The organism is Pseudomonas indica NBRC 103045, from assembly GCF_002091635.1.
GTDB lineage: Bacteria > Pseudomonadota > Gammaproteobacteria > Pseudomonadales > Pseudomonadaceae > Pseudomonas_M > Pseudomonas_M indica.
Map to the genome: position 1 here is coordinate 111,143 of NZ_BDAC01000014.1, position 55,083 is coordinate 166,225.

Here is a 55,083-nt window from a genome sequence, read left to right on the forward strand (position 1 = left end):
CGTGCCGCCGAAGAAGCAGCACGTCTGAAGGCCGAGGAAGAGGCCAAGCGCCAGGCTGAAGAAGAGGCTCGACGCCAGGCAGAGGCCCAGAAGGCCCGCGAAGAAGAAATCGCGAAGGCGCCGGTGAGTGCGGCGGTTGAAGCCGAGCCGGTTGCGCCGGTCGTTGCTCCGGCTCCGGTCGTCGAAGAGCGCAAGAAGGAAGAGCCGCGCCGTGTCGAAAAACCGGCTCGCAGCGACGAAGACGAGCGCCGCGACCGCAAGCATGCCCAGCATCGCCCGTCCCTCAAGGACAAGGCGCCGGCTCCGCGCGTGGCGCCGCGTAGCGCCGACGACGAATCCGAAGGCTTCGGCCGTCGTGGCGGTGGTCGCGGCAAGGCCAAGCTGAAGAAGCGTAACCAACATGGGTTCCAGAGCCCGACAGGACCCATCGTGCGCGAAGTTTCCATTGGCGAGACCATTACCGTTGCAGAGCTGGCTCAGCAGATGGCGGTGAAAGCGGCTGAAGTCATCAAGTTCATGTTCAAGATGGGTTCGCCGGTCACCATCAACCAGGTGCTCGACCGGGAAACTGCGCAACTGGTAGCTGAAGAGCTGGGCCACAAGGTCAAGCTGGTCAGCGACAACGCGCTCGAAGAGCAGTTGGCCGAATCGCTGAAGTTTGAGGGTGAAGCCCAGTCCCGCGCTCCGGTGGTGACTGTCATGGGTCACGTCGACCACGGCAAGACCTCGCTGCTCGACTATATCCGTCGTGCCAAGGTCGCCGCGGGCGAAGCGGGTGGTATCACCCAGCACATCGGTGCCTACCACGTGGAAACCGATCGCGGCATGATCACCTTCCTCGATACTCCCGGCCACGCGGCGTTCACCGCCATGCGTGCTCGCGGTGCGAAGGCGACCGACATCGTGATTCTGGTGGTGGCTGCCGACGACGGCGTGATGCCGCAGACCGAGGAAGCCGTTCAGCACGCCAAGGCGGCCGGTGTTCCGATCGTCGTGGCAGTGAACAAGATCGACAAGCCGGAAGCGGATCTGGACCGGATCAAGAACGATCTGGCCGCCCGTGACGTGATTCCGGAAGAGTGGGGCGGTGATACCCAGTTCGTGCCCGTTTCGGCCAAGGTCGGTACCGGTGTCGACGAGCTGCTCGAAGCCGTTCTGTTGCAGGCCGAGGTACTCGAACTGAAAGCCACTCCGACCGCTCCGGGTCGTGGTGTCGTGGTCGAATCCCGCCTGGACAAAGGCCGTGGCCCGGTGGCTACCTTGCTGGTTCAGGACGGTACCCTGCGTCAGGGCGATATGGTACTGGTCGGCGTCAACTACGGCCGTGTCCGCGCCATGCTCGACGAGAATGGCAAGCCGGTGAAGGAAGCCGGTCCGTCGATTCCGGTCGAGATTCTCGGTCTCGATGGCACTCCGGATGCCGGTGACGAAATGACCGTGGTCGCCGACGAGAAGAAGGCGCGCGAAGTGGCGTTGTTCCGTCAGGGGAAATTCCGCGAGGTCAAACTGGCTCGCCAGCATTCGGCGAAGCTGGAGAACATCTTCGAAACCATGGGCCAGGACGAGAAGAAGACTCTCAACATCGTTCTCAAGGCCGATGTGCGCGGTTCGCTGGAGGCGCTGCAAGGCGCCCTGTCCGACCTGGGCAACGACGAAGTTCAGGTGCGTGTGGTCGGCGGCGGTGTCGGTGGTATCACCGAGAGCGACGCCAACCTGGCGCTGGCCTCCAACGCGGTTCTGTTCGGCTTCAACGTGCGTGCCGATGCCGGTGCGCGCAAGATCGTCGAACAGGAAGGCCTGGATCTGCGCTACTACAACGTCATCTACGACATCATCGAAGACGTGAAGAAAGCGCTCTCCGGCATGCTCGGCAGCGACGTTCGCGAGAACATTCTCGGTATCGCAGAGGTTCGCGATGTGTTCCGCTCGCCGAAGTTCGGCGCCATTGCCGGCTGTATGGTGGTCGAGGGCATCGTTCACCGGAATCGTCCGATCCGCGTATTGCGCGACGACGTGGTGATCTTCGAGGGCGAACTGGAATCCCTGCGCCGCTTCAAGGACGACGTGTCCGAAGTGCGGGCCGGCATGGAGTGCGGTATCGGCGTGAAGAGCTACAACGACGTCAAGGTCGGCGACAAGATCGAAGTGTTCGAGAAGGTCCAGGTGGCGCGCAGCCTCTAACGGCGCACCAGCCACAGGCGGCAGGTCAGGCGGCGTGCAAGCGCATGTCCTGACCTGCCGTTCGCTTTTTGTGTTTCTGTGATCAGCCTGCGGTTCGATAGCCGCAGCCTGAAGCGAGTTTCGATATGGCAAAAGAATTCAGCCGTACCCAGCGCATCGGCGACCAGATGCAGCGCGAATTGGCGCTTCTGGTCCAGCGCGAAATCAAGGACCCACGTCTCGGCCTGGTGACCATCACCGCCGTGGACGTCAGTCGCGATTTGTCCCATGCCAAGGTGTTCATCACGGTGATGGGCAAGGACAGCCCTGAGCAGATCGCCCAGAACCTCGAGATTCTTAGCGAGGCCGCCGGCTTTCTGCGCATGCAGTTGGGCAAGGCCATGAAGGTGCGCAGCGTTCCGCAGCTGCACTTCCATTACGACGCCAGCATCCGTCGTGGTGCCGAGTTGTCGGCGTTGATCGAGCGGGCTGTCGCCGAAGACCGCAAGCATCAGGGTGGCGACGAGGAGTAAGGCGTGGCTCAGGTAAAACGTATTCGCCGCAACGTCAGCGGTATCCTGGTCCTGGACAAGCCGCGCGGCCTGACCTCTAACGCCGCGCTGCAAAAGGTGCGCTGGTTGTTGAACGCTGAGAAGGCCGGTCACACCGGCAGTCTCGATCCTTTGGCTACAGGGGTATTGCCGCTCTGCTTCGGCGAGGCGACCAAGTTTTCCCAGTACCTGCTGGATGCCGACAAGGGTTACGAAACCTTGATGCAGCTCGGCGTGATTACTTCCACTGGCGATGCGGAGGGCGAAGTGCTCGAGCGTCGCGAGGTGACCGTCGGTCGCCCCGAGCTGGAGGCGCTGCTGCCCCGATTCCGTGGTGAAATCAAGCAGATACCGCCGATGTACTCTGCCCTCAAGCGCGACGGTCAACCGCTCTACAAGTTGGCTCGTGCCGGCGAGGTAGTGGAGCGCGAGGCGCGTTCTGTTACTATTACGCGCTTGGAATTGCTGGCCTGTGAGAATTCGCAGGCGCGGTTGTCGGTGGCCTGCAGCAAGGGAACCTACATCCGCACACTGGTCGAAGACCTTGGCCAGTTGCTCGGTTGCGGTGCCCATGTCGCCGAGCTGCGACGCACCCAGGCCGGGCCTTTCGACTTGGCCCAGGCGGTAAGTCTGGAAGCGCTGGAACAGGCCCACGCCGAAGGCGGCGCCGAGGCGCTGGATCGTTTCCTCCTGCCGGAGGACAGCGGTCTGCAACATTGGCCGCTGCTGCAGCTTTCCGAGCACAGCGCCTATTACTGGCTGCACGGACAGCCGGTACGAGCCCCGGAAGCGCCGAAGTTCGGCATGGTACGGGTTCAGGATCACACAGGTCGCTTCATCGGTATCGGTGAAGTGAGCGATGACGGGCGTATCGCGCCGCGTCGACTGATTCGGTCGGAATGACCGGGACGGAGCGTCGATCGCCTTGGCATCGGCGCTTCGGTACGAGGGTGGCTGTCAACAGGCACGGTCATGCCTCTTTTTTAAACACGGGATTCGTCCCGGCCTGTTCACTCAAGGAGCCCCATCATGGCACTGAGCGTTGAAGAGAAAGCCCAGATCGTTAACGAGTACAAGCAAGCTGAAGGCGACACCGGTTCCCCGGAAGTGCAGGTTGCCCTGCTGACCGCCAATATCAACAAGCTGCAGGATCACTTCAAGGCCAACGGCAAGGACCACCATTCCCGCCGTGGTCTGATCCGCATGGTTAACCAGCGTCGCAAGCTGCTGGACTACCTGAAGGGTAAGGACACCACTCGTTACAGCGCCCTGATCGGTCGCCTGGGTCTGCGTCGCTAAGCGATGCTTGCTCGAAGCTGAATGCAAAGCTGGAAGCGGGATTAGTGCCCGCTTCCAGCTTTTGCTATCCGGCTCGTGCGTTTGGGCAGGCTGCGGGTCCGACTCCCGGGACTGTCCCCGAATTCGTGAAGAACAGATTTCCCCCAAAGGCAACAGAGAAGGAAAACACCGTGAACCCGGTAACCAAGAAATTCCAGTTCGGTCAGTCGACCGTCACCCTCGAGACGGGGCGCATTGCCCGTCAGGCCAGCGGCGCCGTACTGGTCACCATCGATGACGACATCACCGTGCTGGTGACCGTCGTGGCCGCCAAGGCCGCGGACCCGGGCAAGGGCTTCTTCCCGCTGTCCGTCCACTACCAGGAAAAAACCTACGCGGCCGGCAAGATTCCCGGCGGCTTCTTCAAGCGTGAAGGCCGTCCCTCCGAGAAGGAAACCCTCACTTCCCGCCTGATCGACCGTCCGATCCGCCCGCTTTTCCCGGAAGGCTTCATGAACGAAGTGCAGGTCATCTGCACCGTGGTTTCCACCAGCAAGAAGACCGATCCGGACATCGCTTCGATGATCGGTACCTCTGCGGCCCTGGCCATCTCCGGTATTCCGTTCAACGGCCCGGTCGGCGCTGCCCGCGTGGCCTTCCATGAAAGCACCGGCTACCTGCTGAACCCGACCTACGAGCAACTGAAGGCGTCCCGCCTGGACATGGTCGTGGCCGGTACCGAAGAAGCCGTGCTGATGGTCGAGTCCGAGGCTCAGGAGCTGACCGAAGACCAGATGCTCGGCGCCGTGCTGTTCGCCCACCAGGAATTCCAGGCCGTGATCCAGGCGGTCAAGGAATTCGCTGCCGAAGCCGGCAAGCCGGCCTGGGACTGGCAGCCGCCGGTGGAAAACACCGCGCTGCTCAATGCCATCCGTGCCGAGTTCGGCGAGGCCATTTCCGAAGCCTACACCATTACCCTGAAGCAGCAGCGTTACGGTCGTCTGGACGAGCTGCGCGAGCAGGTCATTGCCCGCTTTGCCGGCGAGGAAGAAGGTCAGCCGTCGGTCGGTGAGGTCAAGGAGGCTTTCGGCCTGCTGGAATACCGCACCGTTCGCGAAAACATCGTCAACGGCAAGCCGCGTATCGACGGTCGCGACAACCGTACCGTGCGTCCGCTGAAGATCGAAGTCGGCGTGCTGCCGAAGACCCATGGTTCGGCGCTGTTCACCCGCGGCGAAACCCAGGCCTTGGTTGTGGCTACCCTCGGCACCGCCCGTGACGCGCAACTGCTCGACACCCTGGAAGGCGAGCGCAAGGACGCCTTCATGCTGCACTACAACTTCCCGCCGTTCTCGGTGGGCGAGTGCGGTCGCATGGGCAGCGCCGGCCGTCGCGAGATCGGCCACGGCCGCCTGGCCCGTCGTGGCGTACAGGCCATGCTGCCGAAGGACGACGAATTCCCCTACACCATCCGCGTGGTATCGGAAATCACCGAGTCCAACGGTTCCAGCTCCATGGCTTCGGTCTGTGGCGCTTCCCTGGCCCTGATGGACGCCGGTGTGCCGATGAAAGCGCCGGTGGCCGGTATCGCCATGGGTCTGGTCAAGGAAGGCGACAAGTTTGCCGTACTGACCGACATCCTCGGCGATGAAGATCACTTGGGCGACATGGACTTCAAGGTGGCCGGTACCGCGAATGGCGTGACCGCGCTGCAGATGGACATCAAGATCCAGGGCATCACCGAAGAGATCATGGAAGTCGCCCTGGGCCAGGCCCTGGAAGCGCGCCTGAACATCCTCGGCCAGATGAACCAGGTCATTGGCCAGTCGCGCAGCGAGCTGTCGGCCAATGCACCGACCATGCTGGCGATGAAGATCGACCAGGACAAGATCCGCGACGTGATCGGCAAGGGCGGGGCAACCATTCGCGCCATCTGCGAAGAGACCAAGGCTTCGATCGACATCGAAGACGACGGTTCGATCAAGATCTTCGGCGAAACCAAGGAAGCGGCCGAAGCTGCAAAGCAGCGCGTGCTCAGCATCACTGCCGAAGCCGAGATCGGCAAGATCTACGTCGGCAAGGTCGAGCGCATCGTCGACTTCGGAGCCTTCGTCAACATCCTGCCCGGCAAGGACGGCCTGGTGCACATTTCGCAGATCAGCGATCAGCGCATCGACAAGGTCACCGACGTGCTGCAAGAAGGCCAGGAGGTCAAGGTCCTGGTACTGGATGTGGACAACCGCGGTCGCATCAAGCTGTCGATGAAGGACGTCGCAGCGGCTGAAGCATCGGGCGTCTAACGCGTCCGAGTTCACAGCGAAGAAAAGAGGGCCCTTGCAGGCCCTCTTTTTTTGCCTGGAGAATAGGCGGTCGCAGCTCTCGGAGCGTGCGGCGGTACGTCGGTCCCGGCCGGCCAGCTAGATTCAAGGCTTGAAAGGAAAAGCACCGGCCATGGAAAAGACCCACTGCCATTACCATTCGGCACAACCCGCGACTTGGCATTGCGTGCCTTGCCAGCGTCATTACGGCGACTGTTGCATCCCGCTGAACGAAGACGCGCCGGAAGAAACGCCGGCCTGTCCATTGTGCCGTGACCCGCTGAGCTTTCTCGGTGCGGCCAACACTGCCCAGCCGTTCTGGGAGCGTATCCCGAGTTTCTTTGCGTATGGCTGTCAGCCCAGCCCGCTGGCTTTCAGTGCGATCCTGGCCCTGGCAAGCCTGTTCATGCCGAGCATCATTCTGCTCTGGATCGCCTTGTTCAGTGTCGCGACCAAGTACTTCCACAGTGTGATCGAGGCCAGCAGCCAGGCGGAGAAGACCGCCCCGCACCTGCTGTCGGCGTTCACCGGCGAAGGCTTTTCATTATTCTTCAAGCAACTGGCAGTGTTCTTCATCGCCATGGCGGCGCTCTGGCTGGCCGCCGACTTCAACAGCGAAGCGCTGTTCTGGGTGGTGAACATCGGCATTCTGCTGGTCATGCCAGCCAGCATCATTCGTCTGGCGCTGGACAAGACGCTGAGCGCGGCCCTCAGCCCGGATGAGGTGGGGCAGGTGATCAAGGCCATGGGTTGGCGCTACCTCATTCTCTGCGCCTTCTTATTCATTCTCTGGCAATCGCCGACCTGGGTGACCTACATGCTCTCCCATGGCTTGCCCAAGGTTGTGCTGGTACCTGTCGCCGCCTTTCTGTTCGGTTATTTCGGCGTGGTGATGTGCGCGATGATGGGTTATGCGGTCTTCCAGTACCAGGGGCCGCTGGGTTACGTGATCGCGGATGAGGACGGACAGGCGGCCTTTCCGGCCCCGGAGTACCAGCGCCGCCGTGCCCTGGCCGAAGCCGAGATCAGGGTCAAGGAAGGGCAGAGTCCGCAGGCATTGGAAACCCTCGCCCAAGCCTTACAGCGGACCCCGGACGATCTCAAGTTGAACGAGCGCTACCACCAGTTGCTGTTCGGCCTCAATGCACGGGAGCGCTGTCTGCATCACTTGGCGCATTACCTGCCGCAGGCTGCACGGATGAGCCCGGCGCTGGCCGCAACCGCTTTGCTCAACGCGCGCCAGTTGAAGCCGGATTATCTGCCGGATGATGCGCTGGTCTGCGAGAAGGTGGCCGGCGCGCTTCTGGAGCGGCACAAGACGCGCGAAGGCCTGAGCCTGTTGCGCAACCTGCACCAGCGCTTCCCTGACTATCCGCACATTCCCAGGGCCTATCTCCTGGCTGCTCGTGGCTTTGCCGAAGGGCTCGGGCAAGTCGAGCCGGCGCAGAAGCTGCTCGCGTTCGTCCGCATGCGTTACCCGGACTCGCCGTTGGGAGCAGACATCGCCGCCCTGGAGGCGACTTTGTCGCGTCTAGCCGCCAAGGTGTGATCTCTGCATTTCTTGCAATTTGCACGTGTGCCAGGGACCCAACATGCAATCTGCATGGAATCACTTTCGCTTGTCTTGCGTAACTTATTGATTTTAATGGATTAAATTATAGCACATAGTTGGCATGTGCCTTGCGAAATACTCCTTGAGACTGCAGCGGAGGACGGCTGCAGATTCCCAAAAGAGAACAGGAGTAGATCGTTATGAAACAGCCTTTCAACAAATTGGCCTTCGCCACTGTTGCTGCTACTGCCCTGAGCCTGTCGCTGAGTCATGTCGCGTTTGCGCAGTCGGACGAATCGCCTCGCGCTCAGCCGGCCGTGTTGGCCGCCAACGAGACCATCGAAAAGGCCGAAGATGCGGTCTCCGATACCTGGATTACCAGCAAAGTGAAGTCTGCGTTCATCGCCGACAGCAGCTTGAGCGGTATGGATATCAAGGTTGAAACCAAGCAGGGCGTCGTTTCCCTGTCCGGCGTGGTCGGCAGCGATGCCGAGCGCGATCTGGCCATCGAGAAGGCCAAGAGCATCAAGGGCGTCGTCGATGTCGCCGCCGATGGCCTGAAGACCGCCGATTGACCGGAGTCCCGGCAGGGCCAACTGCCGCAGGACGAGGAGGAACCATGAACGCCGATGTCATTCAAGGCAAATGGAAACAATTGACGGGCCGCATCAAGGAGCGATGGGGCAATCTCACCGACGATGATCTGGATGTCGCTGAAGGACACAGCGATTATCTGGTCGGCAAACTGCAGGAACGCTACGGCTGGAGCAAGGAGCGCGCTCAGGACGAGTTGCGCGACTTCAGTAGCCGCCTGTAGGCGCTTTCCAGTAGGGCGGACCAGGTTGCGGTCGCTGTTTCATGGCCGGTGTCCTCAACCGGTCCGTTCTACGTCTTCCGATAGGAAAGCAGGCGAAGCCCCGGCCCCGCAGGTCGGGGCTTCGTCGTTCAACGGGCCAGATGCTGCTGGTAGAGGGTGATTTGGCGGGTCTGTTCGGCTTCGGGATAGACGCTTCGGAGAAACTGGCCCAGCTCGGCGATGCCGCGCAGGTCTTTGCGCTGGCCCAGCAGCTTGGCCAATTGCAGCGTCAGCAGTGGGAGCTGGCTCGGATGGCGGGAATGCTGGCACAGCCGGCGCCAGGCGGCGAGGGCACGGGGGCCATCGGCGCCCCGTAGCAATCCCTGAAGGAGATGAAGCTGCACGCCAGGATGTCGTAGCAGGCGCTGTTCCGGTACCTGGCTGTCGTCGCCCAGACGCTGCAACAAGGGAAGGCCAGTGCCGGGCGGCAAGGCGAAAACCTGCTTGAGTAGGGCGGTCATGAGGGCCGCGTCCTGCCGACTCTTGGCAACCGGATAGAGTCTCTCCAACAGCTCTTGCCGACCCGGATAGCGGCTCAGCAGATCGAGACCGCGAGAGGCGGCCTGCTCCAGAGCGAAACGGCCGATCGCCTGATCCAGTGCGGCGAGTTCCCGCTTGAAGGGCGCGTCGGGGTCTTCCTTGTGCAGATAGGCTTCGTCGACCTTCAGTCGGCCGACCAGACGCGGCAGCCAGATCGACAGGAAGCCAGCTCCCAGGCCGCCGAGGTGTGCGTAGTAGTTGACGTTGTCGTCGGCCAGCAGCAGGCCGTACAGCTCCTTGCCCATCCAGACCGGCAGAATCCACAGCGCCGGTGCGCGGAAGTAGCCGAACATCGGCCCGAGCCAGTAGAAGAAGTTGATCCGGCGCAGGCCATAGACGCCGAGGTACATGCCCATCAACCCGGAGATCGCCCCCGAGGCGCCGACTCCGGTGACCCACACCGGGTCCATGACCCACCAGAGCAGATGCGAGGCGACGCCGCTGAGCAGGTAAAGGCCGAGGTAGAGCCAGCGGCCCAGGGCGATTTCCAGGGCGAAACCAAAGATGAACAGGAAGATCATGTTACCCAGCAGGTGATCGAAGCTGCCGTGCAGGAACATGGCGCCGAACAAGCCCTGGACGCTGAACTTCGCCGGGATGAAGCCGAAGCGCATGCTGCTGACTTTGTCGCGTTCGGCTTCGACTTTCCGGCGTGCGGCCTGCCAGTCGGTATCGGCTTGGTAGGCCGGCTCGTGATGCAGGCGGTTTTCGAACTGCAGGTCACTGAGGATCAGGCCGGCGAGGTCACTCCGACGCATGGCGGCGAGGGCGCGCTGCTCGTCCGCTTCCAGTTTGCGACGGGAGCCGAAGTCGTCGAGAAAAAGGGTCCGCTCGCGATTGAGCAGACCAGCGTCGAGATACGCCTCGATGGCTGTTTCCCAGCGCTGCTCGTCACCGCCCTGGTAGCCGAAATAGATCAGCACGTTGAGCAGGATCAGCAGCAGGGTCATGACTGGCGGTTTCTTCCAGTCGAGCGGGTGTTCTGCGGGGAGGATGAGCACGGGACGTCCTTGTGCGGTCGATCAGTTGCCGCGCTTGCTGTCGATCTTCACCAGCCGGTTGGCCTCGAAGCGCAGGTAGTGGTACATGCCATTGCGCGGGCCATAGACCCATTCTTCGACCGGCACCTCCTGTCGGTAGCCGTAGTCGTCGAGTTTTTCGCGATAGCCGAGGAAGGCCGTACTGGCCGGTTCGCCGCATTTGCTACGGACTTCACTGGTGGTGTCGTCAAGGCTGATCAGGTTGCTATCGCAGCGCAGCGTGGAGGAGGCATGGGCGCTGCCTGCCAACAGGAGCAGGGCGAGAAGGCAAAAGCGGATGTTCACGAAAGCGTCCCTGGCGGTGCATGACGGGCGCCAGCCTACACCGGCGCCGTCGCACTGTCAGCGGCTGCGCCGGGTTTCGATGCGGATCAGGCGGTTTCCTTCGAAGGTCAGGATGTACAGCATGCCGTTGTTCGGGCCGTAGGCCCATTCTTCCATCTTGAACTCGCGGCGATCGTATTCGCCCAGCGTATAGCCGACCAGATCGCGATGCGCCGGCTCGCCGCACTTTTGCTGTACTTCGAAAGCCCGGTCGCCGAGGCTGACCAGTTTGCTGCCGCAGCGCATGGTCTCGGCTTGGGCGGGGGCGGCGACCAGCACCAGCAGGCAGAGGAAGAAAGCGCGTTGCATCATGTCATTCACTGTCCAGGTGTAGAGGGGTGGAAACCCGTCCGTCAGTTTCCGCTTCGCCGGTGCTCACGTCGAGCAGGTAGATGCGTTCGTCCTCCAGCCCACCCTGGTCCACCAGGTATTCCTTGATATGAGAGGCCCGGGCCTGAGCCAACTGCCGCAACAGCAACTGGCTCTGGCTCCAGGAGGCGAGGACGCCATCGCGCAACCGGCGCGCACGTTCTTCGCTGTCCAGCTCAGCCCATTCGGCTGGGGGCTGCTGTTTCAGGCGGGCACGGTAGATGCCCTCCAGCAACGGGCCCTTTTCATCTTCCGGAACGACCAACTGGTCGGCATCGGCGGGCACCTTGTCGCCGCGCCGCTGGAGAACTTTGTAATAGGTGCTGCGGTATTCCCGCTCCAGACGCTGTTCAGCCAGGTGTGGCCCATCGCTGGCTATAGCGCTCAAGCCTTCGACTTCCAGGCGCAACGCCGGCCGCTTTTTCAAGGCATCGGCCAAGGTGTCCAGCGTCTTGCGAGCTTCGTCGTCCAGTGCCGGGCTGCCGGCGGCGAAGCTGACCTGGCTGAGGTCTGCGTCGCTGCCGCCGACCAGCCCGGCGACGAACTTGAACGGTGCCTGGGCCGCTCGCAGCACCAGATTGCGCAGGGTCTGCCAGACGATCGGCATGACCCGGAACTGAGGATTGTTGAGGTCGCCCTTGACCGGCAGGGCAATATCGATCTTGCCTTCGGTGTCTTTCAGCAGCGCAACGGCGAGGCGCACCGGCAGGTCCACTGCGTCGGGGCTGTCGACCCGCTCACCGAGCTGCAGTTGCTCCAGCACCACGCGGTTTTCGGCGTTCAGTTGGCCTTTCTCGATGCGGTAATGCAGGTCCAGGTTGAGGCGGCCCTTGCGGATGCGGTAGCCGGCGAACTTGCCGGAATAGGGCGTCAAGGTAGTCAGTTCGACCCGCTTGAAGCTGGTCTGGATGTCCAGCTTCTCCAGCGGATCGAACGGCGTCAGGCTGCCCTGGATGCTCACCGGGGCGTAGCGATCCACCCGGCCCTTCACCTCGACCTTCGCGGGCAGCGACTGGCGGTTGTCGAGGGTGCCGATGCGGCCGTTGAGCTGCTGGATCGCCGTGGCAAAACTCGGGGTCAGGCTGAAGTCGGCGAAGTTGGCCGAACCGTCGGCAATGACGATCTCACCGATGCGAATGCCCAGGGGCTTTGCCGGCGATGGCTGAGTCGCCACCGCGTTCGCCGGGGCCGGGCTGTCCGGCTGCGGGATCAGCAGCTCCTTGACGTTAGTGCTGAGGTCTTCGTTGATGATGAAACGCGCATAGGGCTGGGCCAGGTCCACCTTGGCGATGGTGAGCTGGTCACCGTGGCGATAGTCCAGCCCTTCGAGGGACAGTTGGCGCCATTTGAGGAAGTCGCGTTCTTTCACCGTGTCCAGGGTGTGCAACTGGTGAACTTCGGCCCGTCCGGTGACGCTGAAGGCCAGCGGTTCGGTGCTTTTCAGGTCGACGTTCAGGTCGCTGCCGAGCAGGCCGCTGCGCAGTTCCAGGCGAACGAATGGTGCCAGGTAGGCCTGGGCGATACGCAGGTCGATATCACGGGTGGAAACCTTGAGCTGGGCGCTCACCGGGCTCAATCGGACGTTGCCTTCCGCCTGGAGCTGGCCCTGGCGACCGAGGCCGGTATCCAGCTTGAGGGCGAACGGCGATTGCCCGAGGCTATCGAAATCGCGCACATCGACGTTGAGCGGGCCGAGGTCGAGCGTGACCTCGTCCTTGGGCACCCGGTCGGCCAAATGAGCGCGGTAGTTGCGTAACTGGGCATCGCGCAGCAGCACCTGCCAGGGCTTGCCGGGTTCATTGGCTGGCGTGCCGTTGGCCTCGGCGGGAGCGGTCTTTCCGGGGCGGTCGGCAAACAGCTTCTGCCAGTCCAATTGTCCATCGGCTTCGCGGGCGGCCCAGGTTTCCAGGCCCTGGCTGCGGACCTGGCCGATCACCACCTGCTGCTTCGCCAGATCCACCGAGGTCTGGGCCACGTCCAGGCGCTCCAGGCGCAGCAGTGGACGGTCGTCCGCCGTCTTGATGGCGAAGGGGGCCAGGGCTAGCTGGAGGTTATCCAACCGCGCCTGGGTGGTTTTGGCGAGGTTCACCCGGTAGTCCGTGCTCAGGCTGAGCGTGCCCTTTTCCAGCGCAAGGGGAACGGCATCCTGCACGTAGGGCCAGAAACCCTTCATGTCGAGATCGGTCACCTTGAGCGCGCCGCTGGAGGCCAGCGGAACGAGGCTGATCTGACCCTTCCAGTCGATCCGCCCACCGCGCGGACCGGTAGCGACCAAGGTCATGTCGGCGTTGTCGTCGGGCAGCGTGCTGAGGTTATGCAGCTCGAAATCCAGCGAATCGTAGAGGAATTCGATGGGCTCGCTCGGGCGCAGGTCCTGGAAATGCAGGCGCCCGCGTGCCAGTTGGATGCGGCCGACCCGCAACGGGAAGGGTTCCGACGCCGGTTCTTCGGCCTTGGGTTCGGTGCCGGCGGGCAAGACGAACAGTTGCATCAGGTTCAGGCGGCCGTCCTTGGCGAACAGGACATCGGCGCTCAGGCTGTCCAGTTCGATGTCCGCCAGGTGCAGGGCGCCGCTCCAGAGGCTGTCTGCCTGCAAATTCAGGTACAGGCGCTGGAATGCCAGGGGTTCGCTGCCGGCTTCGCCGATGCGCAGGCCCCAGAGGGTCAACTCCAGGCTGAATGGATTGAACTCCAGACGCTCCAGCCGGCTGGGTACGCTGGCGTACTGGGCCAATTGCTGGTTGATCAGGTGCAGCGCCACCCCGGGCAGGATCAGAAAGCCGATCAGGCTGTACAGCAGGACGGCGATCACCAGTCCGCCGAGGGTGCGTTTCAATCCTTTGGTCATAAGCGACGTCAACCATCCGCCGAAAAAGTGCTTGGAGTATGGCACGGACGTCAGGTTCCTTTGTGTGACGACCTCCCTTTCGCGTCGCGCTCAGAAGCGCAGAACCAAGGTCTTCAAGGGCGGCTTGCCATCCTGCGAGGGGAAGTCGGCGGCGGGCGCCAGCACCTCCCATTCCCGGGCCGTGCGACCCTGCTTGGCGGCACAGCGCAGCACCTGGTCGCGCCACTCGGCCAGCGGGACTTTCGCCAGGTTGTTGCAGCAGACCAGCACACCGTCGTCGGCGGTCGCGAGCAGCGCCGGTTTCAGCAGGCTCTGGTAGTCGCGCAGCAGATCGACGGTGCCGAAGGCACTTTTCGCCCAGGCTGGCGGATCGAGGAAGACCAGATCGAAGCGACGCTCATCCAGATGCGGATAGCTGGGCAGGCGCTGGCCATGGCGGCGGGAAATCGGCAACCCGGCCAACTGGCGGATCGCCGGGAAGTAGTCGGACTGGATGAAGCGCATCGGCGCCAGGTCCGGGTTGAGCGCGGCATTTTCCCGGCCGACCGCCAGGTTGCCCTCGGCGAAGTCCAGGTTCCAGACCTCGCGCGCACCGCCTGCCGCGGCGCAGAGACCGACGCCGCAGGTATAGGCGAACAGGTTGAGCACCGAGCGGCCTGCGCTGTTCGCCTTGACCCAGCCGCGTGCGTTGCGCAGATCGAGGAAGAGCAGCGGGTCCTGTCCGGCGTGCCGCCCGCGCACCCGATAATTCAGGCCCCACTCATGGCCGACGAGGTCGTCCAGGGCCTCGGCGTCCGCTCGATGGCTGGTGGCGCTGCGGTCGATCCGTGAGTTGCCGCCGGAGCGGTCGTTGTAGACCAGCAACAGCTTGTCGCCGAGGAATTCAGCGACGATGGCCTCCAGTTCGGGCAGCCGGGCCTGATCGAGCGGTTGATGGAAACTCTGCACCAGCAACTGCGGGCCGTAGCGGTCGAGGGTGAGGCCGGGCTCGCCCTCCTGGCTGCCATGGAACAGGCGGTAGCAGTCGGTGCCCTGGGCGTGCAGATCGGTCAGCAGGTCGCGGCGGGCGGCGAGGGCGGCGCGAAGCGCCTGATTCAAGGAGGGCATGCGCTTCGCCTCGGAAAAAGGGGGCGTGCAGTCTAACAGGGGAACGGCGCCCGGTTCGGCACCTGCGCTCAGGGCAGTGGGGCGAAAGGCGAGCCGCCGTCGACGGTCTGCAGTTCGATCAGGTAGTTGCGGAAAATCTGGCCAAGCACCTGACTGGCGATATCCAGCTCGTTGCGGCGCATCTGCGCGGCTACCCGGTCGGCCACGTCCATGGCTTCATCGGAACCGTTCACCGCGGCCATCTTCAGCACGATGTACGCCTGCACATTGTTGGCCGGCACACCTTCGCCGCGGAAGAACATGTTGCCGAGACGCAACTGTGCGTCGGCGTGCCCCTTGAGCGAGGCCTGTTCGAACCAGTTCAGCGCCTGGTCGAGGTCCCGTGGTGTCTGCTTGCCTTCGTAGAAGAACAGGCCGAGTTCGTACTGCGCCTGGCTATCGCCGCTCCTGGCCAGGTCCTGGCAGGCGGCGAGGGCTTCCGGCAGGTCTTCGGGCAGCGTGTTCAGGGCGCAGCGACCACTTGCCGGGATCAGCAGGGAATTGCCGCCCGCCGATGCGAGCGGTGACAAAAGAAGCAACAGGCAGCCCAGTGTCAGGGTGCGGCCGGTGCGGTTCATGGGGATCGAAGCGCCTCAGGGTCAGGGCGGGCGATGGGCCCGGCCGGCGAAACGCGCCAGCCGTCACATTATGAAATAAGGCGATGCTTCCTTACAAAGCCTTTACCGGCCTTTTTGCCGCATCGGCACCGGGAAGCGACGACAGCAACCAAGCCAGCAGCGGATAGGCGACCGCAAGCAACAGGTGGAACAGGTCGACGCGGCGCAGCGGGCCGAGGACGCCCGACGTGCCGACCGCCAGCCCGGCCAGGAGGAACAGGCCGCTGACCAAGGCTCCGGCGAGCACGGGGGCACGGCGCGGCCACTGGATCGCGCCGGTATAGAGGATTAGCAGCAGGCTGGCCAGATTGAGCAGGAGACGATAGTCCTCCAGCAGATTCATTCGCCGCGCCAGCTCGAAGAACACACACAGGCCGAGAACCAGGCGACCCCAGGCCGGACGGCTCCACGCCCAGCCACGGCCGAGGCTCAGCGCGGCGGCCCCCAGCAGCGGCAGGCCGAGGAAGGCGCTGGCCTGGCTGAGCAGGACGTGCGCTTCGCGCCAGTCCGCAGTCAGCCCGTAACGGACCGCGCCGCTGAGAGCCGCCGCCGCGGGCAACAGAAGACCGAGCAGGGCACAGAACAGCGCCGGCTGGTCGGTCTCGGCGAAGCGCGAGCGGGCCTTGCGGAGCCAGACTACCGCGCCCAGGCAGGCCAGGGCGAGCAGGGCATCGGACAAGGCCGTGCTGTATTGCATGGGCATGCCGTCAGCGAATGGTGCTGGCCGGCGGTGCTTTCTTCAGTTCGGCGAAGGCACGTTCGGCGGCATCCAGGGTGATCTTCAACTCGGTATCGCCGTGGGCGATCGAGGTGAAGCCGGCTTCGAAGGCGCTTGGCGCCAGGTACACGCCGCCTTCCAGCATCAGATGGAAGAAACGCTTGAAGCGCTCCACGTCGCTGCCCATCACGTCGGCGAAGGTGATGATGTCGTCCGCGCCGCTGAAATACAGACCGAACATGCCGCCGGCCTGGGTGGTGACGAAGGGGATGCCGGCCGCATCGGCGCGGTCCTGCAGGCCCTGGAGCATGCGGCTGGTGTAGGCGGTCAGCTCGGCATGGAAGCCGGGACGGCTGATCAGGCGCAGGGTGGTCAGGCCGGCGGCCATGGCCAGCGGGTTGCCCGACAGCGTGCCGGCCTGGTAGACCGGGCCGAGGGGGGCGATGAACGACATGATCTCGCGCTTGCCGCCGAAGCAGCCCACTGGCATCCCGCCGCCGATGATCTTGCCGAAGGTACTGAGGTCCGGAGTGACGCCATAGTGGGCCTGGGCACCGCCGAGGGCGACGCGGAAGCCGGTCATCACTTCGTCGAAGATCAGCACCACGCCGTGCTGGTCGCACAGGCTGCGCAACCCTTCGAGGAAGCCGGCAGCCGGCGGGACGCAGTTCATGTTGCCCGCCACCGGCTCGACGATGATGCACGCGACTTCACCGCTGACCTTGGCCAGGGTCTCGGCGACCGCGTCGAGGTCGTTGAACGGCAGGGTCAGGGTGTGCTGGGCGAAGGCAGCCGGCACGCCAGGGGAGCTGGGTACGCCCAGGGTCAGGGCACCGGAGCCGGCCTTCACCAGCAGGCTGTCGGAGTGGCCGTGGTAACAGCCTTCGAACTTGATGATGCTGTCGCGGCCGGTATAGCCACGGGCCAGACGGATGGCACTCATGGTGGCTTCGGTGCCGGAGCTGACCATGCGCACCATTTCCATCGACGGCACCAGCGAGCAGACCAATTCGGCCATCTCGGTTTCCAGCGCGGTGGGGGCACCGTAGGACAGACCGTGCTCGAGCTGGCGGCGTACCGCGTCGAGCACCTCGGGATGGCTGTGGCCGAGGATCATCGGGCCCCAGGAACCGACGTAGTCGACGTAGCGCTTGTCATCCTCGTCGGTGACGTAGGCGCCGGCGGCATGCTTGAAGAACAGCGGTGTGCCGCCCACGCTCTTGAACGCGCGAACCGGCGAGTTGACGCCGCCGGGGATATGCTTCTGGGCATCGGCGAAAAGGGTTTCGGAACGGGACATGCGGGCCTCTCGAAAGAAGGGGTGGAGGCGCTGGCGCGGCTCCACCGTGGCAGGAATCAGGGGGTGGCGAAGAGTTCGCTGAAGGCGCGGGCGCGCTTGGCCACCTCGGCAGCGGAGGAGGCGGAGAACAGCGCGTGAATCACCGCGACCAGGCTGGCGCCGCGGGCGATCAGCTCGGGCGCGTTCTCCAGGGTCACGCCGCCGATGGCGACGATGGGCTGGCTGAAGCGTGCGTGGGCCTGCTCCAGCAGCTCGAGCGTCGCAGCCGGCGCCCCCGGCTTGGTGTTGGACTGGAAGAAGCGGCCGAAGGCAATGTAGCTGGCGCCTTCCCGGACCGCCTGTTCCGCCAGCTCCAGTTGCGCGTGGCAGGTGGCGCCGACGATCGCCTGGCGACCAAGCAATGCGCGGGCGGCGGACAGCGATCCGTCGGTCTGGCCGAGGTGCACGCCGACGCCGAGGCGGGCCGCCAGTTCGGCATCGTCGTTGATGATCAGGGTGGCGCCATAACGCTCGCAGAGAGCGCGTAGCGCTTCGGCTTCACGCAGGCGACGGGCGTCGTCATCGGATTTGTCGCGGTATTGCAGCAGGCGTGCGCCGCCGTCCAGCGCTGCTTCCACGTAGGGCAGCAGCTTGCCGTCGGCCAGCAACTGGCTGTCGGTGATGGCGTAGAGACCGCGCAATTTCATGAGCAGAAATCCAGGGGCAGGCGGCGGGGCACGTATTGGCCGCGGCCCGGTGCTTCGGCGTCGCGCAGGCAGCGCCAGGTGTAGTCCAGGGCCGAGCGCACCGCGCTGACCAGCTCCTCACCCAGGGCCAGGCGGCCGGACAGGGCGCTGGCCAGGGTGCAGCCGGAGCCGTGGTAGCTGCCGGGCAGGCGCTGGCAGGTGAAGGTTTCGCGCAAGCCATCGCGCCCGTACAGGCGGTTGTGCACTTCCTGTTCGTCGCCATGGCCACCGGTGATCAGCAGGTACTCGGCGAATGGCAGCAGCTTTTCCGCGCACTGGTCCGCCGTACCCTCCGGGAGTTCGGCGAGAATGCGGGCTTCCGGCAGGTTCGGCGTGGCGATCCGGGCGATGGGCAGCAGCCGCTCGCGCATGGCGTAGCCGACGTCGTCCTTGCCCAGGGCGCCGCCGCCGCCGGCGCGCAGCACCGGGTCGCAGACCAGCGGCACGCCGGGCAGGGCCTGCATGATCTCCACCACGGTATCGACCATTTCCACCGAGCCGAGCATGCCCAGCTTGACCGCGGCGACTGGCAGGTCGGCGATCACGGCGCGGGCCTGGGCCAGTACCCAGTCGCGGTCGAGGACGCGGAAGTCGGAAACGTTGACGGTGTCCTGCACGGTCAGTGCGGTGACCGCCGGGGCGGCGTGGCAGCCTTGGGCGAGCAGGGCTTCGATGTCCGCCTGCAGACCGGCGCCACCACTGGGGTCGTGGCCGGAGAGACAGAGGACGACGGGACGGGAGGGTGAGGTAGTCATGGGGGGCGAGCTTACCACTAATCAGCCGATGCAGGACCGTGGCGGATGAGCGCGGCGCCTTCAGTGCGGGTGTGAGAGAGGGCGCAGATGGAAGTCTAAGTAACGCTCGCTTCCGTTGTGTCACCGATCCCAGCTGTTTCGCTGCTGTGCTAGAGTGAGCGGCATTCGTACAACCAGGCTCTGCGTGGCTCGTCAGCAGGAGGGAGTGGGGCTCTCCGACGAGGCGCGACAGTCCTCCTGTGGGGCTCCATGCGGCATTTCCTTTTCCTTCTATTCGGCTTGCTGCCACTGCTGGCCGGTGCCGTCGAATTCGATGAAAACACCCGTAGCCTGCCGTTGGGGCAGGTCATGGAAGTATTCGAGGACGTGCGCGGCGGTGCCGGCATCGACGAGATCGCGTCGCCGGCGCTGGAGTCCAGTTTCCGTCGCCATGACCAGCCGGTGCTCAATGCCGGCTATTCGCGTTCGGTCTTCTGGCTGCGCATCGATCTCGACTATCGTCCGCTGAGCCTCGGCGGCCAGCGCACCTGGCTGCTGGAACTGGCCTACCCGCCGCTGGACCACCTCGACCTCTACCTGCCGGACGGCCAGGGCGGATACCGCCTGGCCCAGCGCACCGGCGACGCCTTGCCGTTCTCCAGCCGGCAGATCAAGCAGAACAATTACCTGTTCGAACTCAACCTTCAGCCGAACCAGCCGCAGCGCCTCTACCTGCGCGTGGAAAGCCAGGGCTCGATCCAGGCGCCGCTGACCCTGTGGGCCCCGGATGCCTACCTGGAAGACCAGCCCGGACGCATCTATGTGCTCGGTATCATCTATGGCGTGTTGCTGGTGATGCTGGTCTACAACCTGTTCATCTTTCTCAGCGTCCGCGATACCAGTTACCTCTACTACATCCTCTATATCGCCTCGTTCGGTCTCTATCAGGTCTCGGTGAACGGCGCCGGCATCCAGTATTTCTGGCCGGACAACCCCTGGTGGGCCAACGCCGCCACGCCTTTCCTGATCGGCTCGGCGGCGCTGTTCGGTTGCCAGTTCGCCCGCAGTTTCCTGCATACCGGCGAGCACAGCCCCTGGGTCGACCGCGTCCTGCTGCTGATGATGGCGTTCGGTGCCGCGGTGATGGTGTTGGCGCTCACCGTCAGCTACGCCGTGGCCCTGCGGCTCGCCACCTACCTGGCACTGCTGTTCACCGTGGTGATTTTCAGCGCCGGGATCATCGCCTGGCTGCGCGGCCTGCGGGTGGCGCGCTACTTCATCTTCGCCTGGACTGCCTTCCTGCTGGGCGGCGTGGTCAACACGCTGATGGTGCTGGGCTACCTGCCGAACATGTTCCTCACCATGTACGCCAGCCAGATCGGCTCGGCGCTGGAGGTGGGGCTGCTGTCCCTCGCGCTAGCCGACCGGATCAACGCCATGAAAGAGGAGCGTGCGCGTATCCTCGAGGAGTCCGGCCGCAAGCTGGAGGCGCTGAACCGGGAGCTGGCCGACAGCAACCGCCTGAAGGACGAGTTCCTCGCCACCGTCACCCACGAATTGCGCACCCCCATGAACGGTGTGATCGGTTCGCTCGAACTGATGCAGACCGTGAACATGGATATCGAGCTGGCGCAGTACCAGCGCACCGCGGCCAGCTCGGCACGCGACATGATGCGCATGGTCAACGACATCCTGGCGCTGACCGAACTGCAGGCCGGCAAGCTCTATCCGCGCCGCGAGCCGTTCAGCCTGCGTTCGCTGTTCGACGGTCTGCGCGCCCAGTTCGCGCCACGAGCCGGAGAGAAGGGGCTGAGCTTTACCCTGGACCTGGACGAGACGCTGCCCGACATCGTCCAGGGCGATGCCGGCAAGCTGGCGCAGAGCCTCGGTTACCTGCTCGATAACGCTCTCAAGTTCACCAGTCACGGCGGTGTGACCCTGCGGATAGGGCGTGGCGACGCCTCGACGAGCGAGACGCTGGCGCTGCAGATCGAAGTGATCGACAGCGGTATCGGCTTCAATACCCCGACGGATGGATCGCTGTACCAGCAGTTCCGCCAGTTGGATGCTTCCTTGACCCGCGAATACGGCGGGCTCGGCATCGGTCTGGCGCTGTGCCGGCAACTGGTGGAGCTGCTCGGCGGCAGCCTCAGCCATTCATCCCGGGCCGGGCAGGGCAGCCGCTTCCGCCTGAGCCTGGTGCTTGGTCTGCCGCCGCTGAACGGCCCGCAGTTACCGCCGCCTCCCCGTCGCGCCGGCGGCCAGGCGCTGCGCCGGCCCGAGCAGTGCACCGTGCTGGTGGTGGAGGACAACGCGATCAACCAACTGGTGACTCGCGGCATGCTGCTCAAGCTCGGCTACCGCGTACGCACCGCCGACAACGGCGCCGAGGCCCTGGAGTTGTTGCGCTTCGAGCCGGTGGATGCGGTGCTGCTGGACTGCCAGATGCCAATCATGGACGGGTTCGCGACCTGCCGTGCGCTGCGCCTGCTGCCAGAGTGCCAGGACCTGCCTGTGCTGGCGATCACCGCCCATAGCCACAGCGGCGACCGGGAGCGCTGCCTGGCTGCCGGGATGAGCGACTACCTGGCCAAGCCGGTGAAGTTCGAGGCCCTGCAAATGCTGCTGCACGATTGGGTGCTGTGTACGCCAGCCCGCTACTAAGCGCTTAAGCGCTAGTAGCTTCGCCTGAGCCTCGGCTCAGGCGATTTCCTGGAGTGACTGTGGCGGTTTTGCCGTATGCACGGATTTTTTGGCCGAAATCCCGCTTTTTCCAAGCTCTGAAGCGTGATTCACTGAAGTCATTCAGTGAATTCGGATTCAGAGTATGGTCTATCGCATCACCGCCGCCCGACTCGACCGCGACCAGGCCCTGCGCGAGCGCATCCTCGAGTGCGCACTGGCACGGGTCGCCGAAGGGGGATTCGCCGCCCTCACCATGCAGGGGCTTGCCGAAGACGTGGGTATCGCCACCGGCAGCCTGTATCGTCATTTCCGCAACAAGGGCGAACTCGCCGCGGAAGTCTTCGCCCGTGCCAGCCAGCGCGAGGTGGATGCGCTAAGCGCCGTGCTGCGCGGGCCGGGAACCCCGGAGGCGCGCCTTGCCGCGGGGCTCCGACAGTTCGCCGCGCGTGCCTGGCACAGTCGTCGCCTGGCCTTCGCCCTGATCGCCGAACCGGTCGATCCAGAGGTCGACGAGCAGCGTTTGCTCTACCGCGAAGCCTATGCCGAGCTGTTCGGCGACTTGCTGGAAGAGGGCGTGCGCAGCGGTGCATTCCAGGCTCCGCTGCTCGGCGTGAGTTCGGCCTGTCTGGTCGGCGCCATCGCCGAAGCCCTGGTCGGCCCGCTTTCGCCCCCGGCCCGTGCGGCCCGCGAAGAGGGCCACTCCCAACCCGACCTGGCCGCTGTCAGCCAGGCCCTGGTCACTTTCTGCCTGCGCGCCCTGGGCGCGCGTCTGCCTGAGGACCCGACGCCATGAACCTGCACCAGTACGCCGAAACCCATGACGTGTTCAATCAGGTCCCGCCGCTGGAAGGGACAAACCTGTACCGTGTGGACCTGCCTCTGCAGGAGTGGGTACGGCGCTTCCATGGCGGATGGGCGGAGGAGCGGCTCGATACCTACGGGGCGCTGGCCGGCGGACCGCTGATGGCCGCCGGCTTCCTGGCCAACGAGCACAAGCCGGAATTCAAGAGTCACGACCGCTACGGCCATCGCCAGGACCTGGTGGAATTCCATCCGGCCTATCACGAGCTGATGCGCACGGCCATCGAACACGGCATTCCCTCGCTGCCCTGGACCGACCCGCGCGCCGGTGCCCACGTGGCGCGTGCCGGGTTGTCCTACCTGCACACCCAGGCCGAGGCCGGCACGGGCTGTCCGCTGACCATGACCTTCGCCAGCGTGCCGGCGCTCAAGTTGCAGCCGGACATCGCCGAGCAATGGGTGCCGAAGATCGTCGCGACTCAGTACGACCCGCGTAACGTGCCGATGGCGCAGAAGGCCGGCGTCACCATCGGCATGGCCATGACCGAGAAGCAGGGCGGCACCGATGTGCGGGCCAATACCACCAAGGCCTATCCGGTCGGCATTCCCGGGCCAGGCCAGGCCTACGAGCTGGTCGGCCACAAGTGGTTCTGTTCGGCGCCGATGTGCGATGCCTTCCTCACCCTGGCCTACAGCGAGAAGGGTCTGAGCTGCTTCCTGCTGCCGCGCCATCGTCCGGACGGGACGCGCAACCAGTTTTACGTGCAGCGCCTGAAGAACAAGCTGGGCAACTGGTCCAACGCCTCCAGCGAAGTGGAATACCGCGGCGCGCTGGCCTGGATGATTGGCGAGGAAGGGCGCGGCGTGCCGACCATCATCGAGATGGTGGCGCTGACCCGCTTCGACTGCATGATCGGTTCCAGTGCGCTGATGCGTCAGGCTCTGACCCAGGCCGCTCATCACTGTGCCTACCGTCAGGTCGGTGGCCGGGTGCTGGCCGAGCAGCCGCTGATGCAGAACGTGCTCGCCGACCTCGCACTGGAGAGTGAAGCCGCCCTGGCGCTGACGATGCGCATGGGCCGCGCGCTCGACCATGCCCATGACGAGCAGGAAGAGAAGTTCGCCCGTCTGGTCACCGCCATCGGCAAGTATTGGATCTGCAAGCGTGCCCCGGCGATGATCAACGAGGCCTCGGAGTGCCTGGGCGGCGCCGGCTACGTGGAGGAGACCGTCCTGCCACGGCTGTACCGCGAAGCGCCGGTCAACTCGATCTGGGAGGGTTCGGGCAACGTCCAGTGCCTGGATGTGCTGCGTGCGCTGTCGAAGGAGCCGGGTGTGCTCGATGCCTTGTTCGCCGAGCTCGGCGACGGTCACGGCGATGCCCGGCTGAAGGCGCACATCGCTCAATTGCAGACGGCGTTCCGCGACACCGACGACATCCAGTACCGCGCGCGCCAGCTCACCGAAGACGTCGCCATCGCGCTACAGGCCAAGCTGCTGCTGGAGGCCGGCAACGCCACGGTATCCGATGCCTTCCTCGCCAGCCGTCTGGGCCAGGGCGGCCGGGTCTACGGCACCCTGCCGCGGGGCATCGATGTGGAAGCGCTGGTGGCCCGCAGTACGCCGCATCCCATGTGACGGACGGCCTTGGCGCTTGACCTCGGGGCCGCCCCCAGCCTGCAGCATGGGGCTCCTTCACTCAGGAGCCCCGTCATGACCCGTCATCAAGCCTTCCGTCACGAGCGCCTGCTTGCCGCACTCTGGCGCGAGCGGGGCGATCCCGCCGCCGAGCTTCGCCACTTGGAGCGCGCCCATATCCTCAGCCAGCCGAGCTTTATCGATCATTCTCTCAGCCATGTCTGGTTGTTCGCCTGGGCCTGGCGGCAGCGGGATTTCAGGGAGATGGCCGCGCAGTTGTTGCGCCTGCCCGGCAGCCTGGGCTCGCTGGCCGGGTCTATCCCTTGGGCAATCCCGGGACACGGCGGGTGGGGCCGCTGGTGCCGCAGCCGGTACCCGAGGATTTGCGGGCGTTCCTGGCGCGCGGTTGAGCCGCTGGGGGCAAGGCAGTTTGCCGGTAGGTCTTTTCCGTGGAAGCAGGCAAGATAGGCCTGTGCGACCAGACAGGAAAACCTCGCCGTGAACATCGACTCGGACGCTTTCATCGTCGCCCACACCCCCGAAGAGGCCGTGGATCGGCTGGCCGCGCTGCACCGGCGCGCGACCTCGGCGCTGACCCAGGCGCTCAAGCGCTACCTGAAGGAGCGCATCGAGCCGGACGCCGCGCAGCGCGCCCTGTTCCGTTATCCGCAACTGCGTCTGACCTACCTGTGCCAGGGCGAAGTGCCGTCCACCGTGCGTGCCTACGCCAAGGTGCAGGTGCCGGGCACCTACAGCAGCACCGTGACCCAGCCGGAAGCGTTTCGCAATTACCTGCTCGAGCAGTTGCGCCCCTTGATGAGCGACTTCACCGTGCAGGTCGAAGTCGGCGTGAGCGAACAGAACATTCCCTATCCCTACGTGGTGGAGCACGGCGACGAGCTGGCGGCATCCGGTGTGACCGCCGCCGAGCTGGCGCGGGTGTTCCCCAGCACCGACCTGTCGGCCGCCTCGGACGGCATCGCCGATGGCCTGTACGACTGGCAGACCGCCGATCCGCTGCCCCTGGCGCTGTTCGACGCGGCGCGGGTGGATTTCTCCCTGCGCCGCCTGGTGCACTACACCGGCAGCGACTGGTGCCACATGCAACCGTGGATTCTGCTGACCAACTATCACCGCTACGTCGACCAATTCATCCTCCACGGCCTGAGTCGGTTGCGTGAGGATTCGCGCTTCGTGCGCATGGTGCTGCCGGGCAACGTGGTAATCGAGCGCGGCATGGAAGAGGGCGAGGCCCAGGCCATCATCGGCGGGGTGCTCTGGCATCGCTATCAGATGCCGGCCTACCACCTGGTTGCCGAGGATGGCCATGGCATCACCCTGGTGAACATCGGGGTCGGCCCGTCCAACGCGAAGAACATCACCGATCACCTCGCCGTGCTGCGCCCGCATTGCTGGCTGATGATCGGCCACTGCGGCGGCCTGCGGCAGTCGCAGACCATCGGCGACTACGTGCTGGCCCACGCCTACATGCGGCGCGACGGCATCCTCGATCGCGTACTGCCGCCGAACATCCCGCTGCCGGCCCTGGCCGAAGTGCAGTTGGCGCTGCAGGAGGCGGCGGCGCAAGTCACCGGCGAGCGGGGCGAGGCGCTGAAGAAACGCCTGCGCACCGGCACCGTGCTGACCTACGACGACCGCAACTGGGAACTGCGCTGGGCGCAGGAGCGGCCGCTGATCAACCTCTCCCGCGCGGTGGCGGTGGACATGGAGAGCGGCACCATCGCCGCCCAGGGTTATCGCCTGCGGGTGCCCTACGGCACGCTGCTGTGCGTATCCGACAAGCCGCTGCACAGCGAGATCAAGCTGCCCGGCGCCGCCAATGCCTTCTACGAGCGTGCCGTCACCCAGCATCTGCGCATCGGCATCGCGGCCCTCGATTTGTTGCGCAGCCAGCTCAACTCCCTGCACTCGCGCAAGCTGCGTAGTTTCGACGAGCCGCCGTTCCGCTAAGAACCTGTTTACGATCTGCTGCGCGTCGGCCCTGCTGCGTTAAAAACCGACTCGGACTGCTCATTTACAGCTCGTAAAGTCGAATGCGACCCCAGCGCGTCCTCGTCGGTTTTTGCCTTGCATGGCTCTAGCTCGCGAGATCGTAAACAGGTTCTAAGTCGTTTAGCTGGCGCGCCGGCTGACGGCTGCGCCGGCGGCCAGCGGCGGGACCTGCCAATGCTCACCGGGCGCCGGGGCGCGGAAGCGTTCCGGCGCTACCTGGCGTTCGGTGAGCGCCTTGGCCAGGTCGCGTAGCGGGGCGAACTGGCCTTCGTCGCTGAGGCGGAAAGTGCCGAAGTGAATCGCCATGCTGCTCTGCGACTCCAGCGTCAGGTGTGCCTGGACCGCATCGTCGGGGTTCATGTGGTTGTCGCGCATGAACCAGCGCGGCGCATAGGCACCGATTGGCAGGGCAGCGAAGCGCAGCGGGCCGAAGCGCTCGCGGATCAGCCCGAATTCCGGACCCAGGCCGCTGTCGCCGGGAAACAGCACCGGACCTTCCGCCGATGCCAGGACGAAGCCCATCCACAGGGTCCGATTAGTGTCGCGACGGGCGCGGGCGGACCAGTGCTGAGCCGGCACGCCGTGCAGGATCAGGTGCTCGTTGAGCGGCAGGCTTTGCCACCAGTCGATTTCGTTCACCCCGGACCAGCCGGCGGCCTCGATCAGCGCGCCATTGCCCAGTCCGGTGATCACCCGCGCCTTGGGAAAACGCCGGGCCAGTTCGCGGAGGCTGTAGAGGTCGAGGTGGTCGTAATGGTTGTGGCTGACCAGGATGACATCGATTGGCGGCAATTCGTCGAGGCTCAAGCCCGGCGGATGATGTCGGCGCGGGCCGAGGAACGAGAAGGGGCTGGCCCGCTGCGACCAGAGCGGATCGGTGAGGATATTCAGGCCGTGCTGCTGGATCAGGATCGTCGCATGGTTGATATAGGTCACCCGCAAATCGTTGCCCTCGACCCGCTGCGGTATCGCCGGCGGGCTGGCCGGGCCTGGCTGGTCGATCCACGCCGGTTGCGGCTCGTGGTTGAGCTGCCACTTGAGGAAGCTGGCGAAGCTCTTGTGTGGGGTCGGGCGCAGGTTGCGGAAGCGCTTCCCATCGAAATGATCGGAAGGCGGTCCCTGGTAACCATCGCCAGCGTGGCCGAGAAGGCTTTGCAGGCTGACCAGCCAGAGGGGGCGGCGTGATGACATGCGTGGTTCGCTCTTGCGATTCGACGAGCAGTCAACCTAGCATGCCCGTCCCGCCTCCCGTCCGGCCAAGTCGTTTCCAGTCATGTCGCGTCCTTCCCGCCCTGCTTCCCGTCCCGCTCCGCGCCGCCTTCCCGGCAAACCGGCGGCACCGCGCCGGGTGGCCAAGGCGCCGCCTGCCGAACCGCGGCTGATCCTGTTCAACAAGCCGTTCGACGTTCTCACCCAATTCAGCGACGACCAGGGGCGGGCGACTCTCAAGGACTTCGTCCCGATCCCCAGCATCTACCCGGCGGGGCGGCTCGACCGCGACAGCGAGGGTCTGCTGCTGCTCACCAATGACGGCCGGCTGCAGGCGCGCATTGCCGATCCCCGGCACAAGCTGGCGAAGACCTACTGGGTGCAGGTGGAAGGCGAACCGAGCGATGAACAGTTGCAGCGGTTGCGCGACGGTGTGGAGCTGAACGACGGTCCGACGCTGCCGGCCGAGGCTCGTCGCCTGGAAGAGCCCGCGCTTTGGGAGCGCAATCCGCCGGTGCGTTTTCGCAAGAGCGTGCCCACCGCCTGGTTGGAGCTGGTGATTCGCGAGGGGCGCAACCGTCAGGTCCGGCGCATGACGGCCGCAGTCGGGCTACCGACGCTTCGGCTGGTGCGGGTAAGGATCGGTGACTGGACGCTGGACGGGCTGGCGCCCGGTGAGTGGCGGGAGGTGGCGCCGCACTAGATCTGTTCTAGCGCGGCGACCGGATCAGTAAAACGACTTGATCAGATTGATGCCCTTGACGAGCACTTCACGCCAGGCATCACGGGTTTCCGCGTCGCACTCCGGATCGTGCCGGCCGATGGCGCCGAGCAGCGAATCCAGCCAGAGGTCGTAGAGTTCGGGGCGGATGTCCATGCGTTCCCGTGAATGGGATTCGCCCAGGGCGCGCAGTTTGCTGTCCGGCATGCCGCGGGCATAGAGCACCAGATTGAGAATGCCCTGGCGCAGCAGGAGTTTCTGCTGCGACATATCCGTGTTGGCGAATTTCTCGCGAACCTGGGGCGAACTGGCGAGAAAGATTTCATAGAAGGTATCGAAGAATGCAGGGCTGGCACAGCAGCGGCCATAGCTCTGCATTACACGATCGGCGGGTTTCATCGAAAATATCCTTATCTCAGTGAGGAGCGAGGCCGCGCGCCATCTGTGTAGCGCTTCCCGGGGCCATACGGGGGATCGACGATCCGCGTTCGAGAGCTTTCGAGGAAAAGCCTCAATGCGGTCGTTTCAAATGCTGGTGTCTGGGCAAAATCATTCGTCCGGCAAACGGCAATCCATCGGGAAGCGCCTGGTCGACGGGCGCATCTGGCGACGGACCGTGTCGGTCGAATGTGAAAAGCTCTTATTGGGAACCGCTACAAGACTCGCATGTAGCGGTTGGGCGGTTCATGGACCGCGTGGACGTGAACAGGTTCGCTCAGACGCCTTCCAGGCTACCGATAACCAGCGACTTGATCACAAAACCCAGCACACCCAGGCCGAGGGCGAGGAACAGGATCATGGTGCCGAAGCGGCCGGCCTTGGACTTCTTGGCCAGGTCCCAGACGATGAACGCCATGAAGCCGACCAGCGCGCTGACCAGGCCAATCATCATCCATTCTTCGAACAACTCGGGATCCATCGCTTACCTCCTCGGCATGCCTTGACGGGGTGGGATTCTTTCGGGGGCACGTACGGATGCGACAACAGAACCAGGGTATCGGCTTCTGTCGCCGGGCATCGTGCGGAGCCTCGCCGGGGTACGGCGAGGGCGGCGGCGAGTATACGCGATTGCGGTCCGGTGTCGCAGCGGGAGGGGACGAGCGTCCGCCCCCGCTCAGTTGCGCAGATGCTGCAATGGCAGTTCGGTGCTGCTCAGTACCTGATTCAGGACGAAGCTCGAGCGCACGCTGGTGACCCCTTCGATGCGGGTGAGCTGGCCGAGCAGGAACTGCTGGTAATGATCCATGTCCGGCACCACCACCTTGAGCTGGTAGTCCGCTTCCATCCCGGTGACCAGGCTGCATTCCAGCACTTCCGGGCATTGCCGGATGGCCGCTTCGAACCGCTCGAAGCGCTCCGGCGTATGCCGGTCCATGCCGATCAGCACGTAGGCGGTGAGGGTCAGACCGAGCTTCTTGCGGTCCAGCAAGGCCACCTGGCGCACGATATAGCCGTCATCTTCCAGTTGCTTCACCCGTCGCGAGCAGGGCGAGGGCGACAGCCCGATGCGCTCGGCCAGTTCCTGGTTGGAGATACGGGCGTCGTGCTGCAGCTCGGCGAGGATGCGCAGGTCGTAACGGTCGAGTTTGTTCATTTTTATGGGTTCACTGTGGTGAATTGCGAAATTTGAATGCTAAAGAGCTATTTATTGCGCAAGTAATCCATGGATAAGCAATTTTCGCAATCCTCTGTCGCAGGCGAGGGCGTAAGCTTTCTCTCAGTTTCACGGCCCGGACCACGCGTCCATCCGACCCGCCCAATCAGGTGCGTCGGCGCCGCCGATCCCACCGGGTCGCAGCGGCCACCGGGTCCGCACCGTCCAACCAGACGGGCGACGAAAGCGGCGACACGATTGCCCGCGCAGGACTTGTCCCCAGGGAGGCCTCGGCCTCCCTTTTTCTTTTCCGCCGCCTTTAGGGCACCTCTAAAAACTACCTGCGTTGTCATCACTGCGTTAAAAACAAGCTCGAATGCGAGCCCAGTCAAAATGCTCATTTACAACCCGTAAACTGCGCTTTTTCGCTTGTTTTTGTGGGGCCGCCGAGGCCTTGTGCTGACTGCCTCGTCTACGTTTTTAGAGGTGCCCTTTACCCAGTCTTTACGCTGCGCTGACACGCTTTTGCGTGGGCTCGCTGTCTGATGCCTCGTCAACCAAGAACCGCAACGGGAGGTACCTGTGGAAAAGCGCATGGGGATTGTGGAGGTTTTCGCCTTGTTGTTGCTGGGGCTGTCGCCGCTGGTGGTCGCAAAACCGCCGCAGTCGATGGTTCCGGAAATCGAAGTGGTCGAGCGGATCGATCCGCAGGTTGCGAGGACATTGCTGGCGGAGCGGCCGCAGAGCCCGAAAACGAAGATCGGGGCTTGATCACGGCCGGTCGTGGCGCACCACTTCGCTCGGGTCCGCATGCACCAGTACCTCGGCCCGGGGGTAGACGGCATGGATAGCCGCCTCCACCTGGTCGCACAGGCAATGAGCCTGGGATAGCGACAGCTCGCCGGGCAGCTCCAGGTGGAGCTGAACGAACCAATGCGTGCCGGATATGCGCGTGCGCAGGTCATGCGCGCCGAGCACGCCGGGTACCTCGCAGGCCAGCCGATGCATGTCCGCGCTGACGTCCGGCGGCAGCTCCGTATCCATCAGCACCGCGCCCGCTTCGCGGGCGATGCTGCCGGCGCTCCACAGGATGTAGAAGGCAATACCGATGCCGAACAGCGCGTCGAGCCGCTCCCAGCCATAACTGGCCAGGATCAGGGCGAGCAGGATGCTGCTGTTGAGCAGCAGGTCCGAGCGGTAGTGCAGCGAATCGGCGCGGATCGCGGTGGAGCCGGTGACCTTGATCACATGGTGCTGGTACGCCAGCAGGGCGGCGGTCAGCACCAGCGACAGGGCCATCACCCCGATACCCAGTGCCTGTGCGCCCAGCGGCTCCGGATGGAGCAGGCGATTCACACCTTGCGCGCCGACCAGAAGGGCGCTGATCCCGATGAACAGCGACTGGCCCAGTCCGGCCAGGGCTTCGGCCTTGCCGTGGCCGTAGCGGTGGTCGTCGTCGGCCGGGCGCAGTGAATAGTGCACCGCCAGCAGATTGAGCAGCGAGGCCGCGCTGTCCAGCAACGAGTCGGTCAGGCCGGCGAGCAGGCTCACCGAACCGCTTAGCCACCAGGCCACGGCCTTGGCGGCTACCAGGCAGAGCGCCACGGTCAGGGCCGCGCGGGTAGCCAGGCGCAGCAGGTTGGCGTGTGGGTGGCTCAGGCTCATAGATCGTCCGGCAGGAAGTAGAGGTAGTCCAGCACTGGCGCCGGCTGGCCCATGGCAGTGAGGGCGGCGCTCATCTGGCCACGGTGATGCGTGCCATGGTTGACCAGGTGCAGGACGATATCGGCCAGCGGCTTGCGAAAGGGCTCGCCACGCATGTTGCGGTAGTCCAGGTGGGCGGCGAGGCTGACGTCGTCATGCTGATCGAGGAACTGCAGCCAGGCCTGCACGCCTTCGGCTAGGTAGTCGGCCAGCTCGGTGCGACTGGCCGCCGCTTCCGCGTCCAGTCGGGCGAAGGGCGCCGGTTCGCCACATACCCGGGCGAGCCAGATACGGTCGGCTACGGCAAGGTGGTTGAGGGTGCCATGAAGGCTGCCGAAGAACAGTCCGCATGGGGCCTTCCAGGCATCCTCGCCGAGCGGCTCCACGGCCGCCAGCAGGCGTCGATAAGCCCAGCCGTGGTAGGTCAGCATGCGTTCGAGGTGAGTGATCAGGGTTCCGTTCCGTCGGGTCGTCATCGGGGCTCCTGGGATGCGGCGTTGGTGCCGCCGCATCCCTAAGGGGCACCTCTAAAAACTACCTGCGTTGTCATCACTGCGTTAAAAACAAGCTCGGATGCGAGTCCAGTCAAAATGCTCATTTACAGCCCGTAAACTGCGCTTTTTCGCTTGTTTTTGCCTTGTGCTGACTGCCTCGTCTACGTTTTTAGAGGTGCCCTAAGGGCAGGCTCAGGCGGCTGGGCGCAGGCCGTAGGCGGCCAGTTGCTGCAGGCTGCCACTGTGCTGGATCAGGCGCGGGTCGTCCAGCGGCAGGCTGTGGCCGGTTTCCCGCTCGATGATCGCCTTGAGCTTGGCGCGGTCGATCTGGCCGTCGCTGCCGATGGCGTCCTTGAGGGTTTCCGGGGCTACCGAGTACTGGTTGTCGGGCAGGTAGATGGCGCCGGTGGCGAAGTCGATGCCGAAGGCGATCAGGCCCGGGATCACATAGAAGAGAATGCCGACGGCATCCAGTGCGGCCACCACCGGGTCGATCTTGCCTTCGATCTGGCCCCGGCGATCGGGAAAGAACAGCGTGCCGCAAGCGGACAACTGGCTGAACAGGGCGGCGATGAGGACCCCGCCGATGACACGGGAATGCGTGCGCATAAGCACCTCCTGATTGAAAATCGCCACTATACCAAGGCGTCCATTGCAATACCGCTTCGCTGTGGCGTCCTTCATATGACCTGCGCACATACCGCCCGGGTTCCCTTCATCTGCGGCGAAGGCCTGGGCGATCGCCGGTATAATCGCCGCCCTGCGTTCGACCACCCGAGGATCGGCCCTTGCTCGCCCTGCCCATCGATGCCGTATTGCCCACCCTGCGCACCGCCCTGGCCGAGCGCCATGAAGTAGTGCTGGAGGCGCCGCCGGGCGCGGGCAAGACCACCCGGGTACCGCTGGCCCTGCTCGACGAGCCCTGGTTGGCCGGGCAGTCGATCCTGATGCTGGAGCCGCGCCGGCTGGCGGCGCGGGCGGCAGCGGAGCGGTTGGCCAGCGAACTGGGCGAGCGAGTCGGCGAGACGGTCGGCTACCGCATCCGCCTGGAATCGAAGGTCGGGCCGAAGACCCGCATCGAAGTGGTCACCGAAGGCATCCTGGCCCGTCGCCTGCAGGACGATCCGGCGCTGGAGGGCGTGGGGCTGGTCATCTTCGATGAATTCCACGAGCGCAGCCTGGATGCCGACCTGGCCTTGGCGCTCACCCTCAACGGTCGCGAACTGTTGCGCGACGAGCCGCCGCTGAAAGTCCTGCTGATGTCCGCCACCCTGGAAGGCGAGCGGCTGTCGACGCTGCTCGGCGCGGCGCCGGTGGTGCGCAGCGAGGGACGGATGTTTCCGGTGGACATCCGCTGGGGGCGGCCGGTGCAGCCTGGCGAATACCTGGAACCCCGGGTCGTCGCGACGGTGTTGCAGGCGCTGGCCGACGAACCGGGCAGCCTGCTGGTGTTCCTGCCCGGCCAGGCGGAGATTCGCCGGGTCCACGAGCAATTGGCCGAGGCGTTGGCCGGGCGTGGCGACCTCCTGCTCTGTCCGTTGCACGGCGAACTCGATCTCGCCGCCCAGCGCGCCGCCATCGAACCGGCGCCGGCCGGGATGCGCAAGATCGTGCTGGCCACCAATATCGCCGAAACCAGCCTGACCATCGATGGTGTGCGTGTGGTCGTCGACGCCGGGTTGGCGCGGGTGCCGCGCTTCGATCCGAACAGCGGCATGACCCGCCTCGACACCCAGCGCATCTCCCGGGCCAGCGCGACGCAGCGCGCCGGACGTGCCGGACGCCTGGAGCCGGGCGTATGCTACCGGCTGTGGTCGCAAGAGCAGCATGAGCAACTGCCAGCCTATGGCAGCGCAGAGATTCTCCAGGCCGATCTGGCCGGGGTGGCCTTGCAATTGGCGCGCTGGGGCGTGACGCCTGCCGAACTGGTCTGGCTCGACCCGCCGCCTCCTGCGGCCTATGCCCAGGCGCGCGACCTGCTCGGCCGTCTCGGTGCCCTCGACGCGCGGGGCGTGCTGACGCCTCATGGCCAGGCGATGGCCGAGCTGCCGGCGCACCCACGCATCGCTCATTTGCTGCTGCGTGGTCAGGCCCTGGGGTTGGGTGCACTGGCGTGCGACCTCGCCGCCTTGCTCGGCGAGCGCGACATCCTGCGGGGCGGAGGTGCCGACTTGCACAGCCGGCTGGCACTGCTGGCTGGGGAGAGGTCGGCCGGTGCCAGCCGCGGCGGCGTGCAGCGCGCCCGGCAACTGGCCCGCCAATACCGAAGCTACCTGCGTGGCGAGGCTCGGGAGGCGGTGGCCGATCCTGAGCACGGGCGCTGGCTCGGCGCGCTGCTGGCGTTCGCCTACCCGGATCGCGTTGCCCGCCAACGCCGTCCCGGCGGCGCCGAGTACCGGCTGGCCAACGGCCGGGCGGCGCTGTTCGGCGAACCGGACGCCTTGATGAAACATGAGTGGCTGGTGATCGCCGACCTCGGCAGTCGCCAGGGGCAGCGCGAGGAGCGCATCTACCTCGCGACCGATCTCGATCCGGCGTTGTTCGATAACGTGCTGGCCGAGCAGGTGCGAAGCCGCGATGAGCTGGAGTGGGACGAGCGCGAAGGCGTACTGCGTGCCGAGCGTCAGCGGCGGGTCGGCGAACTGGTGTTGGATCGCGAGCCGTTGCCAGGGCTGGACGAGGCGGCGCGCTGCCGGGCGTTGGTTCAACTGGTGCGGCGCAAGGGGCTGGAACTGTTGCCCTGGACACCGGAACTGCGCCAGTGGCAGGCACGGGTGGCACTGCTGCGCCGAATCGATCTGGAGAGCGGCGGTCGCAGCGACTGGCCCGATGTCTCCGACGTGGCGCTGCTCGACGGTTTGGAGGACTGGTTGGCGCCATACCTCGGCAAGGTCAGCCGGCTCAGCCACTTCGGCAACCTCGATCTGGGCGGCATTCTCGCCGGTCTGTTGCCCTGGCCGCTGCCGCAGCGCCTGGAGGAATTGGCGCCGCGTAGCCTGAGCGTACCGTCCGGGTCGAACATCCGCCTGGACTACAGCGAGGACCCGCCGATCCTGGCGGTGCGTCTGCAGGAACTGTTCGGCCTCGCCGAGACGCCGCGTATCGCCGGCGGCCGGCAGATCGTCAAGCTGCACCTGCTGTCCCCGGCGCGCCGCCCGGTGCAGGTGACACAAGACCTGGCGAGCTTCTGGCGCAACACCTACGCCGAGGTGAAGAAGGATCTCAAGGGGCGCTATCCCAAGCACTACTGGCCTGACGATCCCTTGATCGCCGAACCTACCGCGCGTGCCAAGCCGAGAGGCTGACTGGGTTTCGTCGGGCGAATAAATTCGCCCCTACAGGAGTGAGTCAGGGCAGTCGCAAATCCTCGCCCTGCGCTTCCAGTTCCTCATAGGCACCGTCCAGTGCGTCGAGCAGCTTCTGAGCATCCGGGGCGCGACGAGAGACGATGAGTTTCGACCTCAGCCGGTGCAGCACCACATAGGGCAGCTCGGCCATACCCAGGCGTTGGCGCGCCTGTTCCACGGGAGTCACGTAATCCAGAAGAAAGTCGCCGCGATGGCGCTGGAGCATTTCCAGGGCGGATGTGTGGCTGCTGGTGCGGTGTTGCTCGATATTCAGTGCCGGGTCGCTCAGCCAGTCGCTGTAGGGCTTCCAGTAGCTGTAGCCGCTGATCAGGATGATGCCGCGTCCGCCCAGGTCTTCCGGGAGGCGGGGAAGCAGGGTGTCGCGGCGGAAGTACAGGGCGAGGTCGAATTCGCCCAGCACGCTGCGGCTTTCCAGGGTATGCCCCTTGAGTTCTTCCTTGCCCGGTGCGCCAGGCCAGAGGTGCACGCTACCGTCCCGTAAGCCGGCATATAGACGGGCACCGGGCAGGCTGCGGAAAACCGGGTGATAGCCGGCATGCTTCAGCAGGCGTTCGGTCAGCCTGAGCGCCGATCCTTCGGGAGTGCCATCGGCGGCGCTGTAGGTGTAGGGCGGAAATTCATAAAAACCGACATTGACCACCGGCAGCGGTTGCCCGGATTCGGTCTGGGCGAAGCTCAGGCCGCAGAACAGCGCGGCGCCGAGCGCGAGGCAGGAAAGTCTGGACATCGATCACCGTGGCGCTCTGGAGTCCCGCAATCCCTGTGTTCCGAGCGCGTCTTGTATGTGTACCGCGGCAGCATGCGTGGCCGTCCGGGCTTTGTCCAGCCTGGGCCCGAGTGCTCGTCGCCTCATTCGTGAGGCAGCAGGAAGCGCGCGACCAGCGGCAGGTGGTCGGAAATCCGTAGGGTATCGCGTTGCCGCACCGTTGCCGTGAGCCGCTTGAGGCGGGGGCTGTGGAAAAGGTAGTCGAGGGTGCGGTCCGGCCCAGGGACTTCGGCGCCGTTGGGCGAGTAGGTGTACCACTTGGCCTGCTTGTCGCCGTTCACTTCGTCCAGGCTGGGGATCATCGGGTAGCGGCTGGCCAAATCCTGCAGCTCGCTGTGCTCGGCGTACCAGCTGCGCTGGGGTTCGGACAGACGCGTGTATTGCCCCGGTGGCAGCAGGTTGAGGTCGCCGCCGAAGAGCCATGGGGTGCCCTGGTTTTCCAGGCGGTCGAGCAACGTGCGGGTCATGGCGACCTGTCGCTGCATGGTGTCGTCGCCCTGGGCGAAGGCATCCAGGTGGGTGTTGATCACTGCCAGCCGGCCGCCGTCGCGCAACGGCAGTTCGCTGACCAGCAGTGCACGCTTGAAGCCGAACGGTTTGACGATCGGATTGGCCGGTACGCGCGGAAGTTGCAGGCGCTCGGCATGATCGATGCGGTAGCGACTGAGGGTGGCGAGTTTCATGCCGACGCTACCAAGAATGCGCGGATGCGGTACGAAGCGCGCCTTCCAGTAGAACGCCTGGGTGCTGCACGGATAAAGGTCGGCCAGTCGCTCCTGCAACAGGGCCAGCTGGTCCTGGTAATCGCTGGCCTTGGCGCCGTCGTGCAGTTCCTGCAGCAGCACGATGTCCGGTTGTTCGTCGCGGATCACCCGGGCCACTTCGTCGAGGTTGTAGGCGAGGTCCTCGGCGGTGGGGCGTTCGTCCGGGCCGCTGCCGTCGGCCAGGTCGTAGAAGAACACGTAGCGCTTGCCGGCCAGGTATTGGACGTTCCAGGTCATCACCTTGAGTGCCTGGCCCGGCAGTAGCACAGGCGCATCGGCACTGCAGGACAACGGCGCGTCTTCGCGGTCCGCGGGATGCCAGGTGAGCGCATGGATCAGGGCGGCCAGGGCGATGCCCAGTACCAGCAACATGATCAGGCTGAAGCGCAGGGAGCGGAGCAAGGTCATCGGCAGAGCTGGACTATGCTGAAAGAGCGCGAGCATAACCGAGAGGCCGTCCACGGCCCAACCCTGACGCAGCGCAAACGATGAGGACTGCCGGCGTGAGCGAACCCCAGATAGCCCAGCGCGGCCCTTATGTGGTGGAGGTGATCGCCGGCCGCGATTATTTCTGGTGCCGTTGCGGCCACAGCACCCGCCAGCCGTTCTGCGACGGCTCGCACAAGGGCGGCGACCTGTTGCCGCTGAAGTTTCATGCCGAGCACAGCGAAACGCTCTATTTCTGCGGTTGCAAGCACAGCCACGCACCGCCGCTTTGCGACGGTACGCACGAAGCGCTGGGCGACTGATTTCCACGCCAAGGGGGCGGCATGTATCGCAAGGTGTTTAACAACAAGGTTTTCGATCGCAAGGTGGTATTGGTCAGCGGCGGTTGTGCCGGTATCGGTCGGGCGCTGTCCGTGCGCATGGCGCAGGCCGGCGCGCGTCTGGTTCTGCTTGATCTGGACCAGGCGGCGCTGGACAGCATGGTCCAGCACCTGGACGCCCACCATAACGCCGAAGCCCTGGGCCTGCGCTGCGACGTGGCCGATGCCGAGGCGGTCCAGCGGGCGGTGACGCTGGCCATCGAGCGCTTCGGCGGTATCGATGTGCTGGTGAACAACGCTGGCATTACTCACCGCAGCACCTTCGTCGAGACCGATCTCGCCGTGTTCCAGCGGATCATGGCGGTGAACTTCTTCGGCGCGCTGCACTGCACCCAGGCTGCGCTACCCAGCTTGGTCGCCCGCCAGGGGCAGATCATCGTGCTCAGTTCGCTGTCCGGTTTCGCCCCGTTGCTCTATCGCAGTGCCTACAACGCCAGCAAGCATGCCCTGCACGGGTTGTTCGAAACCCTGCGTTACGAGATCAGGGGCTCCGGGGTCAACGTGATGCTGGTCTGCCCCGGCTTCACTGCCACCGACCTGCGTAAGAACGCCCTGGTTGGCGATGGCTCGGTGACTCGCCAGCCGCCCCTGGCGATGGGCAAGGTGGCATCGCCCCAGGATGTCGCTGAGGCCATCTACCAAGGCGCGCTACGACGGCGGCGTCTGCTGGTGTTGTCCAACGTGGACTGGCGGGCACGCTTGCTGGCGCGCTTCTTCCCGCGCCTGTTCGAGCGTGTGCTGCTGCCGCGTCTGTCGGGGTTGAAGCCGGCGGCGCCGAGGTAAACCTGGCGCCGCCGGGCCTCAATGCGCGTGGGGTTCGTAGGGCAGGCTGGTATCCCAGAACGCCGCTTCGATCTTGTGCCCGTCGAGGTCGCGCACGAAGCAGCCATAGTAGGGATCGCCGTAATCGGGGCGTGGGCCCGGTTCGCCATCGCTGTGGGCACCGGCGGCCAGCGCGGCTTCGTAGAACGCCCGCACCGACTCCCGGTCCGGGGCGAAGAAGCCGATATGGGTACCGTTGCCGACATTCGCCGGCTGGCCGTCGATCGGGATCTGCACCCAGAACTCCGGGTATTCGCGGCCGTAGGCGACCGCGCCGGGATGGGCCATGACGCGCTTGCAACCGAGAGTCGCCAGCACGCGGTCGTAGAAGGCGACCGCGCGCTCGAACTGGTTGGTGCCGATGGACAGGTGGGAAAGGATGCTGGGGTTGATGTCCGTCATGTGAGGAGCCTCCTTGGAAAACAACCCCAAGCGTAGCGCGTATTCCGCTGGACGAAGATCGGGAATGCGCTCGCGCTACTCGCTATCCGGCTTCTTGTAGCGCGCCGAATCGAGGGGATCGTCACGGGACAGGGTTTGTTCGTCCATGCCCAGCTCCTCGTCGCTGAGTTCGGTATCGGCTTCCGACTGGCTGGCGTCCCAGGGCTTGCCATCCAGCGGCTTGACCCGTCCGAGTTCGGCTTCGTCCAGGCCACTGCCGCCGCCGATCGTATGCTCATCCACCACGCTCAGATCCTTGTCGTTCGGCAGGCCTTCGCCGCGTTCCCGCGGTGAGCGGGAGCCGGTCTCGTCGTACAGGGTTTCCGGGCTGAGGTCGTCCAGGGTCGGATTGTGGTCGTTCACCTCGCCGCCGGTCTTGCCGGCTTCGCGGACGCGCTCCGGCGGGTATTCGTCGCGGAGTTCATCCTCTGGACGGGTATCGCCCACCCGACCGCTGCGCTCGTCCTTGCGATCGCTGAAATCCAGTTCCTCCATGGAGCCCATGCGGTCCTGGATATCGTCGATTTCCTTCGGGGTTCGCTCGTTGCGGTTGGTTTTCATGGGGACCTCCTGCCAAGTCTCTGTCTCTAGAGCTGTGACCGGGGGCTTCGGGGAAGATTCAGGCAGTCCGCTGGATGGGCATGCCCGACGCGCAGCGGAGAACCGATTGCGCAGGGCGCTGTCGTTACCGGAATGTGACCGATTCGCGCTCAGCGGTCAGGCGGCCCATGCTTTAGTGATTGTTATGCACCAAAGCTGTCCGCTGTGACAGCTTTCCCCCTTTTTCTGGTGCGCGAAGTGTCGGGACGTAACGCTTTTTCCAAGTCATGGCCATGTGCTGTTAGCCGGGAGGCCAGGCAATGTCAGGTTGCGGATGCGCTTGATGCAGTTGGCCTGGCTCTTGCTATTTCTGACCATAAGGACAGGTTCGGATAGGGATGGAAACAGGATGAACGACAACAACGATCCGCAGGGTATTCCTCCAACGCTGCTGGCAGCGGCGAAGCTGGCCGCAGAGCGTGCCTACTGCGGCTATTCGCAATTCCCGGTGGGTGCGGCCCTGCTGACGGCTGACGATCAGGTGATCCTCGGCTGCAACGTGGAAAACGCCTCCTACGGACTGACCAACTGCGCCGAACGCAGCGCGTTGTTCGCGGCGATCAGCCAGGGGCACGCGCCACGCAGTTTCAAGGCGTTGCTGGTGTTCGCGCCGAAGATGGATTCGATCAGCCCGTGCGGCGCCTGCCGCCAGGTGATCAGCGAACTGCTGTCGGCCGATTGCCCCGTCTACTGCTGCGGCGGGGACCCCGATCAGTACCGGGCATGGCGTAGCGACGAGCTGCTGCCCGGCGCCTTTTCTCTCTGACTCATTCGATTTTCTGGCTCGGCCCCGGCAGGTCCGGGCCGGGTTCCCTTTATCCGTTCACGGGAGTCTCTCCATGAGTCTCGTTGGTATCGTCGTACTGCTGGCCATCGCGCTGGCGTTTTCCCGCAATCGCCGGGCGATCCGCCTGCGCACCGTGGTGGGGGCTTTTCTGATTCAGGCCGGTCTGGGCGCCTTCGTGCTCTATGTGCCTTGGGGCAAGGACGTGCTGGCGAGTATGTCGAGCTCGGTGGCGTCCCTGCAGGGCTACGCGAACGAGGGCATCGCCTTTCTGTTCGCCGGCCTGAGCAGCGACAAGATGTTCGAGGTGTTCGGCAACCAGGGCTTCGTGTTCGCCATCCGGGTGCTGCCGCTGATCGTCTTCTTCAGTGCCTTCATTGCGGTGTTGTACCACCTTGGGATCATGACGCTGATCATCCGGGTGATCGGCGGGGCGTTGCGCTGGGCACTCGGCACCAGCCGCACGGAGTCGATGTCGGCGACGGCGAACATCTTCGTCGGCCAGACCGAGGCGCCGTTGGTGGTGCGGCCGTTCATCCCGCGCATGACCCGCTCCGAGCTGTTCGCCATCATGGTCGGCGGGCTGGCCTCGGTGGCCGGCTCGGTGCTGATCGGCTACGCCAGCCTGGGCGTCGAATTGAAATACCTGATCGCCGCGAGCTTCATGGCGGCACCGGGCGGGTTGTTGATGGCCAAGCTGATGGAGCCGGAAACCGCGATGCCGCAGGACGATCCGGGCGATGTCGACGAGCTGATCACCGACAAGCCGGTCAACGTGCTCGATGCGGCGGCCAGCGGGGCGACCAGCGGCTTGCAACTGGCGCTGAACGTGGGCGCCATGCTGCTGGTGTTCATTGCCTTGATCGCGGTGCTCAACGGTTTGCTCGGCTGGTTCGGCGGCTGGTTCGGCTACCCGGACGTGAGCCTGCAACAATTGCTCGGCTACCTCTTCGCGCCGTTGGCGTTCGTGCTCGGCGTGCCCTGGTCGGAAGCGGTCCAGGCCGGCAGCTTCATCGGCCAGAAGCTGGTGCTCAACGAATTCGTCGCCTACATCGATTTCGCCCGCTACCTGGACCCGGTCAAGGCGGCGGAAAGCGGGGTCGCGGTGCTTTCCGCGCAGACCCAGGTGATCATCACCTTCGCCCTCTGCGGGTTCGCCAACCTGTCGTCGATCGGCATCCTGCTCGGTGGGCTCGGAGTGATGGCGCCCAATCGCCGGCACGAGCTGGCCCAACTGGGCCTCAAGGCAGTGCTGGCCGGGAGCCTGTCCAACCTGATGAGCGCGGCCCTGGCCGGCTTCTTCGTTTCCCTCTGATTTCAGCGGATTTGCACCGGCCTGGCTCCAGGCCGGTCGGAAGCGTTTTTTCTGGAAAGCGTGGCCCGCCGCCTTCGCAGGCCGCCGTTATGACGACTCAAGGAGAAACACACGGATGAACACAACTCCAAGGAACCCGCTGCGTACCCTGGCCGCCGGGCTTTGCGTGCTGGCCGCGCCGACGACCTGGGCCGATGCCCTCGACCCGCAATGGTCATTCGCCAACATGTCGCTGAACTACCTGGACTGGTCCAGGGGTACCGAGGAGCGTACGGCCGATAATGCGGCCAAGGGTGATTTCTTCTTCCTGGAACTGGAAGGGGCGGTCGGGTTCGAATGGGGCGAGTTCTATGGCTTCGCCGATCTGGAAAACCCCGGCAGCGACCGCCTGGAGCATGATGGTCGCGACAACCGGCGCAGTGCGGCGAAGGTCACTTCGCACCTCTATCTGGGCGATTCGCCGTTCTCCGTGTACCTGCATGTCTACGACTTCCGCGACTACGGCTTCGACGTGCGCGAGCAGGACCAGATCGTCGGCCTCGGTTACCGGCGGACCTTCGACAATGGTTTCTGGATCAAGCCGTTCCTCGGTGCCGCCCATGTGAACAGCAACAACTACAGCGGCATGAACGGCTACATGCTGGGCTGGGTGTTCGGCTATGCCTTCAAGGCCTTCGAGCAGAAGTTCACCGTCACTAACTGGCACGAGCTGACCTTCGAGCGCGACGACGAGTACCTGCATGACAACTACGTCAACGGTACCGCCGACGAGATGGGTAACAACGGCGCGCTGGCGCTCTGGTGGCACCCTGCGGAGGCGATCACGGCCGGCGTGCAGTACCGCTATTCGGTGGATAAGCTGGGATCACCTGACGCCTATCAGAACGCGACCATCTACACCCTGAAGTACAACTTTTGGTAGCCGCACGCCACGAGCGGCGTGGACATTCTTTCTTCTGCCTTAGAGACACGCGCAATGACCGCAACCGACGCACAACTCGCACGCAAGGCCATCGGCCTTCTCGACTTCACTTCGCTGAACCCGGACGACGACGAGGCGCGCATCCGCGACCTCTGCCGGCGCGCCCTGACGCCTGTCGGGCCGGTGGCCGCTGTCTGTGTCTACCCGCGCTTCGTCGCCCTGGCGCGGCAGACGCTGGATGCGCTGGGCGGCAACCAGGTGAAGGTGGCCACCGTGACCAATTTCCCGGCCGGCGCCGCCGATGTGGAGGTTGTGGCAGCCGAGACGCGGGCAGCGGTGGAGGCGGGGGCCGACGAGGTGGATGTGGTCTATCCCTATGCGGCCCTGCGCGGCGGCGACGCGACGGTCGGTGTCGAGCTGGTGCGCGCCTGCAAACGGGCCTGCGGCGATGCCTTGCTCAAGGTGATCCTGGAGACCGGCGAGCTGGCCGATCCGGCCTTGATCCGCCAGGCGAGCCGGGATGCCATCGAAGCCGGGGCCGACTTCATCAAGACCAGCACCGGCAAAGTGGTGGTCAATGCCACCGAACAGGCGGCCCGGCTCATGCTGGAGGTCATCGCGGAGACCGGCGGGCGAGTGGGCTTCAAACCTGCCGGTGGGATTCGCACGCTGGCCGATGCACGCCTCTATATCGGCTTGGCGGAGGAATATCTGGGGCAGGACTGGGTAACTCCGGAGCATCTTCGCCTGGGCGCTTCGAGCGTGCTCGACGACCTGCTCCGGCATCTTGGTCTGGGCAGTGAAGGTGCGGCCAAAGAGGGTTACTGATATGTGGTTGGCGCAGGAAGTTATCCGTCGCAAGCGCGATGGGAAGGTGCTCGACGAAGCGGACATCGGCCAGTTCGTAAAGGGGATCGGCGATGGTAGCCTGAGCGAAGGGCAGATTGCCGCGTTCGCCATGGCGGTGCTGCTCAAGGGCATGAGCCTGGACGAGCGCATTGCCTTGACCACCGCGATGCGCGACTCCGGCCAAGTGCTGGCCTGGGAGCTGCCCGGTCCGGTGGTGGACAAGCATTCCACGGGCGGTGTCGGTGATCTGGTGAGCCTGGTACTGGCGCCGCTGCTCGCAGCCTGTGGTTGCTACGTGCCGATGATTTCCGGGCGTGGCCTGGGGCACACCGGCGGTACGCTGGACAAGCTGGACAGCGTGCCCGGCTACTGCACCCAGCCGGACCCGGAGCGCCTGCGCCGGGTGGTGGCCGAGGTGGGCTGCGCGATCATCGGCCAGACCGCCGATCTGGCGCCGGCGGATAAGCGCCTGTATGCCATCCGCGATGTCACCGGCACGGTGGAGTCCATCGACCTGATCACCGCCTCGATCCTGTCCAAGAAGCTGGCAGCCGGGCTGGACGTGCTGGTGATGGACGTGAAGGTGGGCAACGGCGCCTTCATGAGCGACCCGGAGCAGGCGCGGGCATTGGCGGAAAGCATCGTGGCGGTGGCCAACGGTGCGGGCGTGAAGACGCGGGCGCTGATCACCGACATGAACCAGCCGCTGGCACGCAGTGCCGGTAACGCCCTCGAAGTGGAGGAGGCCATCGCCTTGCTCAAGGGCGAGGTGCGCAGCTCGCGACTGTGGGAGGTTACCCTGGCATTGGCCGAGGAAACGCTGGTGGCGGCCGGGCTGGCACCGGACTTGGCGTCCGCGCGGCAGCGGTTGATGGATGCCTGGCGCAGTGGCTTGGCGCTGCAGCGCTTCTCGCGGATGGTGGAGGCACTCGGCGGTCCGCTGGATCTGGCCGAGCATCCCTGGCAGCACTTGCCCCAGGCGGCTGTGGTGCGGCCGGTGTTCGCCGAAGGGGAGGGGCTCGTGCAGGGTATCGACACACGGGCTATCGGACTAGCCGTCATCGCCCTGGGCGGTGGGCGGCGCCGTCCGGAGGATGCCATCGATGTCTCGGTGGGATTCAGTGAGTTGACACTGCCGGGAGAAGCCGTCGACGCCGCCCGGCCCCTGGCAATGGTCCATGCACGCGATGTGGCGAGTGCCGAAGAGGCTGCGCGGCTGCTGCGGGCGGCGTATCGACTCGGCACCGCAGAGGTTGCGGTGCGCGACCTGATCAGCGCACGACTGTAGGAGCACATCGATGAACCGAGCACTTCTGCTGGTGCTGGATTCCTTCGGTATCGGTGCCAGCGCCGATGCCGAGTATTTCGGCGACAGTGGTGCCAATACGCTGCTGCATATCGCCGAGGCTTGCGCCCGTGGCGAGGCGGATAACGAACGCCGTCAGGGTGTATTGCAGTTGCCCAATCTGGCGCGTCTTGGCTTGGGGCACGCCGCTGCCTTGAGCGCCGGCTGTTATCCCCCGGGCTTCGATGCCGAGCAGCCGGTGATCGGTGCTTATGGTTATGCCCGCGAGCTGTCCAGCGGCAAGGATACGCCCTCCGGTCACTGGGAAATGGCGGGGGTGCCGGTCTTGTTCGACTGGGGCTACTTCCCGGCCCACGAACAGAGTTTTCCCCCCGCCCTGCTGGAGGCACTGATCCAGCGTGCCGGGCTGCCAGGCGTGCTCGGCAACTGCCATGCGTCCGGCACCACCATCCTCGAGCAACTGGGCGAGACGCATATCCGTACGGGCAAGCCGATCTGCTACACCTCGGCGGACAGCGTGTTCCAGATCGCCGCCCACGAGGAGCACTTCGGTCTCGAGCGGCTGTATCAAGTCTGCGAGATCGCTCGAGAGCTGTGCGACGACTACGACATCGGCCGGGTGATCGCGCGACCGTTCCTGGGCGAGAGTGCCGACAGCTTCCGGCGCACCGGAAACCGTCGCGACTATGCGGTGCCGCCACCGGCCCCTACCGTGCTCGACCGTTTGTGCGAGGTCGGCGGGCAGGTGTTCGCAGTGGGCAAGATCGGCGATATCTTCGCCCACCGGGGTATCAGCCGGCTGTACAAGGCCGATGGCAACGAGGCGCTGTTCGACGCCACGCTGCAGGCGCTCCGCGAAGCGCCACCGCGCACGCTGGTGTTCAGCAACTTCGTCGATTTCGACATGCTGTTCGGCCATCGCCGCGACATCGCAGGTTACGCCGAGGCACTGGAAGCGTTCGACCGACGCCTGCCGGAACTGATCGCCGCCCTGGATGAGGGTGATGTGTTGTTGCTGGCGGCTGACCATGGCTGCGATCCGAGCTGGCCGGGCAGCGACCACACCCGAGAACATATCCCCGTGCTGGGCTACGGTGCCGGCCTGCAAGCCGGCAGCCTGGGAGAGCGCAGCAGCTTCGCCGACATCGGCCAGAGCCTGGCGCGCTTTTTCGGGCTGCCGGCGTGCGACTACGGGCAATCCTTTCTGACATCTTGATGGAGCCTACAATGGCCACTCCCCATATCAGTGCTCAGCCGGGCGATTTCGCCGAAACCGTGCTGATGCCTGGCGATCCGCTGCGAGCGAAGATGATCGCCGACACCTATCTGAGCGACGTGCAGCAGGTGAATGGCGTGCGCAACATGCTGGGGTTCACCGGCTCGTTCAACGGCCAGCGGATCTCCGTGATGGGGTCAGGCATGGGCATTCCCTCGCTGTCCATCTATGCCCACGAGCTGTTCAGCCAGTACGGTGTGCAGCGCATCGTGCGGGTCGGCAGTTGTGGGTCGGTCCAGCCTGGCGTCCGGGTGCGCGACCTGGTGATCGCCATGGGCGCGTCGACCGATTCCGCCGTCAACCGCAAGCGCCTCTCCGGCTTTGATTTCGCCGCCCTGGCCGATTACCGATTGCTCGAACGGGTGGTGCGACGGGCCGATGCGAAAGGGCAGGCGGTGCATGTGGGCAATGTGTTTTCCGCCGACCTGTTCTACGAGCCCGAGCCGGAGCTTTTCAGCCGCATGACGCGCATGGGCATCCTCGCCGTGGAGATGGAGGCGGCCGGCCTCTATGGCGTGGCGGCAGAACTGGGACGGCAGGCGTTGTGCGTACTGACGGTCAGCGATCACATCCTTGAAGGCGAAAAGCTCAGTGCCGAGGAGCGGCAGGAGACGTTCCACGCGATGATCGAACTGACCCTGGAAGCGGTGACGCAGTAAGCGAGATTCCAACGGTAAACGGCGAACGAGATTCGCGGGCAAAAAAAGACCCGGCAGAGCCGGGTCGAATAACCGTGATTAGCCTGATGAGGAGATAACCTGAGAGTCCGACTGCTGGGCTTTCAGCTTATCGACTGATCTCGCGATCAGTTGGTGAAATAATAACAATTCTCATTTCCATGTCAACGCTTTTTTTGCAGCGGTTGCATTCTTGGTGAGCCGACTCGCAAAAACGACGAACCCGGCGCATGGCCGGGTTCGTTGAATGACTGGAACCTTATTCCGAGTCGGCGGGCTGCCGCAGTTGAGTGACCTCTTTGTTCAGCAGGTCGATGCGCCTGGCCATGCTCTCGATCAGGCTGTGGGCGATGCGCGGATTGCTCTGCATCAGGCTGAGGAACTGGTCCTTGGGAATCACCATTACCGTACAGGGCTCGCTGGCCACCACCGTGGCGCTGCGGCGCTCGCGGGTGAACACGGCCATGGCGCCGAAGATTTCATCCTTCTGCACATCGCCCACCTTGTGGCCATCCACGAAGGCTTCGGCATGGCCCTCAATGATGACAAAGACATGATCGGCCTCGTCGCCCTGGTGGATCAGCTCCTCACCGGCGGCGAAGTGCTGGAATCCGGTGGCTGGACGAATTTCCGGCTGCTTGAGGCGAGCCAGGGCATCGGACAGCAGGGCGGTATGGCCGATCAGGTACTGGATGAACAGTTCCTGGCGCTGTTCGCTGGCATAAATGTGCTTGAACACGGCACCACGGTTGTAAGGGATCAGGCTGATCGCTTCTTCGCTGCTGTAGCGGCAGCTCGGCATTTCTATGCCCTGGCGCAGGCCGACGAGATCGCCTTCCTGCAAGTAGAACAACGGGCGTCCGTCCACCAGCGCATGCAGCAGGCCGTCCTCGATCAGGAACAACTGATTGCCGGGAAGCGCCTGGGTCAGATCGTCGACGCGCTCAAGCCGCAACGGCTCCCCGCTGGGATCGAGCCCTTCGAGCAACTGGCTGGGGATGCTTTGCAGTCGATTGATCAGCTGATCGGCGTAAGCCGGTTGCTCCCCGAGTAGGTACATGAGCGTTGATTCCTTGAACTGGCTGGCTGGCAAGACGCACGAACGTCCTTGAAACAATAGGTTTCGCAGATATTTCCGTAAATCAGTTCGCGATAATGTTGTGAGCTAGCTCTTATTACGCAAAGGCAAGGCGTCCAGTTGTCCGATCAATGCTGCTTTGTGTGCCGGTGGCAGGTCGTTCCAATGCACGTCCAGCAGCGCACCTTCGATTGCGTAGAGCAGTACTTTCGAGGCCCGGAATCCCCTGGCCCGGACCGCCCGGTAGGCGCCGACCGAGCCCAGGCGGCGAAGATCGGAAGCACTATGGATGCCGACTGCGTGCAACCACTGTGCCGAGGTCTTGCCGAGGTTCTTCAGGTGTTGCAACTCATCGTTCATTCAGCCTCCTTGCAATGATGCCTCATTGATAGTCAGGGGGTTGGATAGCCTGCGACGAAGTGTAGCGGCCAGCGGATGAACTGTGGCGCGGTGACATCACCCCAGGCTTGACGCAGAGCAGGTAAATAGTCGATTACCGGGTCCTTGCCGTGTTCGCGTTCCCAGCGTTGCACGGCGGACCAGGTGCGCAGGTAACCGACGAAGTGTTCGAAGCTCCATTCGACCTCGATGGCGAACGGTGGAAGATCGAGTCGGGAGAAGGGTACGGAAAGATCGCGATAGCCGGCATCGACGCTTTCGCGTCCTTTCGGCCAGTAACCTTTCAAGGTGTCGCCGTAGAGCTGGTCGATCACCGGGTCGAAAGCTTCATCGATACGCAGCAGGCTGTAGCACCAGGCGCAGAACAGGCCGCGGGGCTTGAGCAGGCGCTTCACTTCGGCGAAGAAACGCGGCGTGGCGAACCAGTGCAGAGCCTGGGCGACCACGATGAGATCGAGGCTCCCCGAGGGCAGCGGCAGCGACTCGGCATCTGCGGCGAAGCGTTCGATGCCGTCCCAGCCATCTTCCATACGTAACTGCTCGTGGCTGGCATCGCTGGCCAGGACTTGATCGAAATGCTCACTCAACGGGCGACTGGCCTGGCCATTGCCGCAGGCGATGTCGAGGGCGCGCTGCCGCGAGGGGCTGTTGGCGGCCAGCCAGGCGAAGAGCGCCGACGGGTATTCCGGGCGGAAACTGGCGTAGGCACCCGCGCGGGCGCCGAACAGTCGGGCGATCTCACTCATGGTTTTCGGTAGCGGAGGCGGGTGCCGAAATTCACCGACATGAGAATCTCGTCAGCACTCAGCTCAACAGGGAAATAGGCACCGGAAATCTGCGCATGAGCCAGGCTGGCGCCTTCCATGCGGGCCTTGCGCAGGTCCAGGCCGCGTAAGTCGGCGCCACGGAAGTAGGCATCGGTGAAGTTCACCCCGTCGGCATTCAGGTTACGCAGGTCGAGGCCGCGAAAATCTCCGCCGGTGAGGTCGATTTCTCCATCCGAGGCACGCCGCTGATTGAAGCCGGCGATGTCTTCCTGGCGCAGCAGGCGGTACAGCGGGTCGTCCAGTTGACGCGGCTGGCTCATGAATGCGGTTCCGGCAATGGGTCACCGGGCAGTATAGAAGCTGTCCGGTGACCCTGCCGTGGTCAGAGGCCGGGCAGGCGTTGGCGGATGTTATCGACCAGTTTGTCCAGGCTGGCGGCTTCGTGGGTGTCCACGCGCCGGCTATGGGCCTGTTCGTCCGCTGTCAGAGGCTCCCGGCTCTGCTGTTGCGCGTGGATGATGTCCAGCGTGGCATCGGACGGGTCCAGTCCTTCGCTCTGCCGCTGGGCCAGCCAGCTGGCGATGACGGCGTCCGGCGCATGGCAGTCGAGAATCAGGAATGGGACTCCGGTGCGCTCGGCGATCTTCCAGGCGGCCTGGCGCTGGACGTGCTTCAGGTAGGTGGCATCGATGACCACCGGATAGCCCGCGTGCAGGGCGGCGTCTGCCAGTTCGTGCAGGCGCCGATAAGTGGCATCGCTGGCGTCCTGGTTATAGATGCCGGCACTCAGTTGGCCCCGTTCGCTTTCCTCCTGTTCGCCGAACAGGCGCTTGCGCTCCGTGTCCGAACGCAGGCGGATGGCGCCGAGTGCTTCGACCAGGCGCATCGCGACGTGACTCTTGCCCACCGAGGAAACGCCGTGGGTGATGGCCAGGAAGCGTGAAGGAATGGCGCTGTAGCTCTCCGCCAGGCTCGCATAGTTGCGGTATTGGCGCAGGATGACCGCGCGCTGGACCGCGTCCTGCTCCTGGCCGAGGCGGAACAGGCTGACCTTGGCACGCACCAGGGCCCGATAAGACTTGTAAAGGTTCATCAGCTCCAGCGCGGCATAGTCGCCGGTTTGCTCGAGCCAGAGACTGAGGAAGCGGCGCGACAGGCATTTCAGCCCACGGTCTTCCAGGTCCATGGCAAGGAAGGCGCTGTCCGCCGCGATGTCGGTAAGACGAAATGGTTCGTTGAATTCGATGCAGTCGAACAACACGACTTCGCCGTCGATCAGGGTGGTGTTGCCCAGGTGGATATCGCCATGGCATTCGCGGATGAAGCCTTGGTTCTTTCGCTCTTCGAGCAGGGGCCCCAGGCGGTCGATGGTGCTTTCGGTCCAGGCTTCCAATGCGTCCAGTTGCTGGAGATCGGACTTGTCGCTGAGCAATGGGCGGATCTGTTCGAAGTTCTGGCGCAGCGGCGCCATCATGGCGTCCGGCTGGCACATGACGTGGTCCGGCGCCACCGACGGCGTGGTCAGGTGGAAGCGGGCGATCTGCCGGGCCAGCGCATCGATGTGGGCGCCGGTGAGTTCGCCGCGCGCCTGGATTTCGCCCAGCAGGTTGCTTTGCGGGAACTGACGCATCCTCACGGCATATTCGATGACCGGGCCATCGCCGTTCAACTGTGGAGCGGATTCGCTGCCGGTGATCGGGATGGCGTCGAGGTAGAGGTTCTGCGTCAGGCGCTGGTTCAGTCGAACTTCTTCCTCGCAGAAGTGCTTGCGCGCTTCCAGCGTGGTGAAGTCGAGGAAGCCGAAGTCGACCGGTTTCTTGAACTTGTAAGCGTAGGGGCCCGTGAGCAGGACCCAGGAAATATGGGTTTCGATGACCTGGAACTGGTCTACCGGATGCGGATAGAGCGCCGGGTTCTGCAGCGCGGCAATCAGGGCTTGGCTCACGGTCGATCCTTACGTCTAAGACTTGAAGTTGGGCGGCATTATGGCCGCTGCGGGGCGTCGTGCAAACCGCCGGGGGGCGCCTGTCTCCTGTGGATAAAGTGCGTATAATGCGCCGCCATGACTCGTTCCCGTTCTTCTCGTTCGCGTTCCAAACGCCGTTCCGGCGGCTTGCGCCCCTGGTTGGGCTGGGCTCTGAAGCTCGGTCTGGTCGGTCTGGTTGTGCTGGCCGGTTTTGCCGTCTACCTGGATGCCGTGGTGCAGGAGAAATTCTCCGGCAAGCGCTGGACCGTGCCCGCCAAGGTATATGCCCGCCCACTCGAGTTGTTCGTCGGACTCAAGCTGGCCAAGGACGACTTCCTGACCGAGCTGGATGCCCTCGGCTACCGCCGCGAGGCGGTGACCGGCCCCGGCAGCGTGGCTGTCTCCGGAAACTCCGTCGATCTGCAGACGCGCGGCTTCCAGTTCTATGAAGGCGCCGAGCCTTCGCAGCGTATCCATGTGCGCTTTTCCGGAGATTTCGTCGCCGGGCTCAATCAGGCCGATGGTTCTGACCTGGCCGTCGCCCGGCTGGAGCCCTTGCTGATCGGCGGGCTGTACCCGGCGCATCAGGAGGACCGCATCCTGATCAAGCTGGACCAGGTGCCGCCCTATCTGGTGGATACCTTGGTAGCGGTGGAGGACCGCGAGTTCTTCCACCACTTCGGCGTCTCTCCCAAGTCGATCGCCCGGGCCTTCTGGATCAACGCCACGTCCGGCCAGTTGCTCCAGGGGGGCAGTACGCTGACTCAGCAGTTGGTCAAGAATTTCTACCTGACCAACGAGCGCAGCCTGACACGCAAGGCGACCGAGGCCATGATGGCCGTGCTGCTGGAGCTGCATTACGACAAGCGCGAGATTCTCGAGGCGTACCTCAACGAGGTGTTCCTTGGCCAGGATGGCCAGCGCGCCGTGCATGGCTTCGGTTTGGCCAGCCAGTATTTCTTCAGCCAGCCGCTGTCCGAGCTGAAACTGCACCAGGTGGCGTTGCTGGTCGGCATGGTCAAGGGGCCGACCTACTACAACCCACGGCGTAATCCCGAGCGCGCCCTGGAGCGCCGCAACTTGGTGTTGGATGTCCTGGTGGAACAGGGTGTAGTCACGGCTGAAGAAGCCGAGGCGGCGAAGCAGAAGCCGCTCGGTGTAACGCCGCGTGGCAGCATGGCCGATAGCTCCTATCCGGCGTTTCTCGATCTGGTGAAGCGCCAATTGCGCCAGGATTATCGCGAGGAAGACCTCACGGAAGAGGGGCTGCGTATCTTCACCAGCTTCGATCCGATCCTCCAGCTCAAGGCCGAGAGTGCTTTGAACGAGTCGTTTAAACGCATCTCCGGCAGCAAGGGTGCCGATCAGATGGAAGCGGCGATGGTCGTGACCAATCCGGAAACGGGTGAGATCCAGGCGTTGATCGGTAGCCGTCAGCCGCGTTTCGCCGGCTTCAACCGTGCGCTGGATGCCGTGCGGCCGATTGGTTCGCTGATCAAGCCAGTGATCTATCTCACCGCCCTGGAGCGCCCGAGCCAGTACACGCTGACCAGTTGGCTATCGGACGAGCCCTTCTCCATCAAGGGTCAGGACGGTCAGGTATGGAAGCCGCAGAATTATGACCACAAGGCCCATGGCACCATTTACCTGTACCAGGGGTTGGCGAACTCCTACAACTTGTCCACCGCCAAGCTGGGGCTCGAACTCGGTGTGCCCAATGTCCTGAAGACAATGGAGCGGCTGGGCGTTTCGCGCGAGTGGCCGGCGTACCCATCGATGCTGCTGGGTGCCGGGGCGCTCAGTCCGATGGAAGTCACCAGCATGTACCTGACCCTGGCTAACGGCGGCTTCAATACGCCGTTGCGTGGTATCCGCAGCGTATTGACCGCCGATGGCGAACCGCTCAAGCGGTATCCGTTCCAGATTCAGCAGCGTTTCGACCCGGGTGCCATTTATCTGGTCCAGAACGCGATGCAGCGAGTCATGCGTGAAGGAACCGGGCGCTCGGTATACAACCAGTTGCCGCGTTCGCTGACGTTGGCGGGCAAGACCGGTACCACCAACGACTCCCGCGATAGTTGGTTCGCCGGTTTCAGCCAGGACCTGCTGGCGGTGGTCTGGATGGGGCGCGACGACAATGGCCAGACCCCGTTCACCGGCGCCACTGGTGCCCTGCAGGTATGGACCGGCTTCATGCGCAAGGCCGATCCGCTCCCGTTGGACATGCCGCTGCCGGACAACGTGACGCAAGCCTGGATCGACGCCTACACCGGCCAGGGTTCCGACCCGAGCTGCCCGAATGCGGTGCAGATGCCTTATATTCGTGGAAGTGAGCCGCCACCCGGTACGGCCTGCGGTATCCAGGCGCCGGTCGATTCGGTGATGGATTGGGTGCGCGGCTGGTTGCAATAAGCAAAGAGGATTCGCATGAACAAGTGGTGGATTCCCGCTCTGGCCGCTACGGCAGTGCTGAGTGGTTGTGCCTCGGTACAGCGTGGGTCGATTCCCGTGGTGGACTCCAGTGCCCCGTTGTCGGAACTGGAAGAGGGGGCGGGAGGAACCTATCGCCCGGTCGCACCTCAGCAGCAGCCGCAGACAATCAACGAGGACTCCGGCGTGGTGGTCATGGTACCTGGCGGCAGCTCGACGCCGATCCAGACCTTTCCTGCGCCGGATGGCTCCTCCAGCGCACCGATCACGACGTCCCCCATTACTACGGGGCCTGCCGGCGGTGGATATTCTGGCGGGGCGGGCAGCTACAGCACGCCGGGAAGCGTTCCGAGTGCGCCGACCGGCATCCCCAGCAACAGCGGCGGCTTGGCGGCCGACGAGCAACTGGATGGCCCGGTGCTCGCGCTTCTCACCGCGGCGCAGCAGCAACAGAGTGGCGGCGATCTGAACGGGGCTTCCTCCAGCCTCGAGCGTGCCCAGCGCATCGCGCCGCGTGAGCCGCAGGTGCTCTATCGGTTGGCGGAGGTTCGCCTCGCCCAGGGCGATGCCGCCCAGGCCGAGCAGTTGGCGCGTCGCGGCCTGACCTATGCCAATGGACGTCCCGCGCTGCAAGCGAGCCTCTGGGAACTGATCGCCAAGGCGCGTGAGCGCCAGGGCGATGCGGCGGGCGCCGCGCAGGCGCGTGAGCGGGCGCGGGTTAACCTCTGATGAGCGACGCGCATCTGTCCGCTCTGGCCGATCAGCTTCTGTTGATCGAGCGAGAGTTGCGGTTATTGGGCTGGTGGGCGGACAGCGAGCCGAGTGCGGAGGCTTTGGCCAGTCCGGAGCCTTTCTGTGTCGATACCCTGACCTTCGAGCAGTGGCTGCAGTGGGTTTTTCTGCCGCGAATGAAGGTATTGATCGAAGGGGGCTACGAGCTGCCGACGGTATCGGGCATCCGACCCATGGCAGAAGTGGTGTACCGGGAGTGCCCGGTCGAAACCCGGGCGTTGATGCAGGCGTTGGGTGAGTTCGACCGGTTGATCAAAAGCGCGGCCTGATGCCGCGCTCCGTCATTACTGGCAGTTTTCCTCGATCGCCTTCTGGGCTTCGCTGATCCGTGCCTGCCGTTCTTCTTCCGTCAGCCGGCGGAAGTCGCCGTTTTCCTCGACGCGTACCCGTGGATTGTTCTGTAGCTGGGACAGATTGGTGCGCACGGTTTCGCAGTACTTCTTGCGTTCTTCTTCGCGCTTGGCCACTTCCTGCTTCACTTTGTCGTCGATGGCCTTCTGCTTGTCGGCTTCGACCTCGCTGTCGAGCTTGGGCAGGGGCGCCGGGGCAGGGGCTTTCGGCGTTGCGCTATTGGTATTGACGGGGGTCGCTTCCTGACCTTGAGGGGGCTGGGAGCCGAAGTGCGTGATGCCTTGCGCGTCTACCCATTTGTACACTTGGCCGGCCACGGCGCTGGCGCTCAAGGCGAGCAGCAGGCTGCCTGTGAAAATCATGCGACGCATGCTGTTTCCTTTATATAGGGGATAACTTGGCCGCTACTATAACCAAAACCCGTGCCTCGTCATCCTGCTCTGTGTCACAGCGGCGGAGTGAAGAATCCTCAGGGATGACTTGACTTGCTGTCGCCTAATCCGAACAATCCATCGTTCGCTGTAGTGAAGTCCGCCGCAAGCTGGCTTCAGCTCAGCAGACATGAGGCGCTACCCGCGCCGACCTGTTACACCCGCAACGCGTTACCTCGCGCTGGGTGGGAAGGCTCCGCAACATTTGGGGCATTCC

At 64.4% G+C, this 55,083-nt stretch carries 54 protein-coding genes and 1 pseudogene (1 of these 55 running past the window's edge); 28 read left to right on the forward strand and 27 right to left on the reverse strand.

The window, feature by feature from the left end; translation table 11 throughout:
- The 8 genes from infB to PIN01S_RS17340 form a co-directional block, all read left to right on the forward strand.
- Window positions 1-2,181: the 3' portion of a translation initiation factor IF-2 gene (gene infB, locus PIN01S_RS17305; protein ID WP_084337230.1), read on the forward strand. 333 nt of this gene lie to the left of the window's left edge; 2,181 of the gene's 2,514 nt are visible here — the last part of the coding sequence; its start codon lies beyond the left edge, outside the window; the stop codon is at window positions 2,179-2,181.
- A gap of 125 nt (window positions 2,182-2,306) precedes the next feature.
- Window positions 2,307-2,693: a 30S ribosome-binding factor RbfA gene (gene rbfA, locus PIN01S_RS17310; RefSeq protein ID WP_084337232.1), complete on the forward strand. Its 387-nt coding sequence runs from the start codon at window positions 2,307-2,309 to the stop codon at window positions 2,691-2,693.
- 3 nt (window positions 2,694-2,696) lie between these two features.
- Window positions 2,697-3,614, forward strand: a complete 918-nt coding sequence (gene truB, locus PIN01S_RS17315) for a tRNA pseudouridine(55) synthase TruB (protein WP_084337234.1) — start codon at window positions 2,697-2,699, stop codon at window positions 3,612-3,614.
- Window positions 3,615-3,740: 126 nt separating this feature from the next.
- Window positions 3,741-4,010 (forward strand): 30S ribosomal protein S15, encoded by a 270-nt coding sequence (gene rpsO / locus PIN01S_RS17320; protein WP_011914369.1) that lies wholly within the window; start codon window positions 3,741-3,743, stop codon window positions 4,008-4,010.
- A gap of 170 nt (window positions 4,011-4,180) precedes the next feature.
- A complete protein-coding gene (gene pnp, locus PIN01S_RS17325; RefSeq protein WP_084337236.1) occupies window positions 4,181-6,289 on the forward strand; it encodes a polyribonucleotide nucleotidyltransferase in 2,109 nt (702 codons plus the stop codon).
- A 151-nt stretch (window positions 6,290-6,440) separates the two neighbouring features.
- Window positions 6,441-7,856: a DUF4013 domain-containing protein gene (locus PIN01S_RS17330; RefSeq protein WP_084337238.1), complete on the forward strand. Its 1,416-nt coding sequence runs from the start codon at window positions 6,441-6,443 to the stop codon at window positions 7,854-7,856.
- A gap of 203 nt (window positions 7,857-8,059) precedes the next feature.
- Window positions 8,060-8,434, forward strand: a complete 375-nt coding sequence (locus PIN01S_RS17335) for a BON domain-containing protein (RefSeq protein ID WP_084337240.1) — start codon at window positions 8,060-8,062, stop codon at window positions 8,432-8,434.
- A 44-nt stretch (window positions 8,435-8,478) separates the two neighbouring features.
- On the forward strand, window positions 8,479-8,676 hold the full coding sequence (locus PIN01S_RS17340; RefSeq protein WP_084337242.1) for a CsbD family protein: 198 nt from the start codon (window positions 8,479-8,481) through the stop codon (window positions 8,674-8,676).
- Between the two features lie 128 nt (window positions 8,677-8,804).
- Here the strand turns inward: PIN01S_RS17340 and PIN01S_RS17345 are convergent, their stop codons facing one another.
- The 10 genes from PIN01S_RS17345 to PIN01S_RS17390 form a co-directional block, all read right to left on the reverse strand.
- On the reverse strand, window positions 8,805-10,256 hold the full coding sequence (locus PIN01S_RS17345; protein ID WP_084337244.1) for a rhomboid family intramembrane serine protease: 1,452 nt from the start codon (window positions 10,254-10,256) through the stop codon (window positions 8,805-8,807).
- Window positions 10,257-10,277: 21 nt separating this feature from the next.
- On the reverse strand, window positions 10,278-10,580 hold the full coding sequence (locus tag PIN01S_RS17350; RefSeq protein WP_084337246.1) for a DUF2845 domain-containing protein: 303 nt from the start codon (window positions 10,578-10,580) through the stop codon (window positions 10,278-10,280).
- Between the two features lie 57 nt (window positions 10,581-10,637).
- Window positions 10,638-10,931 (reverse strand): DUF2845 domain-containing protein, encoded by a 294-nt coding sequence (locus tag PIN01S_RS17355; protein WP_084337248.1) that lies wholly within the window; start codon window positions 10,929-10,931, stop codon window positions 10,638-10,640.
- A 1-nt stretch (window position 10,932) separates the two neighbouring features.
- The gene (locus PIN01S_RS17360) at window positions 10,933-13,836 is read right to left on the reverse strand and encodes a DUF748 domain-containing protein (RefSeq protein WP_084337250.1); all 2,904 of its coding nucleotides are present in this window, start codon (window positions 13,834-13,836) and stop codon (window positions 10,933-10,935) included.
- A 90-nt stretch (window positions 13,837-13,926) separates the two neighbouring features.
- Window positions 13,927-14,943, reverse strand: a complete 1,017-nt coding sequence (locus PIN01S_RS17365; protein ID WP_084337252.1) for a class I SAM-dependent rRNA methyltransferase — start codon at window positions 14,941-14,943, stop codon at window positions 13,927-13,929.
- A 68-nt stretch (window positions 14,944-15,011) separates the two neighbouring features.
- Window positions 15,012-15,560 (reverse strand): tetratricopeptide repeat protein, encoded by a 549-nt coding sequence (locus PIN01S_RS17370; protein WP_084337254.1) that lies wholly within the window; start codon window positions 15,558-15,560, stop codon window positions 15,012-15,014.
- Window positions 15,561-15,651: 91 nt separating this feature from the next.
- Window positions 15,652-16,296: a DUF6962 family protein gene (locus PIN01S_RS17375; RefSeq protein ID WP_084337349.1), complete on the reverse strand. Its 645-nt coding sequence runs from the start codon at window positions 16,294-16,296 to the stop codon at window positions 15,652-15,654.
- Window positions 16,297-16,306: 10 nt separating this feature from the next.
- Window positions 16,307-17,617: a glutamate-1-semialdehyde 2,1-aminomutase gene (gene hemL, locus PIN01S_RS17380; protein ID WP_084337256.1), complete on the reverse strand. Its 1,311-nt coding sequence runs from the start codon at window positions 17,615-17,617 to the stop codon at window positions 16,307-16,309.
- 56 nt (window positions 17,618-17,673) lie between these two features.
- Entirely contained in the window at window positions 17,674-18,303 is a 630-nt protein-coding gene (thiE, locus tag PIN01S_RS17385; RefSeq protein WP_084337258.1) for a thiamine phosphate synthase, read from the reverse strand.
- A complete protein-coding gene (locus PIN01S_RS17390) occupies window positions 18,300-19,097 on the reverse strand; it encodes a hydroxymethylpyrimidine/phosphomethylpyrimidine kinase (RefSeq protein ID WP_084337260.1) in 798 nt (265 codons plus the stop codon). Before PIN01S_RS17390 ends, thiE begins: the two co-directional genes overlap by 4 nt.
- Window positions 19,098-19,346: 249 nt before the next feature.
- On the opposite strand from PIN01S_RS17390, the gene PIN01S_RS17395 reads away from it, so the two are divergent.
- The 5 genes and pseudogenes from PIN01S_RS17395 to amn all read left to right on the forward strand — a co-directional run bounded on the left by PIN01S_RS17395 (window position 19,347) and on the right by amn (window position 26,171).
- The gene (locus PIN01S_RS17395; protein ID WP_084337262.1) at window positions 19,347-21,740 is read left to right on the forward strand and encodes a hybrid sensor histidine kinase/response regulator; all 2,394 of its coding nucleotides are present in this window, start codon (window positions 19,347-19,349) and stop codon (window positions 21,738-21,740) included.
- Window positions 21,741-21,903: 163 nt separating this feature from the next.
- The gene (locus tag PIN01S_RS17400) at window positions 21,904-22,554 is read left to right on the forward strand and encodes a TetR/AcrR family transcriptional regulator (RefSeq protein ID WP_084337264.1); all 651 of its coding nucleotides are present in this window, start codon (window positions 21,904-21,906) and stop codon (window positions 22,552-22,554) included.
- A complete protein-coding gene (locus PIN01S_RS17405; RefSeq protein WP_084337266.1) occupies window positions 22,551-24,200 on the forward strand; it encodes an acyl-CoA dehydrogenase family protein in 1,650 nt (549 codons plus the stop codon). Before PIN01S_RS17400 ends, PIN01S_RS17405 begins: the two co-directional genes overlap by 4 nt.
- Window positions 24,201-24,275: 75 nt before the next feature.
- Window positions 24,276-24,668, forward strand: coding sequence for a DUF3703 domain-containing protein (locus tag PIN01S_RS17410; protein ID WP_084337268.1), 393 nt, complete (start codon window positions 24,276-24,278; stop codon window positions 24,666-24,668).
- Between the two features lie 4 nt (window positions 24,669-24,672).
- Window positions 24,673-26,171: pseudogene (amn, locus tag PIN01S_RS17415) on the forward strand (AMP nucleosidase).
- A 162-nt stretch (window positions 26,172-26,333) separates the two neighbouring features.
- On the opposite strand, the gene PIN01S_RS17420 reads toward amn, so the two are convergent.
- Window positions 26,334-27,404, reverse strand: a complete 1,071-nt coding sequence (locus PIN01S_RS17420; protein WP_084337272.1) for an MBL fold metallo-hydrolase — start codon at window positions 27,402-27,404, stop codon at window positions 26,334-26,336.
- 157 nt (window positions 27,405-27,561) lie between these two features.
- Here PIN01S_RS17420 and PIN01S_RS17425 point away from each other — a divergent pair, with 157 nt between their 5' ends.
- Window positions 27,562-28,125, forward strand: a complete 564-nt coding sequence (locus PIN01S_RS17425; RefSeq protein WP_169715843.1) for a pseudouridine synthase — start codon at window positions 27,562-27,564, stop codon at window positions 28,123-28,125.
- Between the two features lie 24 nt (window positions 28,126-28,149).
- Here the strand turns inward: PIN01S_RS17425 and PIN01S_RS17430 are convergent, their stop codons facing one another.
- The 3 genes from PIN01S_RS17430 to PIN01S_RS17440 form a co-directional block, all read right to left on the reverse strand.
- On the reverse strand, window positions 28,150-28,542 hold the full coding sequence (locus tag PIN01S_RS17430; protein WP_084337276.1) for a globin: 393 nt from the start codon (window positions 28,540-28,542) through the stop codon (window positions 28,150-28,152).
- 316 nt (window positions 28,543-28,858) lie between these two features.
- On the reverse strand, window positions 28,859-29,062 hold the full coding sequence (locus PIN01S_RS17435; RefSeq protein ID WP_084337278.1) for a DUF2788 domain-containing protein: 204 nt from the start codon (window positions 29,060-29,062) through the stop codon (window positions 28,859-28,861).
- 195 nt (window positions 29,063-29,257) lie between these two features.
- The gene (locus PIN01S_RS17440; RefSeq protein ID WP_084337280.1) at window positions 29,258-29,737 is read right to left on the reverse strand and encodes an Lrp/AsnC family transcriptional regulator; all 480 of its coding nucleotides are present in this window, start codon (window positions 29,735-29,737) and stop codon (window positions 29,258-29,260) included.
- 582 nt (window positions 29,738-30,319) lie between these two features.
- Between PIN01S_RS17440 and PIN01S_RS26445 the strand changes: the two genes are divergently transcribed.
- Entirely contained in the window at window positions 30,320-30,508 is a 189-nt protein-coding gene (locus PIN01S_RS26445; protein WP_139198563.1) for a hypothetical protein, read from the forward strand.
- Here PIN01S_RS26445 and PIN01S_RS17445 read toward each other — a convergent pair whose 3' ends face one another.
- The 3 genes from PIN01S_RS17445 to pmcY all read right to left on the reverse strand — a co-directional run bounded on the left by PIN01S_RS17445 (window position 30,509) and on the right by pmcY (window position 32,544).
- Entirely contained in the window at window positions 30,509-31,402 is an 894-nt protein-coding gene (locus PIN01S_RS17445) for a cation diffusion facilitator family transporter (protein WP_084337282.1), read from the reverse strand.
- A complete protein-coding gene (locus PIN01S_RS17450; protein ID WP_084337284.1) occupies window positions 31,399-31,917 on the reverse strand; it encodes a DinB family protein in 519 nt (172 codons plus the stop codon). Before PIN01S_RS17450 ends, PIN01S_RS17445 begins: the two co-directional genes overlap by 4 nt.
- Window positions 31,918-32,127: 210 nt before the next feature.
- Window positions 32,128-32,544, reverse strand: a complete 417-nt coding sequence (gene pmcY / locus PIN01S_RS17455) for a periplasmic Zn2+ metallochaperone PmcY (protein WP_084337286.1) — start codon at window positions 32,542-32,544, stop codon at window positions 32,128-32,130.
- A 179-nt stretch (window positions 32,545-32,723) separates the two neighbouring features.
- Between pmcY and hrpB the strand changes: the two genes are divergently transcribed.
- Entirely contained in the window at window positions 32,724-35,240 is a 2,517-nt protein-coding gene (gene hrpB / locus PIN01S_RS17460; protein WP_084337288.1) for an ATP-dependent helicase HrpB, read from the forward strand.
- Window positions 35,241-35,283: 43 nt separating this feature from the next.
- On the opposite strand, the gene PIN01S_RS17465 is transcribed toward hrpB, so the two are convergent.
- Both PIN01S_RS17465 and PIN01S_RS17470 read right to left on the reverse strand, forming a co-directional pair.
- Window positions 35,284-36,030 carry a substrate-binding periplasmic protein gene (locus tag PIN01S_RS17465; protein ID WP_084337290.1) on the reverse strand — a complete coding sequence of 249 codons (747 nt, stop codon included), beginning with the start codon at window positions 36,028-36,030 and terminating at the stop codon, window positions 35,284-35,286.
- 122 nt (window positions 36,031-36,152) lie between these two features.
- Window positions 36,153-37,241 (reverse strand): endonuclease/exonuclease/phosphatase family protein, encoded by a 1,089-nt coding sequence (locus PIN01S_RS17470; RefSeq protein ID WP_084337292.1) that lies wholly within the window; start codon window positions 37,239-37,241, stop codon window positions 36,153-36,155.
- A gap of 95 nt (window positions 37,242-37,336) precedes the next feature.
- Between PIN01S_RS17470 and PIN01S_RS17475 the strand changes: the two genes are divergently transcribed.
- A complete protein-coding gene (locus tag PIN01S_RS17475) occupies window positions 37,337-37,582 on the forward strand; it encodes a CDGSH iron-sulfur domain-containing protein (protein WP_084337294.1) in 246 nt (81 codons plus the stop codon).
- Window positions 37,583-37,603: 21 nt separating this feature from the next.
- Window positions 37,604-38,443 (forward strand): SDR family oxidoreductase, encoded by an 840-nt coding sequence (locus PIN01S_RS17480; protein ID WP_084337296.1) that lies wholly within the window; start codon window positions 37,604-37,606, stop codon window positions 38,441-38,443.
- A gap of 18 nt (window positions 38,444-38,461) precedes the next feature.
- Here PIN01S_RS17480 and PIN01S_RS17485 read toward each other — a convergent pair whose 3' ends face one another.
- The gene (locus tag PIN01S_RS17485) at window positions 38,462-38,884 is read right to left on the reverse strand and encodes a VOC family protein (RefSeq protein ID WP_084337298.1); all 423 of its coding nucleotides are present in this window, start codon (window positions 38,882-38,884) and stop codon (window positions 38,462-38,464) included.
- A gap of 75 nt (window positions 38,885-38,959) precedes the next feature.
- The gene (locus PIN01S_RS17490; RefSeq protein ID WP_084337300.1) at window positions 38,960-39,484 is read right to left on the reverse strand and encodes a hypothetical protein; all 525 of its coding nucleotides are present in this window, start codon (window positions 39,482-39,484) and stop codon (window positions 38,960-38,962) included.
- Between the two features lie 388 nt (window positions 39,485-39,872).
- Here PIN01S_RS17490 and cdd point away from each other — a divergent pair, with 388 nt between their 5' ends.
- The 7 genes from cdd (at window position 39,873) to deoD (ending at window position 46,634) form a co-directional block, all read left to right on the forward strand.
- The gene (gene cdd / locus PIN01S_RS17495) at window positions 39,873-40,289 is read left to right on the forward strand and encodes a cytidine deaminase (protein WP_084337302.1); all 417 of its coding nucleotides are present in this window, start codon (window positions 39,873-39,875) and stop codon (window positions 40,287-40,289) included.
- A 73-nt stretch (window positions 40,290-40,362) separates the two neighbouring features.
- Window positions 40,363-41,622: a NupC/NupG family nucleoside CNT transporter gene (locus PIN01S_RS17500; protein WP_084337304.1), complete on the forward strand. Its 1,260-nt coding sequence runs from the start codon at window positions 40,363-40,365 to the stop codon at window positions 41,620-41,622.
- 115 nt (window positions 41,623-41,737) lie between these two features.
- Window positions 41,738-42,544 (forward strand): outer membrane protein OmpK, encoded by an 807-nt coding sequence (locus PIN01S_RS17505; protein WP_084337306.1) that lies wholly within the window; start codon window positions 41,738-41,740, stop codon window positions 42,542-42,544.
- Between the two features lie 54 nt (window positions 42,545-42,598).
- Window positions 42,599-43,372, forward strand: a complete 774-nt coding sequence (deoC, locus tag PIN01S_RS17510; protein ID WP_084337308.1) for a deoxyribose-phosphate aldolase — start codon at window positions 42,599-42,601, stop codon at window positions 43,370-43,372.
- A gap of 1 nt (window position 43,373) precedes the next feature.
- A complete protein-coding gene (deoA, locus tag PIN01S_RS17515; protein WP_084337310.1) occupies window positions 43,374-44,681 on the forward strand; it encodes a thymidine phosphorylase in 1,308 nt (435 codons plus the stop codon).
- Window positions 44,682-44,691: 10 nt separating this feature from the next.
- Window positions 44,692-45,915, forward strand: a complete 1,224-nt coding sequence (locus tag PIN01S_RS17520; RefSeq protein WP_084337312.1) for a phosphopentomutase — start codon at window positions 44,692-44,694, stop codon at window positions 45,913-45,915.
- Between the two features lie 11 nt (window positions 45,916-45,926).
- On the forward strand, window positions 45,927-46,634 hold the full coding sequence (gene deoD, locus PIN01S_RS17525) for a purine-nucleoside phosphorylase (RefSeq protein WP_084337313.1): 708 nt from the start codon (window positions 45,927-45,929) through the stop codon (window positions 46,632-46,634).
- Between the two features lie 277 nt (window positions 46,635-46,911).
- Here the strand turns inward: deoD and PIN01S_RS17530 are convergent, their stop codons facing one another.
- The 5 genes from PIN01S_RS17530 to PIN01S_RS17550 all read right to left on the reverse strand — a co-directional run bounded on the left by PIN01S_RS17530 (window position 46,912) and on the right by PIN01S_RS17550 (window position 50,841).
- Window positions 46,912-47,712: a Crp/Fnr family transcriptional regulator gene (locus PIN01S_RS17530; protein ID WP_084337314.1), complete on the reverse strand. Its 801-nt coding sequence runs from the start codon at window positions 47,710-47,712 to the stop codon at window positions 46,912-46,914.
- Between the two features lie 105 nt (window positions 47,713-47,817).
- Entirely contained in the window at window positions 47,818-48,090 is a 273-nt protein-coding gene (locus tag PIN01S_RS17535; protein WP_084337315.1) for a TfoX/Sxy family protein, read from the reverse strand.
- Between the two features lie 32 nt (window positions 48,091-48,122).
- Window positions 48,123-48,875 carry a class I SAM-dependent methyltransferase gene (locus PIN01S_RS17540; RefSeq protein WP_084337316.1) on the reverse strand — a complete coding sequence of 251 codons (753 nt, stop codon included), beginning with the start codon at window positions 48,873-48,875 and terminating at the stop codon, window positions 48,123-48,125.
- Window positions 48,872-49,216, reverse strand: a complete 345-nt coding sequence (locus PIN01S_RS17545; RefSeq protein WP_084337317.1) for a pentapeptide repeat-containing protein — start codon at window positions 49,214-49,216, stop codon at window positions 48,872-48,874. Before PIN01S_RS17545 ends, PIN01S_RS17540 begins: the two co-directional genes overlap by 4 nt.
- A 62-nt stretch (window positions 49,217-49,278) precedes the next feature.
- Window positions 49,279-50,841, reverse strand: coding sequence for a bifunctional aminoglycoside phosphotransferase/ATP-binding protein (locus PIN01S_RS17550; protein ID WP_084337319.1), 1,563 nt, complete (start codon window positions 50,839-50,841; stop codon window positions 49,279-49,281).
- A 117-nt stretch (window positions 50,842-50,958) separates the two neighbouring features.
- On the opposite strand from PIN01S_RS17550, the gene mrcB reads away from it, so the two are divergent.
- Genes mrcB through PIN01S_RS17565 form a run of 3 tightly spaced genes read left to right on the forward strand, consistent with a single transcriptional unit; the run spans window position 50,959 to window position 54,353 of the window.
- On the forward strand, window positions 50,959-53,274 hold the full coding sequence (mrcB, locus tag PIN01S_RS17555) for a penicillin-binding protein 1B (protein WP_084337321.1): 2,316 nt from the start codon (window positions 50,959-50,961) through the stop codon (window positions 53,272-53,274).
- A gap of 15 nt (window positions 53,275-53,289) precedes the next feature.
- Complete coding sequence (locus PIN01S_RS17560; protein ID WP_084337323.1) at window positions 53,290-54,021, forward strand: tetratricopeptide repeat protein; 732 nt, start codon at window positions 53,290-53,292, stop codon at window positions 54,019-54,021.
- Complete coding sequence (locus PIN01S_RS17565; protein WP_084337325.1) at window positions 54,021-54,353, forward strand: YqcC family protein; 333 nt, start codon at window positions 54,021-54,023, stop codon at window positions 54,351-54,353. Before PIN01S_RS17560 ends, PIN01S_RS17565 begins: the two co-directional genes overlap by 1 nt.
- 15 nt (window positions 54,354-54,368) lie before the next feature.
- Here the strand turns inward: PIN01S_RS17565 and PIN01S_RS17570 are convergent, their stop codons facing one another.
- Window positions 54,369-54,806, reverse strand: coding sequence for a DUF4124 domain-containing protein (locus tag PIN01S_RS17570; RefSeq protein ID WP_084337327.1), 438 nt, complete (start codon window positions 54,804-54,806; stop codon window positions 54,369-54,371).
- Window positions 54,807-55,083: the final 277 nt, after the last annotated feature.

What these genes read in the sequence shown, in the direction of transcription:
- rbfA (WP_084337232.1), top strand. Translation starts at nt 2,307, where the DNA reads ATGGCAAAAGAATTCAGCCGTACCCAGCGCATCGGCGACCAGATGCAG.
- rpsO (WP_011914369.1), top strand. Translation starts at nt 3,741, where the DNA reads ATGGCACTGAGCGTTGAAGAGAAAGCCCAGATCGTTAACGAGTACAAG.
- PIN01S_RS17330 (WP_084337238.1), top strand. Translation starts at nt 6,441, where the DNA reads ATGGAAAAGACCCACTGCCATTACCATTCGGCACAACCCGCGACTTGG.
- PIN01S_RS17335 (WP_084337240.1), top strand. Translation starts at nt 8,060, where the DNA reads ATGAAACAGCCTTTCAACAAATTGGCCTTCGCCACTGTTGCTGCTACT.
- PIN01S_RS17340 (WP_084337242.1), top strand. Translation starts at nt 8,479, where the DNA reads ATGAACGCCGATGTCATTCAAGGCAAATGGAAACAATTGACGGGCCGC.
- PIN01S_RS17355 (WP_084337248.1), bottom strand. Translation starts at nt 10,931, where the DNA reads ATGATGCAACGCGCTTTCTTCCTCTGCCTGCTGGTGCTGGTCGCCGCC.
- PIN01S_RS17360 (WP_084337250.1), bottom strand. Translation starts at nt 13,836, where the DNA reads ATGACCAAAGGATTGAAACGCACCCTCGGCGGACTGGTGATCGCCGTC.
- PIN01S_RS17365 (WP_084337252.1), bottom strand. Translation starts at nt 14,943, where the DNA reads ATGCCCTCCTTGAATCAGGCGCTTCGCGCCGCCCTCGCCGCCCGCCGC.
- PIN01S_RS17370 (WP_084337254.1), bottom strand. Translation starts at nt 15,560, where the DNA reads ATGAACCGCACCGGCCGCACCCTGACACTGGGCTGCCTGTTGCTTCTT.
- PIN01S_RS17375 (WP_084337349.1), bottom strand. Translation starts at nt 16,296, where the DNA reads ATGCAATACAGCACGGCCTTGTCCGATGCCCTGCTCGCCCTGGCCTGC.
- hemL (WP_084337256.1), bottom strand. Translation starts at nt 17,617, where the DNA reads ATGTCCCGTTCCGAAACCCTTTTCGCCGATGCCCAGAAGCATATCCCC.
- thiE (WP_084337258.1), bottom strand. Translation starts at nt 18,303, where the DNA reads ATGAAATTGCGCGGTCTCTACGCCATCACCGACAGCCAGTTGCTGGCC.
- PIN01S_RS17390 (WP_084337260.1), bottom strand. Translation starts at nt 19,097, where the DNA reads ATGACTACCTCACCCTCCCGTCCCGTCGTCCTCTGTCTCTCCGGCCAC.
- PIN01S_RS17395 (WP_084337262.1), top strand. Translation starts at nt 19,347, where the DNA reads ATGCGGCATTTCCTTTTCCTTCTATTCGGCTTGCTGCCACTGCTGGCC.
- PIN01S_RS17400 (WP_084337264.1), top strand. Translation starts at nt 21,904, where the DNA reads ATGGTCTATCGCATCACCGCCGCCCGACTCGACCGCGACCAGGCCCTG.
- PIN01S_RS17405 (WP_084337266.1), top strand. Translation starts at nt 22,551, where the DNA reads ATGAACCTGCACCAGTACGCCGAAACCCATGACGTGTTCAATCAGGTC.
- PIN01S_RS17410 (WP_084337268.1), top strand. Translation starts at nt 24,276, where the DNA reads ATGACCCGTCATCAAGCCTTCCGTCACGAGCGCCTGCTTGCCGCACTC.
- PIN01S_RS17420 (WP_084337272.1), bottom strand. Translation starts at nt 27,404, where the DNA reads ATGTCATCACGCCGCCCCCTCTGGCTGGTCAGCCTGCAAAGCCTTCTC.
- PIN01S_RS17430 (WP_084337276.1), bottom strand. Translation starts at nt 28,542, where the DNA reads ATGAAACCCGCCGATCGTGTAATGCAGAGCTATGGCCGCTGCTGTGCC.
- PIN01S_RS17435 (WP_084337278.1), bottom strand. Translation starts at nt 29,062, where the DNA reads ATGGATCCCGAGTTGTTCGAAGAATGGATGATGATTGGCCTGGTCAGC.
- PIN01S_RS17440 (WP_084337280.1), bottom strand. Translation starts at nt 29,737, where the DNA reads ATGAACAAACTCGACCGTTACGACCTGCGCATCCTCGCCGAGCTGCAG.
- PIN01S_RS17445 (WP_084337282.1), bottom strand. Translation starts at nt 31,402, where the DNA reads ATGAGCCTGAGCCACCCACACGCCAACCTGCTGCGCCTGGCTACCCGC.
- PIN01S_RS17450 (WP_084337284.1), bottom strand. Translation starts at nt 31,917, where the DNA reads ATGACGACCCGACGGAACGGAACCCTGATCACTCACCTCGAACGCATG.
- pmcY (WP_084337286.1), bottom strand. Translation starts at nt 32,544, where the DNA reads ATGCGCACGCATTCCCGTGTCATCGGCGGGGTCCTCATCGCCGCCCTG.
- PIN01S_RS17465 (WP_084337290.1), bottom strand. Translation starts at nt 36,030, where the DNA reads ATGTCCAGACTTTCCTGCCTCGCGCTCGGCGCCGCGCTGTTCTGCGGC.
- PIN01S_RS17470 (WP_084337292.1), bottom strand. Translation starts at nt 37,241, where the DNA reads ATGACCTTGCTCCGCTCCCTGCGCTTCAGCCTGATCATGTTGCTGGTA.
- PIN01S_RS17480 (WP_084337296.1), top strand. Translation starts at nt 37,604, where the DNA reads ATGTATCGCAAGGTGTTTAACAACAAGGTTTTCGATCGCAAGGTGGTA.
- PIN01S_RS17485 (WP_084337298.1), bottom strand. Translation starts at nt 38,884, where the DNA reads ATGACGGACATCAACCCCAGCATCCTTTCCCACCTGTCCATCGGCACC.
- PIN01S_RS17490 (WP_084337300.1), bottom strand. Translation starts at nt 39,484, where the DNA reads ATGAAAACCAACCGCAACGAGCGAACCCCGAAGGAAATCGACGATATC.
- cdd (WP_084337302.1), top strand. Translation starts at nt 39,873, where the DNA reads ATGAACGACAACAACGATCCGCAGGGTATTCCTCCAACGCTGCTGGCA.
- PIN01S_RS17500 (WP_084337304.1), top strand. Translation starts at nt 40,363, where the DNA reads ATGAGTCTCGTTGGTATCGTCGTACTGCTGGCCATCGCGCTGGCGTTT.
- PIN01S_RS17505 (WP_084337306.1), top strand. Translation starts at nt 41,738, where the DNA reads ATGAACACAACTCCAAGGAACCCGCTGCGTACCCTGGCCGCCGGGCTT.
- deoC (WP_084337308.1), top strand. Translation starts at nt 42,599, where the DNA reads ATGACCGCAACCGACGCACAACTCGCACGCAAGGCCATCGGCCTTCTC.
- deoA (WP_084337310.1), top strand. Translation starts at nt 43,374, where the DNA reads ATGTGGTTGGCGCAGGAAGTTATCCGTCGCAAGCGCGATGGGAAGGTG.
- PIN01S_RS17520 (WP_084337312.1), top strand. Translation starts at nt 44,692, where the DNA reads ATGAACCGAGCACTTCTGCTGGTGCTGGATTCCTTCGGTATCGGTGCC.
- deoD (WP_084337313.1), top strand. Translation starts at nt 45,927, where the DNA reads ATGGCCACTCCCCATATCAGTGCTCAGCCGGGCGATTTCGCCGAAACC.
- PIN01S_RS17530 (WP_084337314.1), bottom strand. Translation starts at nt 47,712, where the DNA reads ATGTACCTACTCGGGGAGCAACCGGCTTACGCCGATCAGCTGATCAAT.
- PIN01S_RS17535 (WP_084337315.1), bottom strand. Translation starts at nt 48,090, where the DNA reads ATGAACGATGAGTTGCAACACCTGAAGAACCTCGGCAAGACCTCGGCA.
- PIN01S_RS17540 (WP_084337316.1), bottom strand. Translation starts at nt 48,875, where the DNA reads ATGAGTGAGATCGCCCGACTGTTCGGCGCCCGCGCGGGTGCCTACGCC.
- PIN01S_RS17545 (WP_084337317.1), bottom strand. Translation starts at nt 49,216, where the DNA reads ATGAGCCAGCCGCGTCAACTGGACGACCCGCTGTACCGCCTGCTGCGC.
- mrcB (WP_084337321.1), top strand. Translation starts at nt 50,959, where the DNA reads ATGACTCGTTCCCGTTCTTCTCGTTCGCGTTCCAAACGCCGTTCCGGC.
- PIN01S_RS17560 (WP_084337323.1), top strand. Translation starts at nt 53,290, where the DNA reads ATGAACAAGTGGTGGATTCCCGCTCTGGCCGCTACGGCAGTGCTGAGT.
- PIN01S_RS17565 (WP_084337325.1), top strand. Translation starts at nt 54,021, where the DNA reads ATGAGCGACGCGCATCTGTCCGCTCTGGCCGATCAGCTTCTGTTGATC.
- PIN01S_RS17570 (WP_084337327.1), bottom strand. Translation starts at nt 54,806, where the DNA reads ATGCGTCGCATGATTTTCACAGGCAGCCTGCTGCTCGCCTTGAGCGCC.